48 protein-coding genes are annotated in these 57671 nt (G+C 58.5%); 19 read left to right on the top strand and 29 right to left on the bottom strand.

The features are described from left to right. Nucleotides 1–216: 216 nt before the first annotated feature. Nucleotides 217–609 carry a hypothetical protein gene (locus B1C80_RS25340; RefSeq protein WP_077923991.1) on the top strand — a complete coding sequence of 131 codons (393 nt, stop codon included), beginning with the start codon at nucleotides 217–219 and terminating at the stop codon, nucleotides 607–609. 91 nt (nucleotides 610–700) lie between these two features. On the opposite strand, the gene B1C80_RS25335 is transcribed toward B1C80_RS25340, so the two are convergent. The 3 genes from B1C80_RS25335 to B1C80_RS25325 all read right to left on the bottom strand — a co-directional run bounded on the left by B1C80_RS25335 (nucleotide 701) and on the right by B1C80_RS25325 (nucleotide 5642). Next, nucleotides 701–2140 (bottom strand): DUF6600 domain-containing protein, encoded by a 1440-nt coding sequence (locus B1C80_RS25335; RefSeq protein WP_077923990.1) that lies wholly within the window; start codon nucleotides 2138–2140, stop codon nucleotides 701–703. A 497-nt stretch (nucleotides 2141–2637) separates the two neighbouring features. Then, nucleotides 2638–4248, bottom strand: a complete 1611-nt coding sequence (locus B1C80_RS25330) for a serine hydrolase (RefSeq protein WP_201723590.1) — start codon at nucleotides 4246–4248, stop codon at nucleotides 2638–2640. A gap of 92 nt (nucleotides 4249–4340) precedes the next feature. Then, entirely contained in the window at nucleotides 4341–5642 is a 1302-nt protein-coding gene (locus B1C80_RS25325; protein WP_077923988.1) for a dienelactone hydrolase, read from the bottom strand. Between the two features lie 170 nt (nucleotides 5643–5812). Between B1C80_RS25325 and B1C80_RS25320 the strand changes: the two genes are divergently transcribed. Together B1C80_RS25320 and B1C80_RS25315 are read left to right on the top strand one after the other, a co-directional pair. Next, complete coding sequence (locus B1C80_RS25320) at nucleotides 5813–7135, top strand: DEAD/DEAH box helicase (RefSeq protein ID WP_077923987.1); 1323 nt, start codon at nucleotides 5813–5815, stop codon at nucleotides 7133–7135. Next, nucleotides 7135–7374, top strand: coding sequence for a DUF3820 family protein (locus B1C80_RS25315; RefSeq protein WP_077923986.1), 240 nt, complete (start codon nucleotides 7135–7137; stop codon nucleotides 7372–7374). Before B1C80_RS25320 ends, B1C80_RS25315 begins: the two co-directional genes overlap by 1 nt. Nucleotides 7375–7385: 11 nt before the next feature. Here B1C80_RS25315 and B1C80_RS25310 read toward each other — a convergent pair whose 3' ends face one another. From B1C80_RS25310 to B1C80_RS25275, 8 genes are all read right to left on the bottom strand, one after another. After that, nucleotides 7386–7799: a hypothetical protein gene (locus tag B1C80_RS25310; protein ID WP_077924130.1), complete on the bottom strand. Its 414-nt coding sequence runs from the start codon at nucleotides 7797–7799 to the stop codon at nucleotides 7386–7388. 120 nt (nucleotides 7800–7919) lie between these two features. Continuing rightward, a complete protein-coding gene (locus B1C80_RS25305; protein WP_139361742.1) occupies nucleotides 7920–9341 on the bottom strand; it encodes a Gfo/Idh/MocA family oxidoreductase in 1422 nt (473 codons plus the stop codon). Between the two features lie 111 nt (nucleotides 9342–9452). Further along, entirely contained in the window at nucleotides 9453–10376 is a 924-nt protein-coding gene (locus B1C80_RS25300; RefSeq protein WP_077923985.1) for a sugar phosphate isomerase/epimerase, read from the bottom strand. A gap of 163 nt (nucleotides 10377–10539) precedes the next feature. After that, nucleotides 10540–11616, bottom strand: a complete 1077-nt coding sequence (locus tag B1C80_RS25295; RefSeq protein ID WP_077923984.1) for a Gfo/Idh/MocA family protein — start codon at nucleotides 11614–11616, stop codon at nucleotides 10540–10542. 455 nt (nucleotides 11617–12071) lie between these two features. Further along, a complete protein-coding gene (locus tag B1C80_RS25290) occupies nucleotides 12072–13892 on the bottom strand; it encodes a serine hydrolase (protein WP_077923983.1) in 1821 nt (606 codons plus the stop codon). Between the two features lie 18 nt (nucleotides 13893–13910). Then, entirely contained in the window at nucleotides 13911–14978 is a 1068-nt protein-coding gene (locus B1C80_RS25285; RefSeq protein ID WP_077923982.1) for an AraC family transcriptional regulator, read from the bottom strand. A 66-nt stretch (nucleotides 14979–15044) separates the two neighbouring features. Next, on the bottom strand, nucleotides 15045–15563 hold the full coding sequence (locus B1C80_RS25280) for a GreA/GreB family elongation factor (RefSeq protein WP_077923981.1): 519 nt from the start codon (nucleotides 15561–15563) through the stop codon (nucleotides 15045–15047). 153 nt (nucleotides 15564–15716) lie between these two features. Beyond that, on the bottom strand, nucleotides 15717–16730 hold the full coding sequence (locus tag B1C80_RS25275; protein WP_077923980.1) for a glycosyltransferase family 9 protein: 1014 nt from the start codon (nucleotides 16728–16730) through the stop codon (nucleotides 15717–15719). Nucleotides 16731–16774: 44 nt separating this feature from the next. Here B1C80_RS25275 and B1C80_RS25270 point away from each other — a divergent pair, with 44 nt between their 5' ends. The 3 genes from B1C80_RS25270 to B1C80_RS25260 all read left to right on the top strand — a co-directional run bounded on the left by B1C80_RS25270 (nucleotide 16775) and on the right by B1C80_RS25260 (nucleotide 19281). Then, nucleotides 16775–18013, top strand: coding sequence for a pitrilysin family protein (locus tag B1C80_RS25270; protein WP_077923979.1), 1239 nt, complete (start codon nucleotides 16775–16777; stop codon nucleotides 18011–18013). A 72-nt stretch (nucleotides 18014–18085) separates the two neighbouring features. Further along, entirely contained in the window at nucleotides 18086–18886 is an 801-nt protein-coding gene (locus B1C80_RS25265) for a hypothetical protein (protein ID WP_077924128.1), read from the top strand. 68 nt (nucleotides 18887–18954) lie between these two features. Further along, entirely contained in the window at nucleotides 18955–19281 is a 327-nt protein-coding gene (locus B1C80_RS25260; RefSeq protein WP_077923978.1) for a nucleotide pyrophosphohydrolase, read from the top strand. 8 nt (nucleotides 19282–19289) lie between these two features. Here B1C80_RS25260 and B1C80_RS25255 read toward each other — a convergent pair whose 3' ends face one another. Then, complete coding sequence (locus B1C80_RS25255) at nucleotides 19290–22808, bottom strand: VCBS repeat-containing protein (RefSeq protein ID WP_139361741.1); 3519 nt, start codon at nucleotides 22806–22808, stop codon at nucleotides 19290–19292. 166 nt (nucleotides 22809–22974) lie between these two features. On the opposite strand from B1C80_RS25255, the gene B1C80_RS25250 reads away from it, so the two are divergent. From B1C80_RS25250 to B1C80_RS25230, 5 genes are all read left to right on the top strand, one after another. Next, nucleotides 22975–23562: an RNA polymerase sigma factor gene (locus B1C80_RS25250; RefSeq protein WP_077923976.1), complete on the top strand. Its 588-nt coding sequence runs from the start codon at nucleotides 22975–22977 to the stop codon at nucleotides 23560–23562. A 367-nt stretch (nucleotides 23563–23929) separates the two neighbouring features. Continuing rightward, a complete protein-coding gene (locus B1C80_RS25245) occupies nucleotides 23930–24976 on the top strand; it encodes a FecR family protein (RefSeq protein WP_077924127.1) in 1047 nt (348 codons plus the stop codon). Nucleotides 24977–25088: 112 nt separating this feature from the next. Continuing rightward, nucleotides 25089–28550 carry a SusC/RagA family TonB-linked outer membrane protein gene (locus B1C80_RS25240; protein WP_077924126.1) on the top strand — a complete coding sequence of 1154 codons (3462 nt, stop codon included), beginning with the start codon at nucleotides 25089–25091 and terminating at the stop codon, nucleotides 28548–28550. Nucleotides 28551–28648: 98 nt separating this feature from the next. Continuing rightward, nucleotides 28649–30172, top strand: coding sequence for a RagB/SusD family nutrient uptake outer membrane protein (locus B1C80_RS25235; protein ID WP_077923975.1), 1524 nt, complete (start codon nucleotides 28649–28651; stop codon nucleotides 30170–30172). 84 nt (nucleotides 30173–30256) lie between these two features. Beyond that, on the top strand, nucleotides 30257–31309 hold the full coding sequence (locus B1C80_RS25230; protein ID WP_077923974.1) for a family 43 glycosylhydrolase: 1053 nt from the start codon (nucleotides 30257–30259) through the stop codon (nucleotides 31307–31309). A gap of 139 nt (nucleotides 31310–31448) precedes the next feature. On the opposite strand, the gene B1C80_RS25225 is transcribed toward B1C80_RS25230, so the two are convergent. From B1C80_RS25225 to bshA, 3 genes are all read right to left on the bottom strand, one after another. Next, nucleotides 31449–32096 (bottom strand): sterol desaturase family protein, encoded by a 648-nt coding sequence (locus B1C80_RS25225; RefSeq protein ID WP_077924125.1) that lies wholly within the window; start codon nucleotides 32094–32096, stop codon nucleotides 31449–31451. A gap of 88 nt (nucleotides 32097–32184) precedes the next feature. Next, a complete protein-coding gene (locus B1C80_RS25220) occupies nucleotides 32185–33522 on the bottom strand; it encodes an NAD(P)/FAD-dependent oxidoreductase (protein ID WP_077923973.1) in 1338 nt (445 codons plus the stop codon). Between the two features lie 91 nt (nucleotides 33523–33613). Further along, nucleotides 33614–34750 (bottom strand): N-acetyl-alpha-D-glucosaminyl L-malate synthase BshA, encoded by a 1137-nt coding sequence (gene bshA, locus B1C80_RS25215; protein WP_077923972.1) that lies wholly within the window; start codon nucleotides 34748–34750, stop codon nucleotides 33614–33616. Between the two features lie 229 nt (nucleotides 34751–34979). On the opposite strand from bshA, the gene B1C80_RS25210 reads away from it, so the two are divergent. The 3 genes from B1C80_RS25210 to B1C80_RS25200 all read left to right on the top strand — a co-directional run bounded on the left by B1C80_RS25210 (nucleotide 34980) and on the right by B1C80_RS25200 (nucleotide 37122). Then, a complete protein-coding gene (locus B1C80_RS25210) occupies nucleotides 34980–35855 on the top strand; it encodes a geranylgeranylglycerol-phosphate geranylgeranyltransferase (RefSeq protein WP_077923971.1) in 876 nt (291 codons plus the stop codon). A gap of 92 nt (nucleotides 35856–35947) precedes the next feature. Beyond that, nucleotides 35948–36649 carry a hypothetical protein gene (locus B1C80_RS25205; protein ID WP_077923970.1) on the top strand — a complete coding sequence of 234 codons (702 nt, stop codon included), beginning with the start codon at nucleotides 35948–35950 and terminating at the stop codon, nucleotides 36647–36649. Nucleotides 36650–36741: 92 nt separating this feature from the next. Beyond that, nucleotides 36742–37122, top strand: a complete 381-nt coding sequence (locus B1C80_RS25200) for a MerC domain-containing protein (RefSeq protein ID WP_077923969.1) — start codon at nucleotides 36742–36744, stop codon at nucleotides 37120–37122. On the opposite strand, the gene B1C80_RS25195 is transcribed toward B1C80_RS25200, so the two are convergent. From B1C80_RS25195 to B1C80_RS25165, 7 genes are all read right to left on the bottom strand, one after another. Further along, a complete protein-coding gene (locus tag B1C80_RS25195) occupies nucleotides 37119–38213 on the bottom strand; it encodes a cytochrome-c peroxidase (protein ID WP_077923968.1) in 1095 nt (364 codons plus the stop codon). The two genes, B1C80_RS25200 and B1C80_RS25195, sit on opposite strands and share 4 nt — an antisense overlap. 4 nt (nucleotides 38214–38217) lie before the next feature. After that, nucleotides 38218–39042: an MbnP family protein gene (locus B1C80_RS25190; RefSeq protein ID WP_077923967.1), complete on the bottom strand. Its 825-nt coding sequence runs from the start codon at nucleotides 39040–39042 to the stop codon at nucleotides 38218–38220. A gap of 11 nt (nucleotides 39043–39053) precedes the next feature. Next, the gene (locus tag B1C80_RS25185; RefSeq protein ID WP_077923966.1) at nucleotides 39054–39257 is read right to left on the bottom strand and encodes a hypothetical protein; all 204 of its coding nucleotides are present in this window, start codon (nucleotides 39255–39257) and stop codon (nucleotides 39054–39056) included. A 113-nt stretch (nucleotides 39258–39370) separates the two neighbouring features. Next, a complete protein-coding gene (locus tag B1C80_RS25180) occupies nucleotides 39371–39832 on the bottom strand; it encodes a hypothetical protein (protein WP_077923965.1) in 462 nt (153 codons plus the stop codon). Nucleotides 39833–39912: 80 nt separating this feature from the next. After that, entirely contained in the window at nucleotides 39913–41157 is a 1245-nt protein-coding gene (locus tag B1C80_RS25175; RefSeq protein WP_077924124.1) for a sialidase family protein, read from the bottom strand. A gap of 85 nt (nucleotides 41158–41242) precedes the next feature. After that, nucleotides 41243–43612, bottom strand: coding sequence for a TonB-dependent receptor (locus tag B1C80_RS25170; RefSeq protein WP_077923964.1), 2370 nt, complete (start codon nucleotides 43610–43612; stop codon nucleotides 41243–41245). 176 nt (nucleotides 43613–43788) lie between these two features. Then, nucleotides 43789–44166: a hypothetical protein gene (locus B1C80_RS25165; RefSeq protein ID WP_077923963.1), complete on the bottom strand. Its 378-nt coding sequence runs from the start codon at nucleotides 44164–44166 to the stop codon at nucleotides 43789–43791. Nucleotides 44167–44312: 146 nt separating this feature from the next. Between B1C80_RS25165 and B1C80_RS25160 the strand changes: the two genes are divergently transcribed. Next, nucleotides 44313–46913, top strand: a complete 2601-nt coding sequence (locus tag B1C80_RS25160) for a glycosyl hydrolase (RefSeq protein WP_255376600.1) — start codon at nucleotides 44313–44315, stop codon at nucleotides 46911–46913. Nucleotides 46914–47046: 133 nt separating this feature from the next. Here the strand turns inward: B1C80_RS25160 and B1C80_RS25155 are convergent, their stop codons facing one another. Next, the gene (locus B1C80_RS25155; RefSeq protein ID WP_077923962.1) at nucleotides 47047–48318 is read right to left on the bottom strand and encodes a GTP-binding protein; all 1272 of its coding nucleotides are present in this window, start codon (nucleotides 48316–48318) and stop codon (nucleotides 47047–47049) included. Nucleotides 48319–48409: 91 nt separating this feature from the next. Here B1C80_RS25155 and B1C80_RS25150 point away from each other — a divergent pair, with 91 nt between their 5' ends. Then, nucleotides 48410–49354 carry a cation diffusion facilitator family transporter gene (locus tag B1C80_RS25150; protein ID WP_077923961.1) on the top strand — a complete coding sequence of 315 codons (945 nt, stop codon included), beginning with the start codon at nucleotides 48410–48412 and terminating at the stop codon, nucleotides 49352–49354. A 262-nt stretch (nucleotides 49355–49616) separates the two neighbouring features. On the opposite strand, the gene B1C80_RS25145 is transcribed toward B1C80_RS25150, so the two are convergent. Next, nucleotides 49617–50345 (bottom strand): DsbA family oxidoreductase, encoded by a 729-nt coding sequence (locus B1C80_RS25145; RefSeq protein WP_236648922.1) that lies wholly within the window; start codon nucleotides 50343–50345, stop codon nucleotides 49617–49619. Nucleotides 50346–50442: 97 nt separating this feature from the next. After that, the gene (locus tag B1C80_RS25140; RefSeq protein WP_077923960.1) at nucleotides 50443–51411 is read right to left on the bottom strand and encodes a quinone oxidoreductase; all 969 of its coding nucleotides are present in this window, start codon (nucleotides 51409–51411) and stop codon (nucleotides 50443–50445) included. 282 nt (nucleotides 51412–51693) lie between these two features. Between B1C80_RS25140 and B1C80_RS25135 the strand changes: the two genes are divergently transcribed. Further along, a complete protein-coding gene (locus B1C80_RS25135; RefSeq protein ID WP_077923959.1) occupies nucleotides 51694–52635 on the top strand; it encodes a DUF3445 domain-containing protein in 942 nt (313 codons plus the stop codon). Between the two features lie 12 nt (nucleotides 52636–52647). Here B1C80_RS25135 and B1C80_RS25130 read toward each other — a convergent pair whose 3' ends face one another. The 3 genes from B1C80_RS25130 to B1C80_RS25120 form a co-directional block, all read right to left on the bottom strand. Beyond that, nucleotides 52648–53067, bottom strand: coding sequence for a DUF6069 family protein (locus B1C80_RS25130; protein WP_077923958.1), 420 nt, complete (start codon nucleotides 53065–53067; stop codon nucleotides 52648–52650). Nucleotides 53068–53229: 162 nt separating this feature from the next. Then, nucleotides 53230–53790 carry a TetR/AcrR family transcriptional regulator gene (locus B1C80_RS25125; protein ID WP_077923957.1) on the bottom strand — a complete coding sequence of 187 codons (561 nt, stop codon included), beginning with the start codon at nucleotides 53788–53790 and terminating at the stop codon, nucleotides 53230–53232. A 33-nt stretch (nucleotides 53791–53823) separates the two neighbouring features. After that, nucleotides 53824–54144 (bottom strand): antibiotic biosynthesis monooxygenase, encoded by a 321-nt coding sequence (locus tag B1C80_RS25120; protein ID WP_077923956.1) that lies wholly within the window; start codon nucleotides 54142–54144, stop codon nucleotides 53824–53826. 129 nt (nucleotides 54145–54273) lie between these two features. On the opposite strand from B1C80_RS25120, the gene B1C80_RS25115 reads away from it, so the two are divergent. Next, entirely contained in the window at nucleotides 54274–56106 is a 1833-nt protein-coding gene (locus B1C80_RS25115) for a family 43 glycosylhydrolase (protein WP_077923955.1), read from the top strand. Nucleotides 56107–56118: 12 nt separating this feature from the next. Here the strand turns inward: B1C80_RS25115 and B1C80_RS25110 are convergent, their stop codons facing one another. Next, nucleotides 56119–56994 (bottom strand): bestrophin family protein, encoded by an 876-nt coding sequence (locus B1C80_RS25110; protein ID WP_077923954.1) that lies wholly within the window; start codon nucleotides 56992–56994, stop codon nucleotides 56119–56121. 36 nt (nucleotides 56995–57030) lie between these two features. Here B1C80_RS25110 and B1C80_RS25105 point away from each other — a divergent pair, with 36 nt between their 5' ends. Then, a complete protein-coding gene (locus B1C80_RS25105) occupies nucleotides 57031–57525 on the top strand; it encodes a GNAT family N-acetyltransferase (protein WP_077923953.1) in 495 nt (164 codons plus the stop codon). Nucleotides 57526–57671: the final 146 nt, after the last annotated feature.

The raw sequence follows: 57671 nt of genomic DNA, 5'->3' as shown, positions 1-57671 counted from the left end.
GAAACGAGCCGTCAGCCGACCTTTCGCAACAAATAGATACCGGCACTGTCCCTTCACGAAAAACCCGCTGGTACTCTTGGTCATTTCGGCGTACTTACCAACACGGATTTACGGGTGCGGCCGTTGGTGTGCCGTACCCGGCGAGATCGCCTGGTGATCATACCAGGTCTTCTTATCTGAACCAATACACGCGCGGTAATGCAGGCGCTTATTTCTATGGACACATCAACACTGCCGCGCTGGGCCACGGTACTGATTGGGCCCGAACTGGTATGGCTGCTGGCCTACGGATCAATGACCTTGCTGGCCAGGGCGAACCAGCCGCCCAACCCCCGTATCGACGATTTTATCGAGAACCTATGGGTACTCATCCCTGCACTGACGGCGCTGGTTTTCCTGCTCTGGTCTATTCCTGACGTGGAAAAGCGTGGGCTCCTGCTACGGGTATGGGTGGCAGGGATAGTTGGCGCTCACCTGGCCCTCGACAAAGGAATGTCGGCCTTCAGTCAGCAGGGACCCGGTATCGGAACGGCCTACCTCGTTGGCATGATCCTGGTCTTCGTGGTGCTTGTAATCGGCAGCATAGTCGTCTTCATCCGATACCGCTGATGACCAGTCGGCAAAGACGGCAGGTCCGTTACCAGCCCAACCGGGGCCATAACGGACCTGCTCTATGTTCATGATTTGTTGTTGACTGCTATTAGCGCGGCCCCCGCGAGCCCCCACGCCCAGCCGGAAATCCGCCCTGGGGCATCTGTGGCTGGCCAGTCGGTGCGGGTTGCCCCTGGCCGCGTGACTCGAACCCACCCGACCGCTGCGGCTGAACGGGGCTGTTGTCCCGTTGCGGGAACGACTCGACCCGCCCACCCCGACTCTGGGGCATCGACTCGCGCTGGGTCGGAATCTGTCCCTGACCGCGCGATTCGAAGGTGCCGCGCGACTGGCCACTCTCACGCTGCGGAAACGATTCGCGCCGACTCGGCTGCGGAAAGCCCGATCCCGTTTGTGGCGCCGGCTCAGTCGACTGAGCCTGGGGTTCATACCGGGGTGTGCGTCCCGAATAGTCAGACGACTGACCCCGTGGCGAATAGCGGGGGCTATCGTAGCGTGGTCCATCGGTACGGGATGCCCCCGAACCGCGTGACTCTACCCCTGGCACAGAGGCACCGGGAGCATCCACACGGGGTGCCTCCACACGGGGAGATTCGACACCGGTCGCACCCGTATAGGCCCCTGAATTGGTTCGATAATCGCGACGACCGTAGTCTGGCCGACTATTGGTGTAAGCCGGGCGATCGTTGGTATAAGCAGGCGCACCACCTCGCGAGCCCCGACTGGCCTCGGGCCGGTAGAAGCCAACGGTGTTGTCGCGCACAACCGTTCGTCCCGGGCGACCTGCGTTTTCGACCCGGTATACCGGCACGCTCCGTCGGGTTACGTATTCGATTTCTTCCCGGCGCGGTCCGTATGCATAGGCCCGGTTGTTAACCCGGTATACGTTATTGATAATGGTTGTATTGTGGTAGATATTCACCACACGCGGCCGGGGTACGCAGTAGTTGTACAGGCGCGGGCTGGTGATGTACACCTGCGGCACAAATACCCAGTAATCGGCCGGAATGTTGATGTTCACGTTGATGTTGATACCCGGTCCGAGCGGAGCCCAGCCGTAGTAGCCGCCCCCCGATCGCCACGATACCCAGGCCGGTCCCCAGTCGTAGCCCGGCACCCAGGCCCAGCGCCGATAGCGGTCGAGGTACCACCGTCCATAGTGGAATGGTGCCCAGCCCCAGGCGTAGTCGGACACCCAGGTGTTTCCATATTCCGTTACGACCCAATGGCCGTTGGTAGCGTAAGGCTGAAAGCCCGGCTCGACATTCGGAATCCAGACCCGGCCGTATTCGGGCGTGTTGACCCACTGCCCGTAGGGCCCCAGATCGTTATAAAAATCCTGCGACGGAACGGGACCACCCGGCTGGTTATAGGGTTGACCATAGGCCTGGTCATAGCCCGGCTGGTTATAATCCGGCTGTCCATAGTCCGGTTGACCATATCCGCCTTGTGCCAGCGTCGTCGTTATGCCAGCCAGGCTCAGCGCCATGCCGACAATCATTGTCCGGAAGTTCCCTGTCGTTTTCATCGCCTTGTGTTTGGCTTATAGCCATTAGATACCACTGATCGCGAAACGTTTAATCCGGGACGGATTATTTATTTCTCCGGCATGAATACGGATTAGTTACCCCGGCATAAATGCCAGGGCTAGTTATCAAACGAACCGGGCCGGATTTACATGGAGCACGACCTATGACTAGCTCTGGCGTTCATGCCAGAGGAATCCGAGATATTACATTACCCCAGCATAAATGCCGGAGCTAGTCATTGACCGAACCGGGCCGGATTTATATTGAGCACGACCTATGACTAGCTCTGGCATTCATGCCAGAGAAATCCGAGATATTACATTACCCCGGTATTCATGCCAGGGCTAGTCATCAAACGAACCGAGCCGGATTTACATGGAGCACGACCCATGACTAGGACCGGCATTCATGCCGGGAAAAATGAGGGGTATATGTATTGCCCGGTACGAATACCGGGCAATACATATACCCCATTAAAAATTCTTCCTCACGAACCTTATCCTTTCTGGCTGGTCATGCCGGGCTGGCGTTTGCCTTGCAGCCTGGGCCGGGAATCTTTGGTATTGTTCAGTTTGGAGAGGCTGCTTTCAAAAGCAACAGACAGACTCCCGGCATCATCGAACTGGCAGGTTACGGTTTCGTAATGCGCCGTTTCAATGAACCGCCACGTCATCAGGAACGTGTTGGCATCGGTCCAGGTGCCCGTACCCGCCACCCGCGTCTGGGTTTCGCCGGGAACGGGGGTGGCAACGAGTTTGAGCGGAGCCGTCGGGAAGGTCGTTTCGGCCTCGGCCCAGCGGTTCAGGCCGCACATCACCTGATGGGTCCCCCGATCGTCACGCAGTTTGAAGATACAGCCATCCTTTCCAAACGTCAGCGAAGCCGTAGTCGCCTTCAGGCTATTGTCGGCCAGGGCAAAGGTGTGGCCACTGATCGTAGCGGCCAGTGGCGAATTCGTATCCTGCTTCGAGAACGGCAGGGCCAGGCTTTTAAGTTTGCGGGTCAGGGGGTCGGTATCGGCTTTCCCGGCCGCCAGTCCTTCACCCCGCAGGGCCGGCAGGATATGGGTCCAGACGGCATCCAGAATAGCCTGCATATCGCCGGTTTCGGAGGTGATCGCCACCACCGCATCCTCCTTCGGCAGCACGATGCAATATTGTCCGAAGGCTCCATCGCCCCGATACGCATCATGCCGACACCGCCAGAACTGGTAGCCATAGCCCTGTAGCCAGTCGTTCTCCTCGGCTTTTCGTTTGCCGCCGGCCGACATCACCTGCGAGCGGGTAGCGTCGGCAATCCAGGCTTCGCTGATGAGCCGTTTCCCGTTCCAGACGCCTTTTTGCAGGTAGAGCTGGCCAAACTTGGCAATATCTTCGGTGCGGACCCGCAGGCCCCAGCCGCCCGTATTGATCCCGTTCGGGTCCACCTCCCAGTCGGCCCCTTCGATGCCCAGCGGATCCAGCAAACGCGGTTTAAGATAAGCCAGTACCGGCTGACCGGTCAGCTTCTGCACAAGGGCCGAGAGCATGTACGTTGCTCCGCTGTTGTAGACAAAGTGCGTACCGGGCTTGTGGTCGACGGGTTGCGCCAGAAACGTCCGAATCCAGTTCGTATTCCCGTCGGCGCGCATGGTGGCGGTCGTGTCTTTATCGTGGCCGGTCGACATGGTCAGCAGGTCTTTGACCCGCATAGCCGCCAGGTTCTCGCTGACCGTAGCCGGCAAATCGGCCTTGAAAAACGAAACCACTTTATCGTCGACAGACAGTTTCCCCTCCGCCACCGCCATACCCACGGCCGTTGAGGTAAAACTTTTGCTGAGTGAATACAGCGTATGTTTCAGCTGCGGAGCGTAGGGAGCCCACCAGCCCTCGGCCACGACCTGTCCGTGCCGAACTACCATCATGCTGTGGACATGCAGCTTCTCCGCTTCTACGGCGTTGAGGAAGTTCAGCAGACCCGTGGGCGAGACGCCCTGGAGGCCAGGCAGACTACGGGGCAGTTTGAGGGTACGGGCGGGTGCGCCCCAGCCCCAGCTCGTGTGGGCAACGCTCAGGCTCACGGCACCCAGGCCCAGCTGTTTCAGAAAAAGTCGGCGAGATGATATCACAACAGTAGATGAGTAGATGTGCCTGTCAAAGAACCACCCGCCCCAATTATACTTTGGTCTGCGCATCGGCAGCCCCTTGCTTACCAGCCGGTCTACGGTCGGGCATGTCGCATTTCCAGGCCTACCGACGTGCGGGGCTTAAAGCCCGTCCAGAGCTTGGTGTTGGCGTTTTCGTTCAGCTCAAAATAGCGGGCGTAATCCTGCTTTTTGAGGTGCATACCCAGAAAAGCCGTCACGAAATGCTGGTTGATGTTGTTGATACGCCGTTCGTTCCAGGCCGGTTCGGCGTAGCGCAGGTATTCATCGAGCGGCAACCCGGGCTTCAGCGACTCAGCCGGCGGGGGATTGGGGGCTACGTTATGCCGGGCGTTGAGGTAGGTCAGCAGATACCGATCGGCGTTGACGGCTCCGTCGTAAATTGCCTTGATCCCTTTCTCATAACCCGATATGTCGTCCTGGCTACCCGCCACGAAGAGCGTTGGCCGGGTCAGTCCCGCCAGACCCTCGGCATCCCAGACGCCCCGTTCCATGCCCCAGGGCGCAAACGCAACCACGGCTTTGATGCGCGGATCCTGCGAGGCTTTGTAGGCCGGCGAGCTGGTCGTGCGCGCTTCCAGCGCTGTGCTGCCACCGGCCAGTTGGCTGAAAAATTTGGCGGCCTGGGCGCTGTAACCGGCTCCGGCGGCATTGAGGGCGCCGTAGCCACCCATCGAATACCCAATCAGGGCCGTGTTGCTGGCATCGAGCAGTCCGGCCAGAAAGGTCTTGCTGGTCTTGGCACTCAGCCGGGCCATTTCGTTCAGCACAAACAGGTCATCGAGCGATCGGTTCAGCAGCGTACTCGGAAAACCGGCCGCATCGCGAAAAGTCGATTCGGCATGGTCGATCGAAACCACGACGTAGCCTTTCGAGGCCAGATTTTCGGTCAGGTAGGTGAACAGCAGGCGTGACCCCAGGTATCCGTGCGACACGATCACCAGCGGATACGCGCCCGTTCCGGGATCAGGGTCGGCATCGCGCAGAGCCCGCCCGGCAAAGGTGAACGGGATCAGCGGCCGCTTGGGATCGTTGGCACTGCCCATTACCTGCTCGTAGACCACCCGCTCGGCCTTCCCCGCCGGAATCCGGGCCGGGTACCAGATCTCGACCGTAAGCTGGCGATCATAACGGGGTGTCTGGCCTTCTTTGGTGCGCAGCACGTCGGGCTGATCGGTATTGGTTAGCGTCATGGTACGCACCCCAACCCCGTACGAACCCCGCGCAGCCAGTTCGGGCGCGTCGGGAAGCAGGTCGCCAAAGACAAAGCCATCCGGCGCGGTCTGGGCTGTCAGGCTGGATGGAACGAAAAAGAGGACAAGGAGGGCAGCAGTGAGGAAACGGTACACAGATAACATACGATGGCAGGGGTTTAGGAACGGTCGGCCCCGGCACAGGCCGGCGTCGGGCGGCCAATATACAGAGAAAAGGCAGCTCCCAACCGACCTATCGGACAATCGGGGGCAGCCGCGGACGGTTTGGCGCTGGTAACGGTGTCGGCTGCGTCATTTCGGCGTACTTTTGAGGTATGCTTACTCCCGAACAGTCGGCGCAGCTCCTGGCGAACCTGGGCATCACCGCCCTCAACCCCATGCAGGAGGCTGCCCAAGCCGCCATCCAGCCCGATACCGACACGTTTCTGATTGCCCCCACCGGCTCGGGCAAAACGCTCGGGTTTCTGCTGCCCATCTGTCAGCTCCTCGACCCCGCCCGCCCCGGCGTACAGTGTCTGATTCTGGTGCCGGCCCGGGAACTAGCCCTGCAGATCGAACAGGTCTGGAAAAAGATGGGAACCGGTTTTAAGGTCAATGTCTGCTACGGCGGCCATTCGATGGAGACCGAGCTGAAAAACCTCAGCAACCCGCCGGCGCTGCTCATCGGCACCCCCGGCCGCATCAGCGACCACATCGACCGGCAAACGGTTGCCCTCGACGGGATTCATACGCTGGTGCTCGATGAGTTCGACAAGTCGCTGACGCTGGGGTTTCACGAAGAGATGGCCTTTATTGTCGATAGCCTGCCCGCCCTCCGCAACCGGGTGCTGGTATCCGCTACGGCCGGCATTACCGTTCCCGATTTTGTCCGGCTCAACAACCCGACGAAGCTTAGCTTTGCCGCACCCGACGATACCGAAACAGGACTGGCGATCAGGCTGGTTTCCGCCCCGGCGCGCGACAAAATCGATACGCTGTTTCGGCTGCTCTGCTCCTTCAACTCCGAAGCCGCGCTTATTTTCTGCAACCACCGCGATGCCGCCGAACGAACCAGTGAGCTGCTGGCCGACAGGGGCATCTACTCGCTGGTGTACCACGGCGGTCTGGAGCAGGACGCCCGCGAACGAGCCCTCATCCAGTTCCGAAACGGCAGTGTCCGGTACCTGATCACGACCGATCTGGCGGCCCGCGGCCTCGACATTCCGGAGATGAAACACGTAGTCCATTACCACCTGCCGGCTCACCAGCACGAGTTTACCCACCGCAACGGCCGCACGGCCCGAATGCACGCGTCCGGTACGGCCTACGTCATCCTGCACCCGGCCGAAGACAGGCCTGCCTGGCTCCCCGCCGACCTGGAGGAGATGCCCCTGCCCACCGACGGCCCGCTGCCCCAGGCGCCCGAGTTTCAGACTCTGTACATCAGCGGAGGCCGCAAAAACAAGCTCAACAAAGTGGATATCGTAGGCTTCTTTTCGCAGCAGGGCAAGCTCGCCCCCGGCGACCTGGGCCTGATCGAGATAAAAGATTTTATGTCGTTTGCCGCCGTCAAAACAGCAAAAGTCAACGCCCTGCTGACGCAGATCCGGGACCTGAAAATGAAAGGTCGTAAATACAAAATCGAACTCGCCCGCTGATGGCCGAACACGTACCCTTTGGCGACCCTACCCTGCTGGTCGAACTGGTCGATTATAAAATGCCGTTCGGCAAATACAAGGGCGTGCTGCTTCGTCACCTGCCCATGGCGTATCTGGAGTGGTTCGCGCAGAAAGGGTTTCCGGCCGGCAAGCTGGGGCAGCTGCTCCAGACGCTGTACGAAATCCGGCTCAACGGACTCGACTATCTGCTCGACGGGCTGAAGCCAACCCGGCGGTAAGGCTGCCCCGGCTACTCGTCGGTCGGCTCGGGACGGGGGCCGTATTTGGCGTCCCGGATGGCGATCCAGTCGCGGGCGGTGCCGCCGGCCGAGAAATGATCATCTTCGTCCTGTATTTCCTGATCCCAGCTGAAATCGGCGGTAAACTGCCCCTGCGCACTCAGATCGATCTGCAGGTAGTTGGCGGGGGGCTGGCCTTCCTGCTTCCGCCGGATAAACAGCGCCTGTACGGCCTGCGTCACCTCGTCGGGCATATCGGTGGAGAGCGGCTCTTCCTCGCCCGCCGGGGTCAGGTAGGTGCCGTCGTACTCAATATCCTGTCCATCGCTCAGGGCCTGTACGTTCAGTCGGGCGATGGTCCATTCGTCAGGAATAGCGCGGCTGATGGCATCGGTCAGCAGGTCGTAAATTTCGTTGGTTGTCATAACGGAATAAATGGCGGTGCAGTTACGGCTCAGCAACGCCGAAGCGCCGGATTCAGGAGCAAAAGTAATCGGTCTGCTCCCGAACCCGGCGCTTCGGCGGTATATAAGTTGGCCAGTGGTCTAGACGGCGTTCCCGATCTTCATCTTGGCGGGGTCCCAGCTCACTACTTTTTTCTGGAACAGACTCATGTTGCCACACTGGGTGGGTCCGCAGGCCCGCAGCCCGAACGTAGCATCTTCGATGTTGGGCTTCTTGTCGCGAACCGAGTTGAAGAAATTCACGAAGTGCTCGTACCGGTCGCCTTTGTAGTCTTTGGGCACCGTATACTTAAACTCCTTCGGTCCTTCCATCTCGGGCACCGATGGGTACATTTTGTTGTACTCCGCCACGAACAGCTCTTTCTGATCTTTCGGGAAGTTATCGACCGACATGCCGGGTGCTTTTGGAAACTTGTTCTTGCGAACGGTCAGGCTATCCCAGCCGATAGACAGGTCGCCCTCGGTACCGACCAGCCGTACCAGATACGCTCCACCACCGCCATCGACGAAGTTAGACCGGGTGGTCAGGTTGAACTCCGGATGTTCGGCGGTTTTGGGGTAGTCGTAGATGCTGAGCTGAATATCGGGCACGTCGCGGCCGTCTTTCCAGTAGCGCGTTCCTCCGCTCGAATACACGCGGTTGGGACCGAGCGATCCGGTAATGGTATGCAGGCTCGTGAGCAGGTGTACGTACAGGTCGCCCGCAATGCCGGTACCGTAGTCCTGGTAGTTGCGCCAGCGGAAGAACCGGAGCGGGTCCCAGGGGCGCTTGGGGGCGCTGCCCAGGTACGTATCCCAGTCAACGGTCTGGGGCGATGCATCGGGCGGAATCGAGTACTGCCAGGCGCCCATCGCGCTATGCCGGTCGTACTGGGCTTCGGCAAAAACCAGCTCGCCAATGTCGCCTGCCTTCAGCAGTTCCTTGGCTTTGCTGATGATGATCGACGACGCAAACTGGCTGCCCACCTGAAATACCTTGCCCGTATCGGCGGCTACCTTGATGAGCGTGTGACCGTCTTCTACCTTCTGCACCATCGGCTTTTCGCAGTAGACGTGCTTGCCTTTCCGCATGGCGTCTGACGAAATTTTCTCGTGCCAGTGGTCGGTGGTAGCGTTGATCACCACGTCGATGTCGGAGCGGTCGAGCAGCGTGCGGTAGTCGCGGGTAACGGTCAGGCCATCGCCCCACAGTTCTTTGGCCCGGCGCAGACGGCCGTCGTAGAGATCGCAGGCGGCTACCATTTCAACCCCGTCGACCATGAGGGCGGTCTGCGTGTCGCCAATGCCCATGCCGCCCGTTCCGATCAGGGCCAGCCGGACCTTGCTGTTGGCCGAGGTGCTGGCGTGATTTTTTACCAGGTTCAGGTACTGGGTGGTGGGAGTGCTGGCCGCTTTCGTTTCAACCAGCGCCGTCGGAGCCGTTGCAGCGGCTACCCCGAGGGTCTTGAGAAATGTACGTCGGGATTTACTACCCATCGACTCCTGACTGTTGTCTTTCATCATGAATTGAGGTTAACGATTGGCTCAGGGTCGGTATGTGTCCTGGACTGCCGATCCACTGAGCGTATACAAAGTAACAAATTTTTAGAACGGTGCCGAAGCAAATGACAGGCATTATGTAGGGAACATTGCCTTTTTTACTCGATTATAGAAGGCGGGCACTTTCTGGCGCGGGTCGCCTTTGCCCAGCGTCTCGATGGGCAGATACCCTTTGTAGCCGGACGCGCGAACCAGGCGGGCTATCCGGTCCAGATCGGTATCTACTTCGTTACCGTTAACGAACAGCTTCTCCTTGATCTGCCAGGTAGCCGCCAGCGGGGCCACCCGGGCAATCTGCGCATACGGATCGCCGATGCGGAAACTGCCGATGTCCAGGTTGACGGCCAGCCAGTCGGACTTGACATGTTGCAGGATGTCGAGCAGCTGATCGGCCGTTTCGATGAAGTCAGCGTGATTTTGCAGCACCAGAATGATGCCCTGTTTCGCGCTATAGTCGACGCACTCGCCCAGGGCATCGACCAGCCAGCCCGTCACGGTTTCGCGGGTATGTCCGGCCGGCACCCCCTTCCCCGAAAAGATCCGCAGCACCGGAGCGCCGAGCCGGGCCGACACGTCGACCCATTGTTTGACCAGCCCGATGTCGGCTTTTCGTTTGGCCGGGTCGGCCAGTGTAAAATCGTTGCGTACGCCCGTCCCGCTGATGTCGAGCCCCAGCCGAAACGCCCGGCGCTTGATCTCGTAGAGGTAGCTGGTATCGGGTACGGCGGGGTAGCCCGGAAAATAATAGCCGGTCGGGTCGACGGCATCGAATCCGACGGCCGAGCAGAACGCCAGCACCTCCTGAAGGGTCATCTGCCCACTCATCAGCGGCTCGTTGAAGGAGTACAGGTTGCAGCTGAGCCGCAGCGGCCCACCGGCTTGTGGAGCAGCCACCGCCACCGCCCGACCTGCCGACTCGATACCGCCTGCGGTCAGCAGCGGCATAGCTGCCGTTGCCGCTTTGACAAACAGGCGCCGACTGGGTTGTTGATGAGCCATGGGTGAGTTGAGGGTCCTCTCCCATAAAGAAGCCGCCGGTACCCGATATACCCACCCTACGCCTGACTACCAGCCAGGGCCGAAGCCGGTAGCCAGGCCCACAAAAAGGGGAAGATGTTGGTAACACCTTCCCCAAATCAGTCATGCGCGGTATGCTACGTGATTACAACCGTACCACCTGACCCGTCCGGACGCTTTCGTCGCAGGCGAAGGCGATGCGGAGGCTGTTGACGGCGTCCTGCAAATGGTCTGTCAGGTCAAGATTTTCCTGGATGGCGCGCCGGAAATAACGCTGTTCGCGGTTGCAGAGCTCCTGATGGTCGGGTTCGTCGTGCATATCGATCCAGGTATCGGGTTGCGTAAACTGATCGTCGGCGGTGAGGTCGGCCCGGTGAACGCGCAGCGATTCGGTCTTGGTGTGCGCATCGACATTGTCCGACTGCCCGGTATTGCCAGCGTTTTTGGCTACGATCGACACACAGCCTTTGGGGCCGATCACATCTTTGACGAAGAAAGCCGTTTCGCTCATCATGGGGCCCCAGCCCGCTTCGTACCAGCCTACGGACCCATCTTCGAACCGAATCTGGAGCTGGCCGTAGTTGTAGTTATCGGCCGGGATATCATTGGTGAGCCGGGCGCCGATGGCCGTTACCTGAACCGGTTTGGAGCGGGTCATCTGGCACATGACATCGATGTAGTGAACGCCACAATCGACAATCGGGCTGAGCGACTTCATCAGGTTGCGGTGTACCGTCCACATCTGTCCGTGGCTCTGCTGGTTAAGGTTCATCCGCATCACGAGCGGTTTGCCCAGCTGCTGCGCTTCGGACACAAACCGTTCCCAGGATGGGTGAACGCGCAGGATATAGCCGACTACTACTTTTTTATCGGCTTTCCGGGCCGCAGCCACCACCCGCTCGGCGCCTTCTACGGTATCGGCCAGGGGTTTTTCGATGAAAACGTGGCAGCCCTGTTCGAGCGCCATCAGCGCAAATGACTCATGCGTATCGGGGTAGGTGGAGATGCAGACCGCATCGGGTTTGGTTTCGGCCAGGGCCGTGGCATAATCGCTGAACAGCGGATACCCTCCGCCGAGTTTTTCGTTGAGAACGTGTTTGCTGTTCCCGGTCGAAACGATGCCGCAGATATCAAATCCGTCGAGCGTCTGGTACGCACTGGCGTGCGACGCGCCCATATTGCCACAACCGACAACCAGTACGCGAATAGAAGGAGTAGTCATCCGGCAAAGATAAAGCAAATGCCCCACCTACCGACCGCCGTATGCGGAACGCCTGTACGGACCACGTAGAGACGCGATCCTTCGCGTCTCACGCGCGTCAGCAACAAACCATCCGGGCGGGAGACGCAACCGCCCGGATGGTTTTGCCCTTGCGTCTCCTATGGGTCAGCAAAACCATCCGGGCAGGTGGTCCGTGAGGACACGGACCATGGTGAAGTGAAGGTCCGACTGCGCATCCCGGACTACGCGTCTCGGTGAGGACACGGACCACGGTGGAAGAACGCCTGTACGGACCACGTAGAGACGCGACCCTTCGCGTCTCACGCGCGTCAGCAACAAACCATCCGGGCGGGAGACGCAAGGGATTGCGTCTCTACATGCCGACAGCAAAACCATCTAGATAAATAAATGGTCCGTGTCCTCACGGACCACGGTGCAAGGGCAACCCCCGTCTCTTACTCTCCTAATCCTTTCAGTTTCTGCTTCGTATCGGCGTCGGTGGGGTCGAGCAGCAGCGCCTGGCGGAACGCATCGACAGCCCGCTGCTTCTCGCCACGTAGCTGGTAAAGGTCGCCCAGACGTGCGTATACGATGCCTTCTTTGGGATACTGCTCGCGGGCCAGCTCCAGGATAGCCTCGGCAGCGGGCAGATTGGCCGGTCGGCTCAGCGCAAAATCATAGGCCATGTACGTCAGCTGATACACGTTGAGCTTCAGCGCCCGATAGCCGGTAACCGCATCGGCCAGGCGATTCATGCGGATCAGCTCGTTGGGTAGGTAAACGTCCTCGGGTAGTCGAGGCCAGGGCTTCCGGTCCCACTCGATGCGTAGCGAATCGATACGCCCCGTCTGACCCCGGCTAAAGTAAGCTTTGGCGGTATAGTCGGTCAGGGCGATGGTATCGGGGCCCACGGGTACACAGATGATGTCGCTGCCGTTGTTGATTTTTTCGATGAGCAGGTTCCCGGCGCGCCGAATCGACACAACCTCGTCGGGCCCGCGCTGGTAACGGCCTACGTAAGCATCCAGCAGGGTATCGGGCAGGACTTTGGGAACGAGCGGCTTCGGCAAAAAATCGGTCCAGCGGTAGACCTGCGCCACCGCCCGCCGAATTTCTTTACCCAGTTCAGACGCGCCATTGTTGTTGTTCATCATCACCACCATGCCGTTCCCGCCTTCCACGCTGCCGATGGCGTAGGCAATAAAGCCCGCGTTGGTGCCTGTATGCTCAAAATAGCGCCCGCGTTCGTTGGTGCTCAGCGCACTTTGCAACAGAAACGCGCCCAGCCCGATCTGCTCCCGCATGAAGCCTTCACTAACCACAGCCAGCGGCTGCATCATGGCCCGCGCCGACGCCTGGCTCAGCAAACCGCCCCGACCCCGATAGCTGTTTTGCAGGTCGATCATGAGCCGGGCCAGCTCGGCCGGGGTGGCATATAGACCGGCGGCAGCCTGTTGCGGATACACGTAGGGCATCCCTTTGAACCAGCCGTTCGACGAATAAGCCCCCGAGGCATAGGGAGCCAGCGCAGGCGGCAGCGGCTGCGCAAAGGTAGTGCGGGTCAGCCCCAGCGGTTTGAACAGCAGCGTTTCGGTCAGGGTCGCAAAATCCTGCTTCATCACGTCCATCAGCGCCATCTGCACCACCAGATACCCTCCGCCCGAGTACCGAAACTCTTTACCTGGTTCGCTGTTTACGACCACCGGACGGCTTTCAGTGCCCGGCTTCCCGGCCAGTATTTCCGGCACGGATGGCCATGAACTCCGGTCGGGCGTATACCCGAAATAAGACGACTGACTCGTGCCGCCCCGGTGGCTGAGCAGCATACGGAGCGTAACGGGCGTTTTCCGCGTGTAGTCGCTCTCGGCCAGTTTCCAGGACGTCAGGTATTGGTTGATGGGCGTGTCGAGGTCGAGTTTGCCCTGATCGACCAGGCGCAGCGCGGCCATGGCCGTCACCAGCTTGGAAATCGACCCCGCCGAAAACATGGTTTCGGCCGTAACCGGTTTACGAGTAACCGTATCGGCCAGCCCGTACGACTTCTGCCAGTCCAGTTTATAGTTACGAATGACCGCCACCGTCAGGCCGGGTACCTGATGAAAGCGCATCCGTTCTTCGAGCGACCAGCCGTTCAGCCCGGCTACCGGCACGTAGGGAATAAGATTATTTTCGACGGCGGCAATCCGGTCGGCCAGCCGGGCGGGGGGTTGCGCCCAGGCGTTATTGACAACGGACAGGATGAGCCAAAGAGCAGGCAACAGGGTTCTGACAGTCATAGTCGGGTGATTTTTGGCTCAAACATCCGACTCCTGGAGGTCTGCGTCGTCCCGAAGTGTGATTTGGGACATCTTCAGATACGCTTTTGGGGTATATCCGGTCTGTTCTTTGAAAACCCGGTTGAAGGTTGTCTTCGACGAAAAGCCCGCATCGAAGGCCAGCGCCAGAATAGTCAGTCGCTCGGTGTCGCCGGCGGCCAGGCGTCGTTTCACCTCACCGATCCGGTAGGTATTGATAAACTCGTTGAACGACTGGTTGAAGCCGCCGTTGATGATGCGCGACACGGCGTTTGGCGTTTCGCCCAGGTGGCGGGCCAGCGAGGCCAGGGTCAGCTCCGGGTCTTTGTAGAGTTCCTGCTCCCGGATCGCGTCGAGCACCTGCCTGCGCTGATCGGCCGAAACGGGTAATAGCCGACCAGCTTTTTCGATCTTCTGCAACCGGTCATAGAGCAGTCCGATCAGCGCCAGTACGTACACAAAAACGGGCAGTATCTGCGAGGTCAGATAAAAGCGGGGCCACCGCGGGGGCAGGTAGGCCTGATTTACCAGCGGCTCAACAACGGCTATGCCGTAAAATACGGTCAGTCCATTCAGCAGAATCCGCACCCATCGTTCCGATGCGTAGGGCCGGCTTCGGTAGATGGCGTACAGCACCATCAGGCAGGTTCCGTAATGGTCTACGTAGCGGGTATAGGGTTTGTGGACGTTCAGCCAGAACCAGGCTTTGGTGTCGAGCGACTGGACCATCAGTACCGTATAGAACAGCCCCTGCACCGCGACCGGCACCCAATACCAGCGCAGCCCCGGAACCGCCTGCCCCGCCCGGGACCGCACGTATCCGTACAGCAGCGGCCCGAAACTCCAGGAAAAGAACAGCGGGGAGAAATACAGCCAGCGGTGGTAGTAATACACGCCCGACCGGCTCAGAAAGTAATCGACGACCTGTAGGGTAAGCCCGCCAATGAGCCAGGCCAGCCAGCGGTTAGACGCCCGGTCGGACCGGAGAAAAAGGAGGATGGCCGTAGTGACGCCCTGTACGATGCAGAACAGATCGAACAGGTTTCTCAGGTCCAGATAAACGGTCATACGGCGACAGAGGATTACCGGCCTAATCTACACCGATTTTCTGATTCTGGTATCGCCTTGCTGCTCTTAATACGTGATCTCGCTGATCTGGAGCACGTCCTCGCCCTTCATGGTCCGGACCGCCACCAGATCGCCGGTTTTCTTTCCCTGCATGGCGCGGGCAATGGGAGCGGTGAAGGCGATCAGGCCCTGGGCAGCATCGGCCTCATCCACGCCCACCAGCGTAAGCCGGCGTTCGGGCGGGGTGGTTTGGCCGGGGCGGGGTTTGAGCGTAACGGTGGCGCCGAAGCGGACCTCGTCCGTAGCCGCATGATCGTGCGGATCGACAACCCGCGCGCTGGCAATACGCTGGTTCAGCAGCCCGATGCGCCCGTTCAGTTCGGCCAGCTGGCGCGTCCGCTCACTGTCGTCGGCCGACCGGGCGGCAACCTGAGCGCGTTCTGTTTCCAGCCCGGCCAGTTCGGCCCGGAGCAGCGCCAGGCCCCGGGGCGTAACGTAATTGGCAACACCCGGCGGCAGCGGTGCCCGCGCCGGAATCACGACCGGATCATCGGCCGACTCGTTTTTCAGAAAAGCCCGGCTCATCGCGTTGAGGTTTGTTTACAGCATAACCACCCAGACAAGCCGATGTTTATCACAACCGGAGCTGACCACGCCGAATCAACCTTTCCGGCTTTAACGGATCAGGCCGGGCCAGTCCCCCTATGCAAACGTAGCTAGCGGGAACCGGCCGAACGCTCACAGCGGGATAGCACGCTCGGTCAGGTCTTCGACGGGGATCGTCCAGGCGCAGCGGAAATGGCCGAGGGGACAGGCCGGCCGACCGTGAATACCGCAGGGTTTACAATCGAGGAGTTCGGGCGTCTGCACAACAACGGCGTCGTTGGCCAGCGGGCCGAAGCCAAATTCAGGAACCGTTGAGCAGAAGACGGCCGTGGTGGGCGCGTTCATAGCCGAGCACAGATGCAGCGGGGCCGAGTCGTTGACGTAATTCATGATAGCCCCTTCCACGAGCGCGGCCGACTGGAGGAGTGTCAGCGTGCCCGCCAGGTTTTTCACCCCGTTGCGCCCGCTGTCCTGCCCGATCTTCTCACAGACAGCCGCATCGGTGGGCGCGCCCAGCAGATAGACCGTCAGGTGGCGGGGCAGCGACTGAATCAGTTCGACCCATCGTTCGGCCGGGTATTGTTTGGTGAACCAGACCGAGGTGGGTGCGATACACACGTACGACTGGCGCTGCAGGGGCTGAACCGTATCGTAGTCGGCCTGCGACGGGTAGAGCCGGGGGCGGGTCCGCACGTAAGAGAGACCCAGCGGTTTCAGCATCCAGGCGTTTCGGTTCACCTCATGTACCCCCGGCATGAACTTATGGGTAATACGGTGGGTAAAAAAGCGCGAAAACGGATTTTTATCGAAGCCTACCGTAACGCTGGCGTTCGACAAGGCCGTCAGCAGGCCGGTGGCCCCGAAGCGCTGCAGGTTCAGCACGGCATCGTACCGACGCGCGCGGATAATCTTCAGCAACGCCCACAAGCTACCGTATTTGGCCCCTTTCTTATCCCAGATCAGTACTTCGTTGAGGAAGGGATGATTGGCCAGCAGACTCTCGTTACCTTTCCGAACCAGTACATCCAGTACCGCCTGCGGACGAGCGCGACGTAGTTGTTCCAGCAGAGCGGTTGCCAGGATTACGTCGCCGATGAACGCGGTTTGAATAATCAGGAACCGGGGCGGATTACTATCGGTTATCATGAGTACGCTGGTCTACGTCAGGTGGACGGCGTTTATGGCTTAGAATGGAAGATTACGAAGTTTATACCCTGCCCAACGGTATTCGGATTGCGCATAAGCAGATGCCCCATACGCAGATCGCTCATTGTGGTATTATGCTGGACATCGGCAGCCGCGACGAACAGCCCCATCAGCAGGGACTTGCTCACTTTTGGGAGCATATGGCTTTCAAAGGTACGGAGAAACGAAAATCCTACCACATCATTACCCGACTCGAGACCGTAGGTGGCGAACTGAATGCCTATACTACGAAAGAAAAAGTGTGTTTTCACGCGTCGGTGCTGGGTGCGCACTTCGAAAAAGCAACCGAATTGCTGGCCGACATCACCTTTCACTCGGTTTTTCCGGAAAAACAGATCGAACGGGAACGGGGCGTTATCCTCGAAGAGATGGCGATGTACTATGATTCGCCCGAAGACGCCATTCAGGATGACTTCGACGAGCTGATGTTTCCGAACCATGCGCTGGGCGGCAACATCCTCGGCACCACCGAAACGGTTGGCTCGTTCCGGCGCGAAGACCTGCAGCGGTTCATCGGCGAAAATTACGACACCCGCCGGATCGTGTTCGCATCGGTCAGTAACCTGCCTTTCAAACAGGTGGTGAAGGTGGCCGAGAAGTACCTGCGCGATGTGCCCGAACAGCACGCTATCCGCCAGCGAAAAATTCCTACCGACTACGTGCCGCGCCAGACCCGGGTTGAACGACCCATTACGCAGGCCCAGTGTGCGCTCGGACGCCCCGCCTACGGGCTGACCGATCCGCGCCGGCTGCCGTTTTTCATGCTCGTCAACCTCCTCGGCGGGCCGGGCATGAACTCGCGGCTGAACCTGAACCTGCGCGAAAAGAACGGCCTCGTTTACTCCATCGACGCCAGCTATACGCCTTTTCTGGACACGGGCTTCCTCGGCATTTACTTCGGCACCGACCCGCGCAAGGTAGACCGGGCGTGTACGCTGATCATGAAAGAGCTGAAACGACTGCGCGAACAGCCCCTCACGACCCTGCAACTGCACCAGACCAAAGAGCAGCTGGTTGGTCAGCTGGCTATGGCCGAGGAAAGCAACAATAGCTTCATGCTGATGATGGCCAAAAGCCTGCTCGACATCGACCGGGTAGAGGCTCTCAACGATATCTTTAACGACATCAAAGCGGTAACTGCCCGGGAACTACAGGACCTGGCGCAGGAAGCCTTCGTGGACGATCAGTTTTCGTCGCTCACCTTTGTTCCGGAAAAAGAGTAGTTCCTGTAGCCCCGACGGGTTTGGAGGGTGGCCGGTGGCTGCGCCGGCCTGTTTTCTACCTTGTTTTTCGGCATGGTCTTTACGAACGTCTTCTGGCTTAAAATCACTCTGATTCCGTCTATCATTGCCCTCATCACGCTGGTTGCCCGGCGGTGGGGCAACCAGATCGGCGGGCTGATCGGGAGTATGCCGTGGGTGGCGGGCCCGATTCTGCTATTCTTCATCCTGGAGCAGGGAACGCCGTTTGGCATCCAGTCCATTCAGGGTGTCATGCTGGGTATCCTGGCCCTGATCAGTTTTTCGTTCACGTATGCCACCCTGTCGCAGCGCCGAAGCTGGCTGCCGACCCTGCTGATTTCGTACGGCATCTACGCCATTACGGCCGTGGGGTTCAACGCGCTCCGGCCCAATCTGTGGGTCGGCTACGCGCTGGTGCTGGGTAGCGTATGGCTGGCCCTGCGCTTTTTTCCGCGCCCGGCCGCACAAACGACCTCGGCCCGGCGACTGCCCTACGAGATTTCGATCCGCATGGCCGTGGCCACGGTTTTTGTGGTCGTTATTACGGGACTGGCCAGCGTGCTGGGACCGACCTGGAGCGGTATTCTGACGCCCTTTCCGATCCTGACGTCTATTCTGGCCATTTTCTCGCATACGCTGCAAGGCAGCAACGCTACGATCTCTACCCTCCGCGGGCTGGTTATGGGCCTGTTTGGCTTCAGCACGTTTCTGTTCATGCAGGCCTTCTTACTGCCTCACTTCCCGATTGCCATCTCGTTTGGCGTGGCGCTGCTGGTCAACGCCCTGATCAACCTGCTGGCCAGCCGCTACGGACAAACCGCCTTTAGCAGAGCCATGGACAAAACCGACTCATAGCAATCTGATCATCCGCAACAGAACCGTTCATACCTCCCGTTAGTACCGACTCACTTACCGCACAGACTATGACCCTCGAAGCAGCCCAGCGCACCGTCGACGAATGGATAAAAACCGTTGGCGTCCGGTATTTTTCAGAACTTACGAACATGGCCATGCTGACCGAAGAAGTCGGTGAGGTAGCCCGCATCATGGCCCGTCGCTACGGCGAGCAGTCGGAGAAAGAGTCGGATAAAAACAAAGACCTCGGCGACGAAATGGCCGACGTGCTGTGGGTGTTGATCTGCCTCGCCAACCAGACCGGCGTAGACCTGACGGAGGCTTTCCGGAAAAATCTGGAGAAGAAAAACAGCCGCGACGCCACCCGCCACCTCGACAACGAGAAACTTCGGTAAACCCCCTACTACCGAGACGACTGGCTGAGATAGCCCGACCCGTAATAAAACTCCATCCGCTGCGTCTGGCCGTTTTTGTGCCGGATCAGCCGAACCGTTTCGCCGGGTTTGGCGCGGGCGGGTTTCTGAACAATACGCGGTTTCAGCAGCTGTACCGGGCCGTTGTTGTTCGACGCCAGATACCACACGGCCGACCCCGTAGACAGAGCCGCGAGCGCTTTGGCATCGCCATCGACAGCCAGACCAGCCTCGGCGGGCATTACCGCCCGGAAACCGCCCCGCCCGTTGCCCAGCAGCAGGCAGCCCCGCCCGGCATCGTACCAGCCCGTATAGGTTTCGGGGGCGTAGGAGTTCCCAACCAGCAGCGCGTCGGGCAGGCCATCTCCGTTGAAATCGCCGGTCTGAACCCCGAATACGGGCGAGGCCTGCGCCAGCGTCGGCAGCGGATGAACCGCGAAGCCCTCTTTCCCCTTGTTTTCGAGGTAGCACGACCGCAGCTCACTGGCCGTCAAGACGGTAGCTCCGTCGAGGTCATCGTCCGTAAACGCATCGGCAAACGATTTGTCGGCGTACTGCTGGAAGCTAGTGAAGCGTTTCCGGGCAAAGGTCGGCATCTGGTCGTTCAGCACGTCGCGGATGGGAACGAGCTGTTCACGTCCCTGGAGATAGTACGTCAGAATGGGGTCCATCTGGCCGTTTTTGTCGAAGTCTTTGGCGTATACCCGCAGCGGCTCCTGCGCCGACACCCGGTAGCGCGTATTCAGCCCCAGATTACCGGCTATGTAGTCGATATCGCCGTCGCGGTCGAAGTCGGCGCCGGTGAGCGAGTTCCAGAGGCCGGTTGGCAGGCCGGTGTCAGCCGCCCTGAACGTTCCGTGCTGGTTCGTGTAGATCGTGATCGGCATGAACTCACCCGCCAGCATGAGGTCGGGGTCGCCGTCGTTGTCATGATCCGTCCAGAGGGCCGCGCAAACCATACCGGCCTGCCTCAGCCCGGGCGCCAGCTGGTCGGTTACATCGGTGAAGCGCGGGGGACCGCCGGGGGTTTTGTCGTTCCGCAGCAGGTAACAGCGGGCCGCCAGCGGGTACTGCCCCACCCTGACCCGACCGGCCCGGAACAGGTCGAGATCGCCATCGCCGTCAAAGTCAGCGGCCACGACGCACGCGCCCGACGAGGTCGTTGGCGGCAACACGCCCTCCGACCGGGTCAGCGCCCCCCGGCCGTCGTTGAGGTAGAGCCGGTCCTGGTAGATACCGCTACTGTCGGGCTGGGCGCTGCCGCCACTCGCGACGTACAGATCCTGATCGCCATCGGCGTCGACGTCGAGAAACAGGGCGCCCATGTCTTCGAGGTCGTTGGCGCCCTGTACCTGCTCAGCAAAGCGGCCGGGCGCGGTCTGCAGGAACAGGCTCCTCGTCTGCCCCGGATCGGCCCCGATAAATACATCGTCGAGTCCATTGCCGTCGGCGTCGGCAATGGCAATGGCCGGGCTGTTTCGGGCGTATACCTGCGGCAACAGGGGGGTGCGCTCCAGATCGTTGGGCGGGGCTTCGCGATGCCGGAAGTTCAGTCCGGCCGTGCTGCCCGCCACGGTATCGAAGAAGGGAGAACGATCGGCCCCGGCTGCCGGACTAAAGGCACTGGCATTCGGCTGGTAGGTTATCGTATGAAGCCGGTCGGCGGAGAGCGCACCCAGCCGCTGAAACGTGCCGTCGGCCCAGCGCACTTCTACCTCGGCGCGGGTGTGTTTGCCAACGCCCACATGCACGAACGGCTCCACCGACGATGCGTACCCGCGTACCGGATGCACCGCTACCGACTGGGTTTGCCCATCGGCGGTACGAACCCGTACGTCGGCCCCCAGTCCGCGGGCATCGGCAGGCAGATGCAGCCTAAGGGCATGACTGACGATGGGCTTGCCGGGCTGGTTGGTTTCGTTGCGGTACAGTCCGGCTTCGGCATCCATGTTGTTGATGACCAGGTCGAGGTCACCGTCATTATCCAGATCGGCATAGGCTGCCCCGTTGGAGTAGGTCGGTTCGCCCAGGCCCCAGGCTTCGGACTTATCTTCGAAAAGCGGTGGCCCCGAGGGTCCCGCGCCTGTATTGCGGTAGAGGTAGTTATGCAGTTTGGCATCGGGCAGTTTATACAGTTCTTCGAGGGTTTTGCTGACGGAGCCGTTGCTGGCGTTGGCCATACCGAAGCTCGAAGCCTGGTTGTTGAGGTAGGCGATGTAGTCGAGGTTGGTAATGTCGCGCCGGTAGCCGTTGGTCACAAACAGATCCTTATGGCCATCGTTGTCGTAATCGGCCAGCAGGGGTGCCCAGCTCCAGTCGGTCCGGAATACGCCCGCCAGCTGACCGATTTCGCTGAAGGTGCTGTTGCCCATGTTCAGCTGCAGCGTGTTGCGCACGTACTGATCCTGATACCCCTGCTGCCGGGCCAGGTGAAAAAACTCCCAGCTGGTTTTGATCAGCATCATTTTCTGCCGGGCGTTGGTCTCAGGCAGCATGTCGAGCACCATGATATCGGGTCGGGTGTCGTTGTTGACGTCCTGAATATCGACCCCCATGCTGTTATAGCTGGTGTGTTTGAAGTAGTCGGCCGCCCGATCCGTGAAGCCCCCGTTTCGGTTGTTGATGTAAACCAGATCGTTCGACAGAAAGTCGTTGGCGCAATAGACGTCCAGCCAGCCGTCCTGGTCGATGTCCGCTACGGCGAGTCCGAGTCCATACCCTTCGGCCAGGATGCCGGCCTGCCGGGAAACGTCCCTGAAAACGGGCGATTGCTGGTCCGACCCGTCCAGACGTCCGGTCGTACCGCGCTGCTGAACATTCTGGTACAGCCGATCGGTGCTGAGACCTTCGCCGTTGATCCGTTTGGGGCGGATGGAGTTTCGGCCGGTGCGCTCCATGGCGTTGTTCAGTACGTAACAGTCGAGGTCGCCGTCGCGGTCGTAATCGAAAAAGGCCGCCTGTGTGTTCATACCGCTATCGGCCAGGCCGTATTCGCTTGCCAGCTCGCGGAAGGTGGGCACCTGACCGGGCCGGGTTTGCTGATTGATGAAAAGCAGGTTATGCCGTACGGCTCGGTTCGTATCGGGACCGGCCACGCTGACATAAATATCGGGCCAGCCGTCCTGGTTGACATCGGCCACGCTGACGCCGGTACACCAGGCCCGGGTCGTGACGCCTGCCTGGGCCGTTACATCAACAAAGGTAAAGTCGCTCCGGCCCGGCTGCGTCCGGTTCATGTAAAGTCGGCAGGTCACGTTGTTACCCGCAAAAAACAGATCCATACGCCCGTCGCGGTCGAAATCGCCGATGCCTACCCCGGCCCCGTTGTACATCGGATCGTAGGTATTGGCGTTGAGCGAGTCACTCTCGAACGGCTGCATGAGGTTGTTGAACGTCACGCCCGACTCGGCCGAACGGATGGGGGTGAACAGGGCACTGGCCGGCGGGCTGGGTTTGCACCCTACGAATCCGGCCAGCAAAAACAGCAGCAGAACAACACGAACAGACATAAACTGGACCGAAACGAATCCGGCCAAAACAAGCAAAGAGTACAGACGTTTCTTCTTTATCAATAGTAGTATAAAAGGAAGAAGTAGTAAAAATACGGAGAAAAGGGCAGAAGTTTGTGCATACCTTTTTTGTAGATTTACTAGTCAATCTCCTATCGCGTAGACTGTGGACGGCTTACTCAACTATCATCAGGCGACCGATGCCCAGATCTGGGATAATTTTTTGCTGGGTAGTCAGCCGGCCTATTCATTCATGTATGAGAAGTACGCCCGGATGCTGTACAACTACGGCTACAAGATTGCCCAGAACCGCCAGCTGACCGAAGATTGCCTGCAGGACCTGTTTCTGACAATTCTGGAAACCCGCGAACGGCTGGGCCATACCGACTCGATCAAGTTTTACCTGATGCGTTCGCTCCGGCGCGAGATTGTCCGCAAGCTCAACGCCCAGCAACGCTTTGCCGATAACGCCGAGCACGATGTCGATTTCAAAGTCGAGTTTCTGTACGAGCCGACCTGGCTCGATTCGCAGATCAGCAAAGAGCGGTCGGAGGCTGTGCTGCGCGAGCTGAACCAGTTGCCCGCCCGCCAGAAAGAAGCCCTGTTCCTGAAGTTTTTCGACAACCTCAGCTACGAGGAAATTGCGGGCATTATGGGCATCGAAACAACCTCGGCCTACAAAGTCATCTACAAAGGCATTGCCGCCCTCCAGAAACGAATGCCCGTCGACCTGCTGTCGGTTATACTGCTGTAGAGACGCGATCCTTCGCGTCTCCTGTGCGTCAGCAATGGACCATCTGCACAGTAAACAAAAAACCATCCGGATAGGAGACGCAAAGGATTGCGTCTCTACAAGCGTCAGCAGCAGACCATCCGAACTACGCGTCCCGGACTACGCGTCCCGGTGCAGACACGGACCATGGTATGGGCCTGTAGAGACGCGATCCTTCGCGTCTCTTATGCGTCAGCAACAGACTATCCTATGCGTCAGCAACAGACCATCCAGGCTGCCGTCGCGGTTGCGTCTATACATAGCATTATATCCGTAAAAATTTTCCCGATTCCGGGGGATAATTAGTTGGGAAGAGCTCTTCTGGTGGTAGTGTGTTTTGTACCGCCTGATGAAACAGCCTTACTCCGACTATACCGTCCGCGATTTTGTACTCGACGATGCGTTCCGCCGGTGGGTTTTCGAGCCCAACGAGCAGAGCATGACCTTCTGGCATACGTTTATGCTCAAACACCCCGAGCAGCAACCGGCCATCGACGAAGCCTCGTCGCTCCTGCTACACCTGCAGGCCAACTACGACGACCTCACCGACGCCAGCCAGCAGCGAATCGGACAGGTGCTGGAACAGGCGTTTGCCCAGCGCGCCCGCCTGGAGCCGGTGGCGCCTGTTGTACGGCCCCTCTGGCAGCGAAGAACGTTCATCGGCCGAGCCGCTGCCTCACTTGCGGGGGTCATTGTGCTGGCTGGCGCGGTACTATGGTATAGCCTTCAGCCGAGTCAGCAACGCATACAGACCGCTTTTGGGGAGAACCGCACCGTTGCCCTGCCCGACGGCTCGACGGTCCTGCTCAACGGCAACTCCAGTCTGACGTTTACCGACAACTGGGATACCGAAGCCACCCGCGAAGTCTGGCTCGAAGGCGAAGGCTTTTTCAAGGTGGCTAAAAAACAGACCCCAACCGGGCGACTCAAATTCGTCACCCATACGCCCGGCCTCGACATTACGGTGCTGGGCACGCAGTTTAACGTGAACACCCGCCGGGGCAGTACCGCCGTTACGCTGGTAGAGGGTCAGGTGCGGCTCAGCAAGCCCGGAGCAGCCCGGCAACAGGTTATCGACCTCAAACCGGGCCAGTTTGCCACCACCCAGCCCAGTATCGAGAAAGTAGAGGTACGCACCGAAAAACCACAGCTGCATACCGCCTGGACCCAGCGGCAGTTTGTCTTCGAGAACACCGCCCTGAGCGATATAGCCCAGCAACTGAACGACACCTACGGTCTGGAAGTGGTCTTTGAAGACAGCGATCTGGCCAGCCGCCGGTTTACCGGAAACCTGACCAACGAAACCCCCGAAACCCTGCTGACTACCCTTTCCCTAACTTTTGATCTAACCGTTCGGCGCGATAGTAACCGCGTTGTTCTCCAGCGAAACCCATAACCATAACCCGTACCGGTCGGCCCGATTGATTACCTCGTCGCACGAAGGCCAGCCCCTCTTTTTTTGTAAAAACCAACTTGATCGCCCGAATTACCATACATCTATTCCGCTTATGAAAAACAAGTATATAGTCCTCTCGCTGTTGCTGACGGGGGTCGGGGTGTATGCATTGCCGCAGCCAGCTGCTGCGCAACTGCTGAGCCGCGCCCACGCCAGCTATGCTGGCACGAGCTACCAGGCCCCAACGCCTGCCGAAACCACGCCCGGCCGCAACCAGGCAGGCCGCTCGCTCAAACGAGCCCTGTCTGAGCTCGAAAAACGGTTCGGTATCAGTTTTGCCTACGATGAACAGCTGCTGGCCAACCGCCGGACAGAGGTCGAGGTCGATGGCCTCTCGCTCGAACAGGCGCTCACCCAGCTCATCGACGCGCAGGGCCTACGGTACCGGAAGGTGAAAGCCAGCCTGTATGTTATTCAGCCGGCCCAGCCAAAAAACGGCGCGGCCGGCCCCACACCCCCGGCCACCGCCCTACCCGACCGCCCGGTCAATGAACTCTCGACCGGCCTGACCGAAGCCCCGCAGGTGAAACGCATCACGGGCCAGGTGACCGACGAGAACAACCAGGGCCTGCCCGGCGCCAACGTCATCGAGAAAGGAACCAGCACCGGTACCAGCACCGACGCCAACGGCAATTTCGTTCTGAACGTATCGGATGCGGCCACGACGCTCACCATTTCCAGCGTGGGCTACATCAGCCAGGACGTGCCGATCGGGAATACGGCCGTCGTGAATGTAAAGCTCGCGCCCGACGACAGAACCCTGAATGAGGTCGTCGTTATCGGCTATCAGGCGGTGCGGAAGCGGGACGTAACCGGCGCCAACGATGTCATCAGCCCCACGCAGGCCAACAAAGTGACGGCCAACTCACTGGCCGAGTCGATTCAGGGTCTCTCGCCGGGCGTCACGGTACGCAATACGGGCGTGCCAGGGCAGCAGGCGTCGATTCAGATCCGGGGGGTAGCCAGCTTCCTCAATACCGACCCGCTCTACATCATCGACGGGATGATTGCCGATGCCAACCCGACCATCAACAACGACGATATCGAGTCGATCCAGGTGCTGAAAGATGCGTCGGCAGCGGCTATTTACGGATCGCGGGCGGCCAACGGGGTCATCATCATCACCACCAAACAAGGGAAAGAAGGCCCTATCCGCGTATCGTTCTCGGGCAAATACGGCGTCCAGCAGGTTTACAGGCGCTGGGATGTGATGGATGCTGCCGGTTTCGCGGCCCTGCAACGCACACAGTACCAGAACGCCGGCCAAACGCCACCCGCCAGCGTGGCTACGGGTACGTTTAACCCCAACATCAATACCGACTGGCAGGACCAGGTGCTCCAGACAGGCAATCTTCAGGATTATAACCTGACGCTCTCAGGCGGCTCCAAAACCGGCACCTACCTGATATCGGGCAGTTACTTCGGCAACAAAGGCTACGTCATCGGCAGTGGGTTCGACCGGGCCAGCCTGCGGATCAACACCCGCAGCACCGTGGGTCGGTTCACGTTCGGCGAGAACGCGCTGCTGACCAACTCGAACATCGAGAACTTCCCGGCGGGTAATCCCATCTACGACATGGCCGGTATGCTGCCCGTCATTCCCGTACAGGACCCGCGCTATGTCAACGCCAGCAACCCCGGCGGCTACGGCATCGGCACCAACCCCGACGCGGTCACCTACGCCTTCAACCCGGTAGCGGTTCGAAACCTGGCCAGCAATAAAAGCAACTTTGCCAAGCTGGTCGGTAACGCCTACCTCGATGTAAAACTGGCCGACTGGCTGACCTACCGCGCCAACGCCGGACTGGAAGTCAGTTTCGACTACACCCAGAACCTGCGCCGGATCGGTACCTACCAGTACAGTGCCTCGCCGGTACTCAGCTCGGTTGCCGAAGACCGGTCGCGCTACCTGAGTCTGCTGTTCGAGCACACCCTGAATTTTGATCGGGTATTCGGTAAACACAGCATCAACGGGGTGGTCGGTATCAGCCAGCAAACCGCCCGGCGTGATGTCACCTCGGGTTCGCGTACCAACCTGGGCTTTGCGGGTGGTCAGTATTTCAACACCATCAACGCAGCTACCGGGGTATCGAACTCGGCGGGTGGCACGCCCGACGACTACCGGATTCTGGGCTACCTGGGTCGGGTCAATTACACCTACAACGACAAATACCTGCTGACGCTGACCGGCCGTGTCGACCAGGATTCGCGCTTCGGAGCCAACTACCGGACGGGCTTTTTCCCGTCGGTAGCCGCGGCCTGGCGCATCAGTCAGGAGAAGTTTTTTCAGGTCGACTGGATCTCCGACTTGAAGCTCAATGCCTCTTATGGCAAGCTGGGTATTGTTGTGCCGACGCTGGGGTCGTTTCCGTATACGGCTTTTATCAACAGCAACCCAAGAGCGATTTTCGGAGTCGACCAGACGGCTGTCGTAGGCGCCTACCAGGCTCAGCTGGCCAACCCCGATCTGCGCTGGGAAGAGCGGCTTCAGCAGAACTACGGCGTATCGGCCAGTTTTCTCAACAACCGCATCAGTACCGAGATCAACGTGTACAATTCGCTCTCGAACGATGCGATCCTGAATCTGGCCGTACCGGGCTACCTGGGTAACCTCCGCGGCAATCCGTATGTCAACACGGCCTCGATCCGCAACCGGGGGGTCGAATTCTCGGCTACCTACCGGAACAACAAAAACGCCCTCAAGTGGGACGTATCGGGGAACTTCACGACCATTAAGAACCAGGTCGAGAATGTGGGCAATCAGGGCCAGAACATCAACTACATCCAGAGCGGCAACACCCGCTCGCAGGTGGGGCTGGCCGTGGGGCAGTGGTACGTGCTGAAGACGGCGGGTATTTTTCAGAGTCAGGAAGAGATCAACAACTACCGGGGTCCCAACGGCCAGCTGATCCAGCCCAATGCCAAACCCGGCGACATCCGCTATGTCGATGCCAACGGCGACGGGCAGATTACGCAGAACGACGACCGCCAGTTCGTGAGTTCGCCCTGGCCCAGGCTACAGGCGGGGGCTCAGTTCAACGCATCGTACGGCCCGTTTTCGCTGAACGTCCAGCTGACCGGTGTCTTTGGCTATACCGTCTACAACGACGTACGGCGCGGACTCGACAGCTACCAGCTGACCAATTTCCGCCGGGACATCAGCCCCTGGTCAACGACCAATACCAACACGACCGATCCGCGGCTTGGCCTCGAAGCGGGTGATCAGGGTATTATCTCGAACAACTTCCCGTATACGGACCGCTGGCTCGAAGATGCCTCCTACGTTCGGATGCGCAACGTAGAGGTCGGCTATACACTGCCTAAAGCCTTGCTCAACCAGCTCAGAATCCGCAATGCCCGCGTGTTTGTCAGTGGTCAGAACCTGTTCACGATCACCAGCTACTCCGGACTCGACCCCGACGTAACGGGAAGCGGTATTCAGGAGCGGGGTGTCGACAACGGTCACTGGCCTTCGCCCCGGGTAATTTCGGCGGGTATCAACTGTGATTTCTAAGCTAACCCAACGCGCCGGGACCGGGCCAGTCAGGATCGAGTCCTGCCAAACCCGGAACCGCTCTTTCGTTCATCCATTCTTTCGCTTTTTCTTCTACGATGAAACATAGATTCATTCTCCTCAGTCTGGCCGCCACCGTCGCCCTGACGGCCTGCGACCGGAGCCTGGACATCGTCAACCCGAACCAGGTAACGACCGAATCGTTCTGGAAAACGTCCGACGATGCGCTGGCGGGGGTCAACGCCGTCTACAGCACCACCCACCGGGGCGGTATCTCACGCTGGCTGCCCTTCTACTACATCATCCGGTCCGACGAAGGCCGTAGCCAGAGCCCGGCTACCGACATTGTCAATAACATGGATCAGTTTCTGGTGACGGACTATAACTACGGCAATGCCTACTCGATCTGGAACGACAACTACATTGGCATCAACCGCGCCAATCAGGTAATCAACAATGTTCCGACCATTCAGATGGACGCTGCGCTCCGGGACCGGTACCTGGGCGAAGCCAAGTTTATGCGGGCCCTGTTTTATTACCACCTCGTCACGCTCTGGGGTAACGTGCCCCTGGTTCTTCAACAGTCGGTGGTGGGTGATAAACCCAATTCAGCTACCAGCGCCGAGGTCTGGGCCCAGATCGAGAAAGACCTGACCGAAGCGGCAACGGTGCTTCCGACTACCTACGGTTCTACGGAGCTGGGGCGGGCCACACGGGGCGCAGCCTACGCCCTGCTGGCCAAAGCGCAGATGCAGCAACGGAAGTACACCGAAGCCCTGACGCCCCTGCAATGGCTGGCCGACGGCGAAGGCAAAAGCCTCTATGCACTCGTGCCCAACTACCGCGACAACTTCCTGATCTCGACCGAAAACAACCGTGAGTCGGTCTTTGAATGGCAGTTTGAGGAAAACCCGGCCGAGTTTACCGACGACGATACCGAAACGCCGAACCAGAACTACGGCACATCGATTGCCCAGTTCTTCGGGCCGAGCAGTATTGGCTGGTCAGATGGGGAAGCGCACCGCTGGCCTATCTACGAATTTACCGAGCGAACCACCGCCGGGGCTCGTGACCCGCGTCTCGAAGCGTCGTTCCTGTTCGACTCCACCGATGTGCGGGGGCCTAACTTCACCCAGATTTACGGCGAGACATTCACCCAGCGATACGGCACCGGCAACAAACGGGTCTGGTTCCGGAAGTTTCAGAACGACCACTGGAAAATTGAGGAAGGCTACCGCTCGCCCAACAACTGGCGCTACATTCGGTATGCCGATGTACTGCTGATGTATGCCGAAGCCCTCAACGCAACCGGCAAAACGAGCCAGGCTTATCCGTATGTAGATCAGGTACGTCGGCGGGCGGGGCTGCCCGCGCTGTCGGTAGCCAGGCCCGGCCTCAGTCAGGAGCAGTTTCTGGCTCAGCTCAAACACGAGCGGGTTACCGAACTCTCGGGCGAAGGCCACCGCTGGAACGACCTGGCCCGCTGGGGTGATCTCGGCCCCCAGCTCGCGCCCCGCGACCCGGCTTTTTCTACGTTTGTACGCGGAAAGAGTGAACTGCTCCCCATTCCGCAGCTGGATCGGGACCTGAATCCCAACCTACAGCAAAACCCGAACTACTGATCGTTCTGACAGAACTGACCCGATAAGCAGGTTTGTTATAAAGCCTGTTCATCCGGTCAGTTCTGTCAGCTTTTTACCTCAACGATGAAAAACCTCCTGTTTGTTGTCCTGTCGTTGCTACTGGCCTGCCAATCGGCCAAGCAACCGGACCCCGTACCTACCCCGCCCGTAACCCCGGTCGATACCGTTGGCCGCTTCGCCAACCCGCTACTGACAGCCGCGCCAGATCCCTGGGTGACGCAGAAAGACGGGTTCTATTATGTTATGCATACAACAGGAGCTAACCTTCGTATCTATAAGACATCGGCCATGAGTCGGCTCGGCCAGGCCCGGCCCGTTACCGTCTGGACTCCACCCGCTACGGGGCCTAACTCGCGTAATATCTGGGCACCCGAGCTGTTTAACGTCAATGGGGTCTGGTACATCTATTATGCCGCCGACGATGGTAACGACCGGAACCACCGCATGTTCGTTCTCGAAAATACGGCGGCCGACCCCACCACCGGCACCTGGACCGATCGCGGTCGGCTGAACCTGCCCGAGAACAAATGGGCTATCGACGGTACGCTGCTGCAACGAAACGGCCAGCTCTACTTTGCCTGGTCAGGTTGGGAAACGGATCTGGGCGGCTCCCAGCACCTGTACATCTGCCGGCTGACCAATCCGTATACCGCCGAGGCCGCCACCACCCGCGTTCGTCTGTCCTCGCCCGACTTTGCCTGGGAAAAAGAAGGCTTTGGTGTCAACGAAGGGCCCGAGTTTCTGACCCACGGCAACAAGGTATTTCTGGTATATTCGGCCAGCTTCTGCGGGACCGACCTCTACGCCCTGGGCCAGCTCTCGGCCGACAGCAGCGCCAACCTGCTCGATACCAGGTCGTGGACCAAATCAGCTACCCCGGTGTTTGGTCCCAATGCGGGTAATGGCACCTTCGGCGTAGGCCACAACGGCTTTTTTACGTCGCGCAATGGTCAGGAAAACTGGCTGGTTTATCACGCTAACGCGGCTCAGGGACAGGGCTGTGGTGATCTGCGTTCGATACGGATGCAGCCGTTCAGCTGGAAACCCGACGGTTCGCCCGACTTCGGCCCGCCCAAACCCCTGACCGAACTACAGAAACGACCCGGTGGCGAATAGACCGGGCTGATTCTGCTTCGTAGTTATAAAAAATCCCCCTTGACTGCGTCGAGGGGGATTTTTTAATGTGTATTTATTGCTGACGCGGGTAGAGACGCAACCCTTTGCGTCTCTACCAAAGGCCGGGGCGATTGCGTCTCTACTTTTGGAATGATCCGAAGATGTAATCCCACATGGGGGTCGAAACGCCGTAGTTGCTCTCGGGGTTTTTGTAGTGGTGAACGCTGTGGTTTACCCAGAGTTGCTTGAAGAAATTCTTCGGGGGGGCGTAGGCATGCACAATGAAATGCACGGCCAGATAGCCCGAGTAGCCAACCAGAAATCCGGGGAAGAACGCATAGGCCGCTTCGCCCATCATCAGGAAGAACAGGCCAAAGAAAGCACCGGCCACGACGATAGCCAGCGCGGGCGGCATAGCCAGACGGGTTTTGTCTTTCGGGTATTCGTGGTGAACGCCGTGGAATGTGTACTGGATTTTAGCCCGCTGGGGTGTGCTGGGCGCCAGGTGATACAAGTAGCGGTGTAACACGTACTCGAACAGGGTGAATACAAACAGCCCCGTAAAAAAGAGGGCAGCAATCATCTGCGTACCCATGTCTGTATACGTAAAGGCATACCAGCCCAGGAATACAGACAGTACCAGCCACATCGAGATCGGGATCATGATATGCGTCCGCGAGAGCGCTTCCAGGATTGGGTTATCGAACAGTTTTTTCGTACCGCTGTTTTTGGGGCGCGTTCTGCCGTGACCGGCCATTGTTTGTAATGTATCGTTCGGCTTTTCCATAATAAGCTTCATTCGGTTGATGAGGCAAAAATACAACGAAATCCGGGTTTATAGACCTCATGTAGTAAACCCTCTTTACTATATCCAATCAGGTTTTGCTTACTTCCAGCTGGTCGGACAGCTTTTCCTGCATGGCCGAGAAATCACCCTTCGGCATCTTCTGCCGGATGATCAGCCGTAACGAATTATTATACGTCAGGTAATTGAACATCCAGTTGATAAAGATAGCCAGTCGATTCTTAACGCCAACAATGGCCATTAAGTGCACAAACAACCAGGTTAACCACGCCAAAACGCCCTGAAATTTCAGGAAAGGCAGGTCAACCACGGCCAGTCCGCGGCCAATAGTAGCCATCGTTCCCAGATCGCGGTAGGTAAACTCCTCCGGCGCTTGGTTTTTCAGCCATCGGGTCATGTTCTTAGCCAGCAGCCGCCCCTGCTGAATGGCGGGCTGCGCCACCTGCGGATGACCGTTGGGCCACTTCTCTTCGCTCATCAGCGCTACGTCGCCAATGGCAAACACATCCGTGACCCCCTGGACCTGGTTGTAACGGTCAACGATGATTCGCCCCCCGCGACCGAGCACCTCGGGAGGCAGACCCGCCAGCGGGCTGGCTTTGACCCCCGCAGCCCAGATCAGGTTGTTGGTGCGCAGGGTCGAGCCGTCGTTCATGGTAACGATACGGCCATCGAAATCCTTGACGCGGGTATTTAGCCGGACGTTTACGCCCAGCTCCTGCAAATACGCCAGCGAGTGCTCCTGCGACTGTTTCGACATCGGCCCCAGCAGCTCCCCACCCGATTCGATCAGGTAGATGTCCATCTTCATGAAGTCGAGTTCCGGGTAGTCGCGGGGTAAAACCGTCCGGCGCATCTCGGCCAGCGTACCACACAGCTCGACCCCCGTTGGCCCCCCGCCTACCACCACCACGTCCATGAACCCCTCGCGCTCATCTTCCGACTCGACACTGAGGGCATCTTCGAAGTTCTGAAGCATCCGGTTGCGGAGCGCAATGGCTTCGGCCACCGACTTCATGGGCAGCGCTTTCTCGATAATATTCTGCTGGTTGAAGAAGTTGGTATCCGCACCGGTGGCAATGACCAGCCAGTCGTAGGTGATCGGACCCAGCTCGGTATCTACCGTTTTATCGGCCGGCCGGACGCCGGTCACGTTGGTAACCCGGATATGTACGTTTTTGCAGTTGCCAAACACCGCCCGCAGCGGAAACAGGATGGAGTTGGCCTCCAGGCCTGCTGTGGCCACCTGGTAATACAGCGGCTGAAACTCGTGGTAGTTCTGCCGATTGAGCAATACCACCTGAAAATCAGAGCGGTTGGCCAGCTTCCGGGCCAGCTTGAGCCCCCCAAAACCAGCGCCGACGATGACCACGCGTTTCCGATCCGTTTGCGGTATGTTTGGATTCATAGGATAGTTGGTTTATCAATAATGATCCGTAGCGCTCATTATTCCTTATTCATTATCTATTCTCAACGCGACATTGTTCAGCATCGGATGGTCATACGTTATCCATCACCTGCTGCAATACCCGTTCATAATGGGCTTCGTAGCGGGGCACGACCCGCGACAGCTCGAACTCGGTGGCGCGGGCCAGCGCATTTTCCTGAAAGGCAGGCAGGTTGGCATCGTCGAGCACGAACAAGGCGTTGCGAACCATATCGCTGACATCGCCCACGTTGCTCAGGAAACCCGTTACGCCGTTTACGTTCAGCTCGGGCAGACCGCCCACATTAGACGAGATAACCGGCACCTGGCAGGCCATGGCTTCAAGGGCTGCCAGGCCAAAGCTTTCGTTTTCTGACGGCATCAGAAACAGATCGGCCACCGACAATACCTCCTCTACGGCGTCCATCTTACCCAGAAAACGCACCTGGTCATAGATACCCAGATCGCGCACCAGTCGTTCGATACGCGCCCGTTCGGGGCCGTCGCCCACCAGCAGCAGCTTGGCAGGGACCTGTTGCTGCACATGGTAAAAAACCATCACCGCATCGTCGATGCGTTTGACGCGCCGAAAGTTGGACGTATGTACAATCAGCTTTTCGCCGTTGGGGCAGATCGCTTTCTTGAAATGCTCTTTCTGCTGCCGCTTGAACCGCGACAGGTCGATGAAGTTCGGAATGACTTCGATGTCGCGGTGCACCTTGAAATGCTTGTAGGTATCCTGCCGAAGGTCTTCCGATACGGCCGTAACCCCGTCAGATTCGTTGATGCTGAAGGTAACTACGGGTTCATAGGAGGCATCTTTCCCGACGAGCGTAATGTCGGTTCCGTGTAGCGTCGTCACGACCGGCACCGACCGCCCCTGCGACCGCAGAATCATTTTAGCCATATAGGCAGCTGACGCGTGCGGTATGGCATAATGCACATGGAGCAGATCGACATTTTCGTTCGTCACCACATTGACCATCTCGCTGGCCAGCGCCGACTCGTAGGGCGCGTACTGAAACAGCGGATAAGACGGGATGTTTACTTCGTGGTAGAAAACGTTTTCATTGAAGAAGTCGAGCCGGGGTGGCTGCTGGTAGGTAATAAAATGGATCTGGTGACCATTTTTGGCCAGTGCCTTACCAAGCTCGGTAGCCACCACACCACTGCCCCCAAAGGTTGGGTAGCACACTATGCCAATTTTCATGCGAATGGAGCCACGAAGGCCGGAAACAGTTTGTAGGTCAACAACAAAACAGGAGCAAAAGAATCCCGAAGCGGGCGGAAAGAACGAACGATGCGGATACCCTCGCTCAGCTACTCGGTTTTGGCCCCGCTTCGGCCGGCGCTTAGCCAGGCTACGATTGGCCCGGCAGCCTTACCCCTAGCCGCCCTGTTTTCCTTATTTTTCGCGTACTTTTAGGCAAAAATCGGTCATGGTCGTGCGTCAGCCTATTCCTTTCTCGGCCTTTGTGGGTGGCTTTCTGCGGCTGATCCGGGTGCAGAATCTGCTCATTGTCGTGCTGACCCAGTTCCTGGCCCGTATCGCTCTGGTGGGGCCGCGCGAGCAGTGGCTCCGGATCCTGATCGACCCAACGATCTGGTTGCTCTCGTTCTCGACCGTCTGCATTGCGGCTGCGGGTTATATCATCAACGATTACTTCGACATCAAAATCGATCTGGTCAACAAACCCGATCGGGTCGTGATTGGCCGTTACCTGAAACGTCGGGTAGCGCTCGTCGCACACCAGAGCCTTAACGTCATTGGCTGTCTGATCGGGTTGTACCTGAGCCGCTGGGTCTTCGTGGTCGATGTGGTGAGCGTGTCGCTGCTGTGGTTTTACTCCGCCAACCTGAAGCGGCAGCCCGTAACCGGCAACGTCGTTATTTCGCTGCTGACGGCCCTGTCGCTGATTGTGCTGGCGGTCTATTATCGACAAAATGCCGATATGCTGCTCATTTACGCGCTCTTTTCGTTCGGCATTTCGCTCGTTCGTGAGATAATCAAAGACATGCAGGACATCCGGGGCGACGCCCGCTTCGGTTGCCGGACCCTGCCGATCGTCTGGGGCCTCCGCCGAACCAAATACCTGCTTTATGTCCTGATCGCATCGTTCATTACCACGCTGTTTCTGATTGCTGACTCGCTCAACAACTGGCACCTGGAGGTAATCTTCCTGATCCTGCTGGTTCCCATCACCTGGCTTACCTACCGGCTCGTCTACGCCGACAAACGCAGCGATTTCGGCTACCTGAGCACCCTCTGCAAGTTGATTATGCTGATGGGCGTGCTGAGTATGATCTGGGCCTGACCCCGGCCAATGACCGTTTGCTCAATGACTTAGCTATCCACGCACAGACATATATACATTTGCCCCGTATTAACTTACTTGCTTCTGTCTATATGAAACTACACAGATTTATTTGGGTGCTGGCGGTCATGCTGTCGACCACTGTAAAAGCACAGAACTGCCTGGGCGTTCCGCTGAAAACTGGCCAGGCGTTTGAGATGTCGATGTTCAACGCCAAAGACAAATCTACCGGCAAAGTAACCTATCAGGTAACCGACATGCGCCGGGAGGGTGGCCAGACGCTGGTCGATATGATGGTACAGATGACGGACGAAAAAGGTCGGCAGCAGGCTCCGTACACCGTTCGCTACACCTGCACGGGCACCGAACTCCTGGCCGATCTGTCGGGGCTGGCGCAGACCATGCAAAACGCCGGCATGAAAGACACCCAGATCAAGCTCAAAACGAATCAGCTCGTTTATCCCGGCAAGCTGACCGTTGGCCAGAAACTGTCCGATGGCCAGATGGAAGCGGATATGATCACGAATGGCAGTACCCTGATGGAAATGTCGCTGGTGATGAGCAACCGGCAGGTAGAAGCCCAGCAGCCCGTAACCACGCCCGCCGGTACCTTCGACGCCTATAAGATCAGCTCGGACCTTTCGCTCACGAACCGGGCCATGGGTATCCCGATCCGAAGCACAATGCGCGTAGTCAGCTACCGAACCACCGATCAGCTGCTGGACATCCGGTCCGAAACCTACAACAAAAGCGGCAAGCTGATGGCCTACACCCTACTGAGCCGAGTGAACTAAGGGCCTTTTTCTAATTTTTCGCAACTTTGTTGCAAGAAATCGGGTTGGATTGAAATACGGTTGCCGAACGCGTCGTATTTTTGCTCCTGCTTATGAAGACAGATCTGTTATCCAGCAAAGCCGACTACATCGGCATCACCGGCTCGGTGCTGTGTATCATCCACTGTTTAGTAACCCCTGTGCTTTTGATGACTACCGCCGTGTTTCAGGACGAGCAGCTTCGGGTTGGTTATCTAAGTCTGGATTACGTCTTTATCGGCGTCAACATCATGGCCGTTTTCTTTGCCACCCGCCATCATGTACAACCCGCCACCAAACGGGCGCTGTGGGGCTTTTTGCTGCTGTTCGCAACGGGCATCATGCTCGAAGATGTCAATGAATTCTTTGAATACGTAGGCTACGCAGCCTCCGCGGGTCTGGTCATCAGCCACCTCATCAACATTCGTCAGCACCGGCTGAACCACGCTCACTAGTTGGGAGCGCTGAGCCGACGATCGGCTATGTAGTCCGTGTCGGTTAGCGTCCGCAGGAAGGCTACCAGCTGTTTTTTCTCCGTGTCGGTTAGGGGCACCCCCGGTTTGCCGTTTATCCGCAAGGCCGGGTCGAGTTCGGGCACATCCTGCATGTTGGTACTGTAGTGATTCATCACCTCTTCGAGTGTCCAGAACCGGCCGTCGTGCATGTATGGGCTGGTCCGCTCCACATTGCGCAGGCTGGGCACCCGGAACCTAAACCGATCTTCGGGCCGGAGCGTAATCAGCGACCGGCCTTCATCGTTGTTATTGGCGCGGCTCAGCCCGTTGTTGCGGTACGACTGGTCGGTAAACAGCTCACCCGCGTGGCAGGTGCTGCATTTCTGTTTGAACAGCGTGAGCCCGGCCAGTTCGTCGGTCGATAGCTGCCCCCCGGCCTCGTTGCGGACGTATTTATCGTAGCGACTATTGGCCGATACCATCGTGAGCATGAACTGCGACAACGCCTTCAGAAACCGGTCGGTCGTGATGGAGTCGGTTCCGAAAGCCGCCAGGAACATGGGACGGTACCGGGGCGACTGCCGCACCGCGTTCAGCAGAGCCGGCATCGAATGGCCCATCTCGACCGGATTTTCGATCGGCGCGATGGGCAGCAGATCCAGATCCTGTACGCCCCCATCCCAGAAAAAAGATTTGTAGAACGCCATGTTCTGTAGCCCCAGGTTATTCCGGGTGCCTATTTTATCGTTAATGCCGTGGCTCAGGGCGTGGTCGGTATGGGCAAAAGCGGCCCCCTGCTGGTGGCAGAACGCGCAGCTGACCGTCCCGTTCACCGACAACATATCGTCATAGAACAGAGCCCGGCCCAGCGCTACGCCCTCCAGCGTCAGTGGATTTTTCGAGAACGCGTAGGTTGGCTCAGGGAAATTGGCCGGTTTTTTCCAGGGGTAGGGCGTGGTCTGGTACTCGATGGGTTTGGGGCCCGTCGGTTCAGGATCGGTGGTAGAGTCGGACCCGCCGGGCTGGCACGACACCACCGCCCCGAACAGGGCGACACTGATCCATACTCCAAAAAATTGCCAGCGCTGCATAGTCTTAGTTTAACGTAGCCGTTGTTTTACCCCGGTAAGCGAACATCTGTGCGTAGTTGTTCGCAATGCTGCTCGAAAAAGGCGATATCATCACTTCCGGGTTGGTCTTGATACTGAGCAGGGTTGGTCCGTCGAAGATTTTGAGCACATCGGCCTGTAGCAGCACCGTTGGTACCTTCTCCGCATCGACCTGCGCCACGTCGGTACCGAACAGGACCGGTATCGTTTTCAGGTTATTGATGGTGCGGGTATCGCGCCCGCCGAAGAACCCGATGTGGTAGCGAAACGTATTGCTGCCCGTAGCATCGACGGGGGCGCTGGGCGAGGTGCCTTCCAGCTTCATGAAGATATAGCCCGAATTCCAGGACCAATACATCCCGTTCGCGCCGGTATGATCGCTGCCGGGGTCGAGCGCACCCGTTCGGCGGCTGATGTCCATCGTACTCCGCAGACTATCGACGCCCAGTACGAATGAAACCCCTTTGTAATCGCCGTAAGGCACATTTTTGAGGGTGATCCGCTGGCTGGCCGGATCGGTTTCCCGCACCAGAAAGTAGCTGCTGTCCTGCGGCACCACGTAGTCCTCACCGTTGGTGCGGATCAGCCGGATATTGCTGACGAAGTAATTGAAAGCCGTTGGCGTAAACGACTCGCCCAGCGCGTTGCGGTAGGTGCCGGTATTGAGCTGGAGGTTCTGATTCCCCGCCACGTTGTCCAGCTGAATCACGAACGTACCCGTAACCGCTTCGGGGTCGGGCGTATCGCAGGCCAGTAAACCGACCGTCAGGCCCAGGCCGGTGAGGAATACATACAGAAGTGAACGGTACATAGTGTCATCAATCAGTTAAATCGGTTCCGACCATATAGGGTGATGAGCGTTACAATACCCGCGCTGACCAGCAGCAGAAAGAGCCACACAACGGCATTGGTTACGCTGAATGGCTGCTGGAGAAATTCATTCACTAGCCCAGCCGCTGTTCCCAGACAGATACCGATCATGCTGACGTAGATAAACTGAACAATAGGCGGCAGTCGTCGGAACATCGGGTCGTGGGTTTATGGTAAAAGAGTAACGAACTGTTCCGGAAAATCGTTAGTCCGGTTCGGGCTTTTTTAGGGGTACCGGCGCGGTTACGTGGTCATAACCGCGCCGGTTGTTACGGTTGTTTGCCCAGATAGGCATTGGCGTCGGCCATACTCCGGCGCATCTGGTCGCGTACCTGGTTGACTTTGTTTTGCTGATCGCTCAGGTAGTCGAGCGCTTTGGTCTGATCGAGTTTGCCGAGCGTGTCGCCGTTGTACTGGTTCATCCAGGTCATCATCGCATCGTCGGCCTCGCCGAGCCGTCGGCTGATTTCGGTGCCCTGCCCGTTGGCAGCCGGCGCTGCGGCCTTAGCCGAAACTGCCTTTTTCAGCCGCATCAGGTCACTCATCTCGGCCATCAGGCTGTCATGAACGGCAAGGATTTCCTGTTCTTTTTTCGCCACCGGGCCGGCAGCAGCTGTTTCGGACGATTGGGCATGATCGGCATGGCCGGCGTGGTCATCGCTTTTTTGGGCCTGCTGACAGGCGGCTGTGGTCAGCAAAGCACCAATCCAGATCAGGTGTATGAGTCGCATATGTGAAGGGGTTTGCCCGGTAGGTTCCGGGTCGGTTTATGGTTTATTACGTTTCTTCAGGCGGTACTGGTTCCAGTTCGTCAGTTCTGCTCCGCCGGTTTCATAACCAGACCCGTTTCGCCGGTCAGGCGCTGGAAGGCTATGGTCACATTGGCTCCTTCTTCTTTCCGTTCATAGGCCAGCAGCAACCCTTTTTTCAGCGGCAACACGACCGGATACGTAGCGAGTACGGATGCGGGCGTTACGAATGTCGTTGCTGCGTTGGCCCCTAACCGCATCGCGATCCGCTGATCGTAGACCGGCATGGGTTCGTCATCGGGCTGGTCGGGCTGGCGCACCGACTCGTCCCAGACCCATACCAGCTGGTCGTGCAGGGCGGTCACCTGCGGATGCCGGGCCCGGTTCGACAGCACCATCGCCACCGGAGCAGCCGCGCCGGGCTGGGCCAGCCGCAGACCAACGGCGTCTTCTTTCCCCGAAAACCAGCTCACCAGCAACGCGCTGCCCACCTCCGTTACCGACGGCCCCGCGTGTGGGCAGGCGTTGACCCGCCAGTTGTCGGCCAGTACCCGCTTCGGTGGGCCGAAACGACGCCCCCCGTCGGTCGAAACCACCTGGCTGATGTCCCGGATGCCCGTTTCACCGGCTTTGGCCGGCAGCAGATCCCGGTACGTCAGGTGAATCCGCTGCTGACGATCGACAAAGATATTGGTCCGGCAGCACTGGCAGGCGTTTTCGTCGATAATCTGTTCGCGGCTGAACCCACCACCCGGCAGCGTTTGCCGAAACTTCACCGACCGACCCTCCCGGCCGGGCAGTTTATCATCGAGCCAGACCACACCGATTTCGCCGTTGGGCAGGCGGGTCAGATCCGCGAAGGAATGACTTTTTCCGGGGGCGGTGTTGTCGTGAATGGCGTTCGGCTGCGTCCAGGTCCGGCCCTGATCCGTCGACATAACGTACAGCAGATCACCGGCAAAGCGCGACTCGCCGACCGGCCGGGGTACTTCAAACAAGGCCAGCAGCGTACCATCGGCTTTCTGAGCCAATTTGGGCATTCCTTCGGCATGAACCGCTACCGACGGCGGCACAGGAACCCGAATTTTTGGCCCGAACGTCTGCCCGTCATCGGTCGAGATGGCGAAGAAAAAAGCGGCCTTGTTGTCTGTTTCTTTCTCAACCCAGCTCAGCAGCGGGTTGCCGTGGCGGTCGGTGGTCAGGCGGGGCGTCGCTGCCGTGGCGCGGGGGTCCGACACAACGGTTTCCTGCACCGGGAGCGCTGGTGTAGCTGCCAGTAAAGCCAGCACAAATACGATATGTTTCATGGTATAATGTCTGAAAAGCCGAACAACGGTCTGCCCCGCGGGCAACCCAGCGGCATACGTCCCGCTGTTCGGCGCTGGTTTTCGTTTATTTTCCGGAGAAGGTGTACTGAAGCCCGACAACCAGGGTACGCGGGGCCGCTGGCGTGTAGGTAGTTCGGTCGGTCGGGTTGTTACCCCGGGTAGCGTTGGTGGCGTAGAGCGCGTTGGCCGCGTTCAGCCCGTTGACATACAGCTCGATGCCTTTCCACTCGTACCCCACCCGAACGTTGACCAGGTCGTAGCCATCGTACCGGACCGTGTTGATCTGGTTCTGGTACCAGCCCGACACATGCTGCCACTCGACCGACGTGCGGAAATTCTTCAGCCAGGCCGGATAATAGCTGACCTCGGTGTTCCAGAGCGTTCGGGGCGCCGATGGCATATCGTTACCGTCGACGTTCTGCACAACGTCAGAAACCCGCTGGCTGAGCGTAAACGCCACAAACCGATGGACGGCATGGGTACCCCCGAACCGAAACGACAGCTGCTGCGACGGTCGATAGGTCAGACCCAGTTCCACCCCCCGGTGCAGGGTCCGGCCGGCCGACTGGTAATCAAACGAGTTGTCGGGCTGGCGGATGTTGAGCAGTTCATTGGCCCCGTTCATCTGGTAGATCGCGCCGTCCAGATACAGGGTATGGTTCAGCAGCGACGCCCAGCCGCCCACTTCCATATTCTGAAACCGGGCCGGTTCGAGGTTATAATAAAACAGCTCGCCCGAGGGCGTTGGGGTGGTTCGCCGGAGAAAGATCGCTGTCAGCGCCGGGGGCGAAAAGCCGCTGGCATAGTTGGCGTAGACACCCAGGCTGGCGGGTCCGCCGGCTTTGCTGAGATCGTACGTCAGCCCGATTTTAGGCGTTGCCTGGCGGTAGTCTTTCTGACCCGTGCTCTGACTCAGGCTGTTGGTATAGTCGAACGCCATCCGGTCGAACCGCAGCCCGGCTGAAAGCCGCAGCCTGGGCAGCGGCTCCAGATCGTACTGCACATAGGCCGCCGTATTGTGGATGTCAGCCTGATAATCGGCCAGTCGAAGGTCCGGTCGTTCGCGCAGCTGCGTATACCGTAATACAGATCGTTTGTCGGGTCGTAGTTCGGCCGCCAGTTCCGTCTGGTAGGCGTAATACGTATTCGGCGACCAATCGAGCGTGGCCCCGACCATCAGCTTACTGCTCAGGAAGCGAAACCGCTGGGTATGCTGCGCAATGACGCCAAAACTCCTGAAATCGTTGCTGTTGACCTGCCCCGTGGCCGTCGGCGAACCGACCGTCCAGCGGATAGAGTAGGCCGGGTTCTGCCCCAGGCGGTTGTCGCGCACAAAGGCGGTAATGAACGACTGGGCCGATGACGTAGCGCTCCTGGTTTTCCAGTCGTGCTCAAGCGTTAGCCGACTGCGCAGGGAAGAGGTTTTGCGGTACGTAAAATCGGTCGTGCTGACGTACTGCCGCGCAAAAAAAGCTGCGCTGTCGACGCTTCCGCTGGTCTGCGAATCGTAGTTATTGTACGAAACGGTGCCGGTCAGGCGCGTCTGGGGCGTAAACGCATACTCGAGCCGCGCAAAATACGACGACTTATCGTAGTCGGAGCTGGCCAGCCACGCGTTGCGCTGCCGCGAAACCAGTCCACCGACATACACACCGAATTTACCCTGCCGACCGCCAGCCCCTACCTGCAGCCGCTGGTAGCCCCACTGGTCGAGGTGAACACCGGCGCGGACGGTAGGTACGGCTGTGGGGCGCTGGGTTATAAAGTTAACCGCTCCCCCCACGGCTTCGGGCCCGTAGATCGACGAAACCGGTCCTTTAACAACCTCCAGCGAACTGACCGTGAACTGGTTCATCTCCAGCAGCGCATTGTGGTTAAACACGCCCATCGGCCGAATCGGCACGCCATCTTCCAGGTACAGGAAATAAGCGTTGGTCGTCATGGGCTGCCGGATTGCCATCATGTGCTGCTCGTTGTTGAGATTCACCATCAGCACCCCCGGCGTCTTGTTGATGACCTCGTGCATGCTGGTCGGTTTCGTCTCGCTGATCAGCCGCGACGACAGTTTCGATATGGCGATGGGGGCTTCGGTCCGCAGCTGGGCCTCCCGGCTGGCCGTTACGACTACCGTTTGCAGGCTTTGCTCGATGGGTACCAGCGCCACCCGCACCGCCCCCGCTCCGACCGGTATGGTCTGGTCGGCATAGCCCACGCTACTCAGCCGCAGCTGACTGGCCCCCGCCGGTATACTGAACTCACCCCGTTCGTCGGTCGTCAGGCCGGTTTTTGTACCGGGGATCAGTACGGTAGCCCCGATGATTGGTTCGTTGGTTTGGGCATCGAACACACGCCCCTTTCTCAGGTCCTGTGCTGCAACGGCGTAGACACACGCCAGCCACAGACCACAAGTCCTGAGGACTGTATGGATATTCATGAAAAGTGTTTAAGTCAAGAAGTGAGCAGGACGTTCCGATTCCGGCTATAAACCGGTCTGCGTCAGCTTACTGGACAGGCAGCACCTGACCGTTATGCCGAACACGAGCCGGACAACAGCAGATCACTGGCCGGAACAGCCACTGCATAAAAAGAAAAACGGAAAGCAGACCCGACTCAGGCGCGGGGCGGGCGGAAGAGTTCAGACAGCGGGGCTGTCGTGGCCGCGGCCTGATACGATGGAAAGCCGGTAGTCAGGACCAGGGGCCAGGCTGAGGCAAAGGCAAAGTCAGCGACTTCGTTACAGAACAACGCAATAGTGGGCAGGTTCTGCACCCGTTCTGTCGTTTCCTTGTCCTGCCGTTCCTGCGAAGCCTTCAGCCGTTTGGCCAGGTAACAGCTTCCGTCGCAGTGGAGCTGCGGCCGGTCGCGGTTCTCGCACAGGACCCTGGCAATGTAATCCTTGTTGGCATGATAATACGCGATAACGCCCCACTGGCTGAGCGAAGGCATCAGCGTAGCAATCAGGAGCAGATAAATAACGGCGTTTCTCATGACCGCTGCAAAGGTACGAGCGCCGATGAAATGGCGCCAGCAAACACAGTAAATTAATAGGGTAGCCGTCATCGCCAGCCGGCGTAAAGTACCCCCCGTCCGGAGCCGTTGAGTATTTTTAAACCGGTTCGGGCTTGAAGCAGGTAATGAGATCGTTTACCCGTTTTGCCTTATTGCTGGTCGGTCTATGGCTGGCTATGGCTTCGTTATCCGCATCGGCTCAGTCGCCCGCCAGGTCGGCCAAACCCTCAACTACCCGACCCTGGACGTACTGGTGGTGGATGGGCAGCGCCGTCAGCGAAGCCGACATTTCGCGGCAGCTCGACCAGTTTGCCAAAGCCGGACTGGGGGGTGTTCATATCATCCCGATCTATGGCGTGCGGGGCTACGAAGCGCAGTCGATTCCATTTCTGAGTCCGCGCTGGCTGAGCGTTTTTGCGCATACCGTCCGCGAAGCCAACCGGCTGGGCCTGGGCGTCGACCTGACAACCGGAACCGGCTGGCCCTTCGGTGGCCCGAACGTAACGCCCGACATGGCGGCCCGGCAATGGCAGCTACAGGCGGGGCAGCTGGTTAGTAAGCCCACCCGGCAGCAGGTCAAACGAGCCGCGCCGGGGGGCGAGGGGCCCGTTATCGATCCGTTCAGTCAAGCGGCCATGCAGCAGTACCTGCGCCGGTTCGATTCTACACTGGCGACCCTGCCAACCCAGCCCCGCGCCGTTTATAACGATTCGTATGAAGCCTACGGCGCCAACTGGACAACCGACTTCCCCGCCGAATTTCGCCAGCGCCGGGGCTACGACCTCAGCAGCCAGCTCACGGCTTTCCTCGACAGCACCAGCACCGATGGGCTGCGGGTCCGGCAGGATTATCAGCAAACCCTGGCCGAGCTGCTGCGCGATGCATCGGCCGGCACCTGGACCCGCTGGGCGACTCAGCGAGGTTACCAGACGCGCTACCAGGCCCACGGGTCGCCGGGCAACCTGATCGATCTCTACGCGCTGGCCAGCATTCCCGAAACCGAATCGTTCGGGAGTAGTCGTTTCCCGATTCCGGGGCTTCGGGTTGACGAGAACTACGAAATCGATCGATTCGGAACGCCCCACCCGCTGGCCATGAAATTTGCGTCGTCGGCCGCCAACCTGACCGGCAAACCGCTCGTCAGCTCCGAAACCGGCACCTGGCTGGCCGATCATTTCAAGGTGAGCCTGTCGCAGATCAAGCCGCAGGTCGACGAGCTGTTTACGGCCGGCATCAACCATATTTTTTACCACGGCATTACCTATTCGCCCGCTGGTCAGAACGGATCGAACCCGTCCTGGCCGGGCTGGTTGTTTTACGCGTCGACCAACTATGGGCCGTCGTCCCATTTCTGGCCGCAACTCCCGCTGCTGAATCAGTACATCGACCGCTGTCAGAGCCGCCTACAGACATCGCGCCCCGACAACGACCTGCTGGTTTATTTCCCCATGCACGACCTGTGGGCTACCCGCGCCCGATCGGCCGGGGGGCTGCATATGCTCGAGGTTCACCACGTTGACCGCTGGCTGCTGCCCCTCCCCTTCGGACAGTTGTGCGACAGCCTGCGCCTGCGCGGCTATGCCTTCGATTACGTATCGGATCAGCTGCTGAGTACCCTGAAAACCGACCGACAGGGCCGTATCCTGGCCGGCAACGCCAGCTACCGTGCGGTTGTTATTCCGCGCTGTACATACCTGCCTGAAACGACAATGGCCCAGCTCAACCGGCTGGCCCGACAGGGCGTTCGGATCATCTTTGAAGGTGGCTTACCCGAGCAGGTACCCGGTTTTTACCAGCATCAGGCACGCTCGCAAACCCTCCGTCAGCTGGGGGCAGGCCTGCGTCGGCTGCCAGTCGTTTCGATCAGCCGGGACGTAGCAGCTACGCTCGGCACCATCGGAATCCGGCGCGAAGCCTGGGCCAGCCGGGGTTTGTCATTCATCCGCAAGCGGCAGGGCGACAGTGTTCAGTATTTTATTACAAACCTGGAAAATCAGTTTCGGGCCGGGTGGATAACCCTGGCAGCTTCGGGCGGCCCGGTCATTCGCTACGACCCGCTGACGAACCAGCAAAGCACCCTACCCGACCGGCGTTTACAATCGACCCGCTCGGTCTGGCTCCGGCTGGAACCGGGGCAGTCGTGCTTTCTGACCGTATCGCCAGCCGCCCCCCGGCCCGATCGGTCGCCACCCGTTGCATCGGTCGGGCCCGGCCAACCGATGGCGCTGCCGATCGGTGGTCCCTGGCAGCTGACGTTTATGACCGGCCAGCCAGCGCTCAACCTCAGCCGACAGGTTCCGGAGCTGACCTCCTGGACAACCCTGGCCGATTCGGCCGGTTACTTCTGGGGCACCGTTCGGTACGAAACCACGTTCGACCTGTCGGCCAGTATAGACCCGGCGGCTGTTTATGAACTGGACCTGGGTTCGGTACGCGAGGTAGCTGCCGTCCGGCTCAACGGCAAGCCACTCGGTACGGCCTGGTGCTTACCGTTTCGACTAACCATACCGGCCGGGCAACTGAAGCCGGGCCGCAACCGACTCGACATCGACGTAACGAACCTGTCGGCCAACTACATGCGCCTGTACGATCGGCAGCAGCCCGGCTGGAAGAAATTCCACGATATCAACATCGTCGACATTCGCTACCGGCCCTTCGATGCCAGCCGCTGGCCGGCTGAACCCTCGGGTCTGCTGGGTCCGGTACGAATTGTGTCGTACCAATAATCAGGTATTCTGGCGGGTGGGGAGTGCTTGACTATCAAAAAGTACCCAATCATCTGTGAAGCCTTCAGCCACTCACCCACCCGCAACGAGAATGTCGATTCGGTAGCGGAACCGCGATCCGTTCCGCACCTGCTTATTCCCAGACCGGGAACGGATCGCGGAAAGCGCCACCTGATTCCATGTGTTTCAGCTCCAGTTCGGTACAGAGGCAGTCGTTTAGTTCGGCAGTAATCTGCTGCCGGTCCAGATCCTGCCCTATGATGACCAGCTCGTTTTGCCGATCGCCAAACCGTTTGTGCCAGCGCGCTTCGATCTCCGACTGATTGTCCAGAAACGACCCGTAACGCACCCGCTGCTGAAACGGCATCGAGGCCCACCAGACCCCAGCCGCTTCGGCCCGCAGGCTGCCCCCAGCCTGACTGAAATTCAGCGCGTCGGCCGGGCGCGACGCCAGCCAGAACAACCCTTTACTGCGCAGAATCCCGGCCGGAAAATTTTCGCTCAGGTAGTCCCAGAAGCGGGCGGGATGGAAGGGCCGCCGGTCGCGAAATACAAACGATGAAATGCCGTACTCCTCGGTTTCGGGCTTGTGTGCTTTTCCGGCCTGCTGATTCTGTAACTCCTGAATCCAGCCGGCCGACTGCGAGACGACGTCGAAATCGAAACGGCGGGTGTTGAGCACCTCGGTCAGATCGACGCGGCTGAACTGACTCTCGACCAGCCTGGCCCCGGGGTTGAGCGTGTGCAGTATGGCCTTCAACTCGCCCGTTTGCTGCCGGCTGAGCAGGTCGGTTTTGTTCAGAATCAGCACATCGGCAAACTCAATCTGATCGGTCAGCAGGTTCACGATGGTGCGTGTGTCGCTGGCGTCTTCGTTGAGCGACCGGCCATGTACGGTGTCGATACTGCCAAAATCCTTGGGGAAGTTGAGCGCATCGACCACCGTAACCAGCGTATCGAGCCGCGCGAACCGAGACAGGTCTACCCCGCCCGTCTCCGCATCGGCCGACTGGAACGTAAACGTCTGGGCCACCGGCAGCGGCTCCGAAATTCCCGACGACTCGATGATCAGGTAGTCGAATCGACCTTCTCGGGCCAGCTTTTCGACCTCAACGATGAGGTCTTCGCGCAGTGTACAGCAAATGCAGCCGTTCGACAGCTCGACCAGCTTCTCTTCCGTACGCGACAGTCCGCCCTCCTGCCTGACCAGCTCGGCATCGACGTTGATCTCGCTCATGTCGTTCACGATGACCGCTACCCGCAATCCCTGCTTATTCCGCAAAATGTGGTTCAGCAACGTTGTTTTACCCGCTCCCAGAAAGCCGCTCAGTACCGTGACCGGCAACCGCTGATCGGCCCTTATGTGCTGGCTAACAGACCCCTGTATCTCTTTTGTCGTGCTCATAGTCCGGCAAAAGTAAGATCAGATTTCATAAATGCAACAATGTTGCATAAATAAATATTGGCTATTACCGATCTGATATGGTTATTTCGGTATGCCACATACACACGCTCACGGGCCAGCGCATGATCACAGCCATGCGGGGCATTCGCACGGGCCGGTTACGCTGACGCACGTGAACCGGGCGCTGATTGTCGGCGCAGTGCTCAATACCGTTTATGTCGTTGCTGAATTTAGCCTGGGGGTCTACTACAACTCGGTAGCGCTCATTGCCGATGCGGGTCATAACCTCAGCGACGTAGCCGGGTTACTGCTCTCGCTGCTGGCGTTTCGGCTGGCGCGGGTGCGCACCTCGACCAACTTCACCTACGGGTTCCGGAAAAGTACGGTGCTGGCATCGCTCGGTAACGCCGTCATTCTGCTCGTAACGATCGGGGCTATTCTCTGGGAGAGTATTGGCCGTTTCTATCGGCCCGAACCGGTGGCGGGCGGACCGGTCGCCTGGGTAGCGGGCGTCGGTATTGTGGTCAATACGGTATCGGCGCTGTTATTTTTTCGGGATAAAGATCACGATCTGAACGTTCGGGGGGCTTACCTGCACCTGCTGGCCGACGCGCTGGTATCGGCGGGGGTTGTGGTGGCGGGGGTGCTGATCAGCTATACGGGCTGGGTCTGGCTCGATCCGGTCATTGGCATTATCGTAGCCGGGGTCATTCTGCTCTCGACCTGGCGGCTGCTGACCGAAAGTCTGCGGCTCTCGCTGGACGGGGTTCCGGCGGGGATCGATCTGGCCGAGGTGGTTCGCGACCTACAGACGGTACCGGGTATCAATGCGGTTCACCATGTACACGTATGGGCGATGAGCACGACCGAAAACGCCCTCACCGCCCATCTGGTTCTGGAACCGGACCTCAGCGATATGCAGATCACTACCCTGAAAGAAGAAGCCCGGCATCGATTGTTGCATCAGAACATCAGTCACGCCACGCTGGAAACCGAAGCCATTACCAGTCCCGGTCACGACCCGATTACCTGCTGATGCACGATGTTTACGCAATCAAATGCCCCACCCCGCCGGGGTTCGGGTGTATAGAGCAGGTATTTTGGGCTTCCAGTGGCTCGAAGGACAGGGCTTTTTACCCCCCAGCCCCCTGAAGGGGGAGCCCATTCGGCGGGGTTACCTCCGGCAGCGGCCGAACGTCCCTTCAGGGGGCTGGGGGTGTAAAATCTGACTTCCCCAAACAACCACTAAGCCCCGACGGGGCGACGGGTTCTATAACCAGCGAGACTGGTCAATTCACTTACTGACAATCGCCATCAGGTGTGCAGGTCTCACCCTGCGCCACCGCCAGGGTCGACGCGCCCGCTTCCTGTTTCCACTCGCCAAAGGAGGTTTTGATAGCCTCCAGAAACGTTTGACTTGGCTGCGCGCCCGACACGGCATACTTCCGGTCGAAGACAAAAAACGGCACGCCCTGCACGCCAAACTGTCGGGCTTCGTAGATGTCGTGCCGAACGGCATCGGTGTGCTGGTCGCTTTCCAGGACTGAACGCACCTCGGCGGGATCGAGACCGATGGTCTGGCCCAACTCGATCAGGGTAGCCCGATCGGCAATGTTCCGGCCCTCGGTGAAATAAGCCGCAAATAGCCGCTCCTCGGCTTCGTTCTGACGGCCATGCTGTTTGGCCAGGTGCAGCAACCGGTGCGCATCGAACGAGTTGGCCGTAACCGATTGATCGAAGTGGAAAGTAAGCCCAACCTGGCTGGCTACGTCGGTGACGTGGGCCGTCATTTGGCGAGCCTGCGCAACCGACATTCCCTTGCGTTCGGCCAGGTATTCATAAATCGTTTTGTCGGGAAGCGTCGGCTGGTCGGGGTCGAGCTGAAAACTTTTCCAGACAACCTCTACCGAATCCCGATCAGCAAACTGGTCGAGGGCCGCTTCGAATTTTCGCTTGCCGATGTAGCAGAACGGGCACATCACATCCGACCAGATCTCTACCTGCATTTTCGTTTCCTGAGCAATCATTGGCTTTTCTAGTTAGTAAAAACAATTGGTTTCGGCTCGTCAAGCGCCCCGGTTTCAATCCGTCTGGCCATGCCCGATGAGCCCGTTGGTTGTAACTTTACGGCAGCAGCAACAGCTTTCCGGTGGTGCCTCGTCCTTCCAGGTCACGGTGCGCCTGCGCGGCATCGGCCAGGGCGTAGGGCGGCTGAATACGCACGTTCAGCTGGCCCGAACGCACCCAGTTCAGCACGGCAGTAGCCCGTTCGAGCAGGGCCGCGCGGGTCAGGATATAATGGCCCAGCGAGGGACGGGTAAACATCAGCGACCCTTTTGTATTCAGGATAGCGGGCGCAAACGGTGGCACGGCCCCGCTGGCGTTCCCGAACGATACCATGGTACCCAGCGGTCGCAGACTATCGAGGCTGCCTTCAAAAGTCGATTTCCCGACCGAATCGTAGACCGCATGAACGCCTTGCCCGCCCGTTAACCGACGTACTTCGGCGGTGAAGTCGGTCTGGGTATATAAGATAACTTCGTCGGCTCCGTTCTGGCGTGAGAGTTCGGCTTTTTCTTCAGTCGATACGGTGGTGATAACGCGGGCGCCCCGCATCCGGGCAATCTGGGTCAGCAACAGGCCAACGCCCCCGGCGCCCGCATGTACCAGCACCGTATCGCCCGGCCGGATCGGGTAGGTCGTAAAGGCCAGGTAGTGCGCCGTCATGCCCTGCAGGAGCACAGCCGCGGCCTGCTGATCAGTAATCTCATCCGGTACGGGAACAAGCTTATCGGCCGCAACGACCACGTATTCGGCATACGAACCGGGGGCCATGCTGTAGGCTACCCGCTGCCCGACCGACAAGTCCGTTACGCCTTCGCCAACGGCCTCGATCACGCCCGCCCCTTCGGAACCGGGTATGTAGGGCAGCGGCACCGGATACAGACCGGTGCGGTGGTAGGTATCGATGTAGTTGATCCCAATAGCCGTCAGCCGGATCAGCGCTTCGCCGGGGCCGGGTGTCGGTGTCGGCCGATCGACCAGCGTCAATACGTCCGGTCCGCCGGTTTGACTAAATTGAATGGCACGCATACAAAAGACGTTTGCCCTCCTAACCAAGCGACCACGCGTCCGCGTTCAAAAACAAATCTAAATTTCTCGATCCATCAGTCGCCCAAAAACTTGCGGCCCGGCTGCCGTCCGACACAGCGGAGGAGCCAGCTAACGCTCATCGAAGCGAACCCATCCTAATAAAATAGGGCGAATTCATGGATTAGTAGTATTTATTTCTAAATAACAGACCATTTGCCACATAGTATAGGGAAAGAGGTAGCAGTCAGTTAGTTTAGCCTATCGGACCAACCGGCTGAGTATATGCTACCTTACTTCCCCTTCGGCAATGAATTTGACCATCGTATGGGTACGGCTCTCCTGCGACCCGACGAAACCCTGGTTGAAGTAGACGAACACTACCCGACCGAAATTGCCCGAAAACGAGCGCTACTCACTCAGGACCACCGGTACTACTTCCGGGCACGGCCCGGTACCGAGCCGGCGCAGTGGGATGTGCTGGAACGACTGCTGACCGAGGCCGCCACGCATTACCCGGACCACTTCAGCCTCACGCAAAACGGCCCGGACTGGCACTGGCAAAACCACCTCCTGAACGAAGACCAGCACTTCACCTTTGGTCAGCCCGATACGTTGCCGCTGGCCCCCCTCGACTGGGTTGGCCGTCAGGTACAGGAAGACCTGCTGATTCTGAGCGCTGAAGAAGGGGCCGCACTGGTAGCGGGTCAGCTCTGTTTCCCGAACGGCTGGTGCCTCGACGACAAGTTTGGCCAAACGTTTCTGGGCATTCACAAACCCGCCCCGGACGCGGTACAACCGACCCTGCAAGCGGCTCAGAAACTCCTGGAACGCATCCCAACCCACCGACCCGTCTGGCGGGCCAGCTGGAACTTCAAGATTACCGACCAGCTGGATCTCTCGACCCGGTATTCAGCGTCCTACAACGACGACCTCAGCCAGCGCGCACCCGGTATGGCCGCCGATACCATTGGCGATCAGCTGTTTATCCGGATAGAACGCCAGACCTTTACGAAACTACCCCGCTCGGGAGCTATCCTGTTCGGCATTCACACCTACCAGAATCTGCTCGCCCACGAAGCGTTTCGATACGATCGGGCCCGGCGGATGCTCAACACCCTCCGCACAACGCCCCGCGATATGCTGACCTACAAGGCCATTGCGCCGTTCGAACGCCCGCTCCTTGAATTTCTGGAACAGCAGGTCGCCAATGGTATAGGGCTTTAATTGGGCGACGACCTACCGTTTTACGTATTTATTGAATGCAATCAGTACCGACCCAGCCACAACGACGTGCATCAGCTCCAGTACAACCACCATACCGATCGGCACATTGGGAATGGAGAACGGTGAGGCAAACGACAGGAGCAGCACGATAGCAGCTACCCAGTTGAAAATCCGGAGCGGGTTTCGGGTAAACCGAATCAGGAGAAAAAAGACGAGTCCGGCCACCAAAGCCGGTAGTACAGAGCTGATAATGACCGGCACGATGGTAAGCGGCTGCCCGGCATTTGGAATAATCAGATCAGCCGGAACAGCCCCCGTTGCCGAGCCAATCCAGAACAGAACCGCGTTTATCACAGCTGCAACCAGGCCAGCTGCCAGGGCTGGATACAGGACTTTTTGTACACGAACAGGGGTAGTCACTTGAGATTCCATAGGACAAATTGGTTTGAGATGGATACTGGATTTGGGGTATTTGGGTAAAAGGACAAACGACTATCGACGCAGGATCAGCCAGGGGTAAGAGCTCCGCTACAACTACTCTACATCATCGATATATTTTATAACACTGTTTTAGATAAAGCAAAAAATAAAAGGCTACAAGCCTTTTATAAACCGGCTCACGGCCTCGTCGACAAGCTGTTCAAATCGATCAGCGTGGCAATCGTGCAGGGCCAGGGCCACAAACCCCTGCATCATGGCAAACCAGTGCATGAGTACTGATTCTACGTTATCGGCGGTAAGCTGCTCTACAACCGACTGAACCTGCCGCATGCTCACCAACGCTTCTTCCGACGCGTCGCCATGACAAACGGCCCCGTTGAGATTGAACATCAAGGCGTACCGCTCCGGGTTTTCCTTCGCAAACCGTAACATAGCCAGCGACACGGCTTTCAGCTGTTTCTTCGGTTTTCCGTCACGAGTAGCCAGAGCCGCTTCCTGAGCAGCAGCCAGCTGGCGAAATCCTTCCCGCTGTAACTCGACCAGAATAGCGTCTTTTCCACCAAAATAATGGTAAATAGCCGTGGTACTGGTCTGAAGCCGATCCGCAATCTTTCGTGTCGAAACCCCCGGCCATCCTTCTTCGCTGGCCAATGTTAGCGTTTGATGAAGAATATCCTGCTTTAACGACTCCTGGTACTCAGCTTTACGTGACATATTTATCTTGTAACAGTGTTACATAAGAAAAGTTCACAGACGATCGAATGCATACGCCCGCTCTACCCGACAGATCCGAACCGTGTAGGATTCATACCAGCGCTGACGACCCTGCTGCTGAGCCAAGCGGTGTTCGGCATGCTGCTTCCACTGACGAATCGCGTCCAGGCTATCCCAGTACGAGACCGTGATGCCCACCTCCTGCCGGGCCGACTCGACCCCCAGGAAGCCCGGCTGTTCGTGGGCTAACTCAACCATACGAGTTGCCATATCGCCGTATCCGTCGGTCTCACTGGTCCGAAGGGAGCTGAAAATGACGGCGTAATAAGGAGGTTGGGGCGTTTGAGCCAGCATAGAACCGTATCGATGGGACTAATATAAACTCGCCCATTGCTTCTGCAATAATACGATACCCATCGGAATAACCGTTTGACGCTATCGGCAGGACGTCTATCTTTAACGCCCTAAAACAACCCTGGCCGTATGCGTACTCTTTTTTTATGTCTGCTTATCGTGATAGTCAGTCTGGGGCCTTCGGTAGCCCAGTCGCCAGCCAGCCGGCCCATCGGCTCATCGGCGCGTACCTACTGTAATCCAATGGATATCAGCTACCGGTACAATTTCGAACAGCTGAACGAACGAATATCGTATCGCTCGGGAGCCGATCCGGTCATCATCAACCACAAGGGTGAGTACTACCTGTTTGTCACGATTCAGGGCGGCTGGTGGCACTCCAAAGATCTCTCGAACTGGCAATACGTGGTACCCGACAAGTGGCCGATGGAAGATATGTGCGCGCCCGCAGCGCTGTCGGTACGCGATACGCTTTATCTCTTCCAAAGCACCTTCGAGCAGCGACCCATCTTTATATCGACCGAGCCCGAGAAAGGAAAACTGAAATTCTATAACCGCTGGTTACCACGCCTGCCCAAAGACATCGGCCCCTGGGACCCGGCTCTTTTCCACGACGAGGACACCGACAAGTGGTACATGTACTGGGGATCGTCGAACGTTTATCCGCTTTTTGGCGCCGAGCTGGACAAGAATCGCAACCTGACCTACGCCGGAAACAACCCGGCCGAAGCGTACAAAGCGATGCTCTGGCTCGACCCCTACAAACACGGCTGGGAACGCTTTGGCCCGAACCATTCCGATCCGTTCAAACCCTTTGTCGAGGGGGCCTGGATGACCAAACACAACGGTAAATATTATCTGCAATACGGCGCCCCCGGCACCGAATACAACGTCTACGGCAACGGCACCTACGTGGGCAAAAGTCCGCTGGGACCCTTCGAATACGCGCCGTATAACCCCATTGCCTACAAACCGGGCGGGTTCGCAACGGGCTGTGGACACGGCAACACCTTTCAGGATGTGTATGGCAACTACTGGAATACCGGAACCACCTGGATCGGGGTCAACTGGGGTATGGAACGCCGAATCGTGATGAATCCGGCGGGCTTCGACAAGGACGATCAGCTCTACGCCGACACCCGTTTTGGGGACTATCCGCACTTCCTGCCCACCAAGAAACTGGATACTCGATCGGGGCCAGGTCGCGAAGACCTGTTCACGGGCTGGATGCTGCTCAACTATAAAAAACCCGTTACGGCCTCGTCTACGCTCGGTACCGGTCCGGCCGATACGGTCAGCGTTGATCGCGTAGCCGACGAAAATCCTCGTACGTTCTGGGTGGCCGGCCAAAACCGCGCGGGCGAAACGCTGACAACCGACCTGGGAGCAGAGCACGACATCCGGGCCGTACAGGTCAATTATTTCGACTACAAACTCGCCATTTTCGATTCTGACTCGACGGTCTACACCCAGTTCAGGATTCTGACCTCGACCGATGGGAAGAAATTCGAGGTGGTGGCCGACCTGACCAAAGAGCCGAAAAAAGATCACGCCTGTGCCTACGTAGAGATTCCTGCCCGGGCAGACGGCAGGCCGGTTCGGGCGCGCTACGTACGGTACGAACACGTATACACCGCGGGCAAACATCTGAGCATTAACGCGTTCCGGGTATTTGGCAACGGACTGGGAAAAGCACCCGCCCCCACGACCCTGACCGCCAAACGCCAGACCGATCAGCGCAACGTTGACCTGAGCTGGAAAAAAGTGGCCAATGCTACCGGCTACAACATCCGCTGGGGCATTGCCCCCGATAAACTTTACCAGACCTACCAGTTCTGGAACGATGCGCCGGGGACCTTCGAGCTGCGGGCGCTGAACGTGGGGGTTCCCTACTACTTTGCGATCGAGTCGTTCAACGAAAACGGGGTATCGAGTCTGAGTGAGGTGGTATCGATCAGGTAGCGGGGCTGCTGCTTACAGCAAATCTTTAACGGCCTGCCGGATATTGGCCGACATCCGGTCGGTGGGCAGGTCGTTGTCATCGGTACCAAAGGGGTCCTCAATCTCTTCGGCGATCAGTTCCAGACTGGTCAGCACGTAAAACACGATCAGTACGACCGGGATGACCCAGTAATGCAGCGACAGCACGTAGCCGATGGGGAGGGTGAGGCAGTACAAGGCGACAAATTTCTTCAGAAATGAGGAGTACGAATACGGAATCGGCGTTGTATGAATCCGTTCGCAGATGCCGCAGATGTCGGTAAACGACTGAAATTCGGCATTCAGCACCAGCAGATGTTCGGGGCGTAACACACCCCGCTGGTAGAGTTCGTCCATTTTTCCGAAAAGCCGGGTCGCGATCTGGTTGGGCTGGTGCCGTTTTGGGTCGACCGTAGCCGGGTCGAAGCCGGGGCAGGCTTCCCACTCTTCGGGTTGCGCTATGCCGCGCAGGTGATTCTTCAGCGCGTAGGCGTAGTTCGGAATCATAGCCTTGAAAAAGAGCCGGTCTTCTGCCTGCTCGGCCAGGATATGCGCCAGTTTGATAGCCAGGTTCCGGGAGTTGTTGGTCAGGCTCCCCCAGGCCTTACGGCCTTCCCACCAGCGGTCATAAGCGGTGTTGGTGCGGAACACCAGCAGGGTCGAGATTACGAACCCCAATAGCGAGTGCATGATCGCGATGTTCTTCAGATCGGATTCGGGACCGGGATGAACGTATTCGATGATAAAGTAGGCCACCGCGCTGCAGTACACCAGCATACCAAGGAGCGTAGGACCCAGCTTCCGGGCCGTATCGCCCCTGTGCATCGAAAAGATGGCATGAAGCCAGTCTTTGGAATTGTAATCAACCATATGGCAACCAACAAAAAGTGCCCTTAACTTGCAACTATGACCATTACCTTTCGCAACGACCGACTTGACGATTTTCTCGCCATCCTGCACGAAGTGGGCCAGTGGATCATCGATACGGGCCAGGAAATGTGGCAGTTAGACACGCTGACCATAGACAACTTAGTCGATGAATACACTCGAGATAATTGTTACGTTCTTTACGTCGACCAAACGCCCGCGGCCACGTTTATACTGCAATGGAAAGACCCGCTCTACTACCCCGATGTACCCGACAACACGGCGGGCTTCATTCATAAGCTGGCCATCCGACGCCAGTTTGCCGGTCAGGATCTGTTCACTGCTATCCTGGACTTTTGCCGGTCGGAGTGCCTGTCCCGCAACATTTACGAGATTCAGCTCGAAACCGACGCTACCCGTCCTGCCCTCCTGCGTTTTTACGAGCGTCACGGATTTCAGCCCACCTATCAGAAACGCATCCACGAGTTCGGCCAGTCCTTCGATTGCCAGTATTACGTTCTGCCCCTCCCGTAGAGACGCAACCCTTTGCGTCTCCTGTGCGTCAGCAACCCCTTGCGTCTCCTGTGCGTCAGCAACCGCCCGGCGGCCCGGCCCTTGCGTCTCACTCGCGTCAGCAATATCAACATCCTTTGCCGTTAGCACGCGGTAAAGGATGTTGA

Origin of the sequence: Spirosoma sp. 209 (assembly GCF_002006735.1) — a bacterium.
In the GTDB taxonomy this organism is placed as follows: Bacteria; Bacteroidota; Bacteroidia; order Cytophagales; family Spirosomataceae; genus Spirosoma; species Spirosoma sordidisoli.
Note: the sequence above shows the minus strand (reverse complement) of the source record. Positions and strands in the feature narration are given on the sequence as shown.

What these genes read in the sequence shown, in the direction of transcription:
- B1C80_RS25310 (WP_077924130.1), bottom strand. Translation starts at nt 7,799, where the DNA reads ATGACAACCAACGAAATTTACGACCTGCTGACCGATGCCATCAGCCGC.
- B1C80_RS25140 (WP_077923960.1), bottom strand. Translation starts at nt 51,411, where the DNA reads ATGCGTGCCATTCAATTTAGTCAAACCGGCGGACCGGACGTATTGACG.
- B1C80_RS25175 (WP_077924124.1), bottom strand. Translation starts at nt 41,157, where the DNA reads ATGAAACATATCGTATTTGTGCTGGCTTTACTGGCAGCTACACCAGCG.
- B1C80_RS25210 (WP_077923971.1), top strand. Translation starts at nt 34,980, where the DNA reads ATGGTCGTGCGTCAGCCTATTCCTTTCTCGGCCTTTGTGGGTGGCTTT.
- B1C80_RS25295 (WP_077923984.1), bottom strand. Translation starts at nt 11,616, where the DNA reads ATGACTACTCCTTCTATTCGCGTACTGGTTGTCGGTTGTGGCAATATG.
- B1C80_RS25155 (WP_077923962.1), bottom strand. Translation starts at nt 48,318, where the DNA reads ATGAGCACGACAAAAGAGATACAGGGGTCTGTTAGCCAGCACATAAGG.
- B1C80_RS25160 (WP_255376600.1), top strand. Translation starts at nt 44,313, where the DNA reads ATGAGATCGTTTACCCGTTTTGCCTTATTGCTGGTCGGTCTATGGCTG.
- B1C80_RS25265 (WP_077924128.1), top strand. Translation starts at nt 18,086, where the DNA reads ATGGTCTTTACGAACGTCTTCTGGCTTAAAATCACTCTGATTCCGTCT.
- B1C80_RS25220 (WP_077923973.1), bottom strand. Translation starts at nt 33,522, where the DNA reads ATGAATCCAAACATACCGCAAACGGATCGGAAACGCGTGGTCATCGTC.
- B1C80_RS25115 (WP_077923955.1), top strand. Translation starts at nt 54,274, where the DNA reads ATGCGTACTCTTTTTTTATGTCTGCTTATCGTGATAGTCAGTCTGGGG.
- B1C80_RS25280 (WP_077923981.1), bottom strand. Translation starts at nt 15,563, where the DNA reads ATGAGCCGGGCTTTTCTGAAAAACGAGTCGGCCGATGATCCGGTCGTG.
- B1C80_RS25235 (WP_077923975.1), top strand. Translation starts at nt 28,649, where the DNA reads ATGAAACATAGATTCATTCTCCTCAGTCTGGCCGCCACCGTCGCCCTG.
- B1C80_RS25135 (WP_077923959.1), top strand. Translation starts at nt 51,694, where the DNA reads ATGCTACCTTACTTCCCCTTCGGCAATGAATTTGACCATCGTATGGGT.
- B1C80_RS25275 (WP_077923980.1), bottom strand. Translation starts at nt 16,730, where the DNA reads ATGATAACCGATAGTAATCCGCCCCGGTTCCTGATTATTCAAACCGCG.
- B1C80_RS25300 (WP_077923985.1), bottom strand. Translation starts at nt 10,376, where the DNA reads ATGGCTCATCAACAACCCAGTCGGCGCCTGTTTGTCAAAGCGGCAACG.
- B1C80_RS25180 (WP_077923965.1), bottom strand. Translation starts at nt 39,832, where the DNA reads ATGCGACTCATACACCTGATCTGGATTGGTGCTTTGCTGACCACAGCC.
- B1C80_RS25205 (WP_077923970.1), top strand. Translation starts at nt 35,948, where the DNA reads ATGAAACTACACAGATTTATTTGGGTGCTGGCGGTCATGCTGTCGACC.
- B1C80_RS25120 (WP_077923956.1), bottom strand. Translation starts at nt 54,144, where the DNA reads ATGCTGGCTCAAACGCCCCAACCTCCTTATTACGCCGTCATTTTCAGC.
- B1C80_RS25225 (WP_077924125.1), bottom strand. Translation starts at nt 32,096, where the DNA reads ATGGAAAAGCCGAACGATACATTACAAACAATGGCCGGTCACGGCAGA.
- B1C80_RS25185 (WP_077923966.1), bottom strand. Translation starts at nt 39,257, where the DNA reads ATGTTCCGACGACTGCCGCCTATTGTTCAGTTTATCTACGTCAGCATG.
- B1C80_RS25230 (WP_077923974.1), top strand. Translation starts at nt 30,257, where the DNA reads ATGAAAAACCTCCTGTTTGTTGTCCTGTCGTTGCTACTGGCCTGCCAA.
- B1C80_RS25270 (WP_077923979.1), top strand. Translation starts at nt 16,775, where the DNA reads ATGGAAGATTACGAAGTTTATACCCTGCCCAACGGTATTCGGATTGCG.
- B1C80_RS25145 (WP_236648922.1), bottom strand. Translation starts at nt 50,345, where the DNA reads ATGATTGCTCAGGAAACGAAAATGCAGGTAGAGATCTGGTCGGATGTG.
- B1C80_RS25305 (WP_139361742.1), bottom strand. Translation starts at nt 9,341, where the DNA reads ATGATGAAAGACAACAGTCAGGAGTCGATGGGTAGTAAATCCCGACGT.
- B1C80_RS25340 (WP_077923991.1), top strand. Translation starts at nt 217, where the DNA reads ATGGACACATCAACACTGCCGCGCTGGGCCACGGTACTGATTGGGCCC.
- B1C80_RS25110 (WP_077923954.1), bottom strand. Translation starts at nt 56,994, where the DNA reads ATGGTTGATTACAATTCCAAAGACTGGCTTCATGCCATCTTTTCGATG.
- B1C80_RS25195 (WP_077923968.1), bottom strand. Translation starts at nt 38,213, where the DNA reads ATGCAGCGCTGGCAATTTTTTGGAGTATGGATCAGTGTCGCCCTGTTC.
- B1C80_RS25125 (WP_077923957.1), bottom strand. Translation starts at nt 53,790, where the DNA reads ATGTCACGTAAAGCTGAGTACCAGGAGTCGTTAAAGCAGGATATTCTT.
- B1C80_RS25260 (WP_077923978.1), top strand. Translation starts at nt 18,955, where the DNA reads ATGACCCTCGAAGCAGCCCAGCGCACCGTCGACGAATGGATAAAAACC.
- B1C80_RS25335 (WP_077923990.1), bottom strand. Translation starts at nt 2,140, where the DNA reads ATGAAAACGACAGGGAACTTCCGGACAATGATTGTCGGCATGGCGCTG.
- B1C80_RS25130 (WP_077923958.1), bottom strand. Translation starts at nt 53,067, where the DNA reads ATGGAATCTCAAGTGACTACCCCTGTTCGTGTACAAAAAGTCCTGTAT.
- B1C80_RS25320 (WP_077923987.1), top strand. Translation starts at nt 5,813, where the DNA reads ATGCTTACTCCCGAACAGTCGGCGCAGCTCCTGGCGAACCTGGGCATC.
- B1C80_RS25245 (WP_077924127.1), top strand. Translation starts at nt 23,930, where the DNA reads ATGAAACAGCCTTACTCCGACTATACCGTCCGCGATTTTGTACTCGAC.
- B1C80_RS25315 (WP_077923986.1), top strand. Translation starts at nt 7,135, where the DNA reads ATGGCCGAACACGTACCCTTTGGCGACCCTACCCTGCTGGTCGAACTG.
- bshA (WP_077923972.1), bottom strand. Translation starts at nt 34,750, where the DNA reads ATGAAAATTGGCATAGTGTGCTACCCAACCTTTGGGGGCAGTGGTGTG.
- B1C80_RS25290 (WP_077923983.1), bottom strand. Translation starts at nt 13,892, where the DNA reads ATGACTGTCAGAACCCTGTTGCCTGCTCTTTGGCTCATCCTGTCCGTT.
- B1C80_RS25255 (WP_139361741.1), bottom strand. Translation starts at nt 22,808, where the DNA reads ATGTCTGTTCGTGTTGTTCTGCTGCTGTTTTTGCTGGCCGGATTCGTA.
- B1C80_RS25325 (WP_077923988.1), bottom strand. Translation starts at nt 5,642, where the DNA reads ATGTTATCTGTGTACCGTTTCCTCACTGCTGCCCTCCTTGTCCTCTTT.
- B1C80_RS25165 (WP_077923963.1), bottom strand. Translation starts at nt 44,166, where the DNA reads ATGAGAAACGCCGTTATTTATCTGCTCCTGATTGCTACGCTGATGCCT.
- B1C80_RS25200 (WP_077923969.1), top strand. Translation starts at nt 36,742, where the DNA reads ATGAAGACAGATCTGTTATCCAGCAAAGCCGACTACATCGGCATCACC.
- B1C80_RS25240 (WP_077924126.1), top strand. Translation starts at nt 25,089, where the DNA reads ATGAAAAACAAGTATATAGTCCTCTCGCTGTTGCTGACGGGGGTCGGG.
- B1C80_RS25105 (WP_077923953.1), top strand. Translation starts at nt 57,031, where the DNA reads ATGACCATTACCTTTCGCAACGACCGACTTGACGATTTTCTCGCCATC.
- B1C80_RS25170 (WP_077923964.1), bottom strand. Translation starts at nt 43,612, where the DNA reads ATGAATATCCATACAGTCCTCAGGACTTGTGGTCTGTGGCTGGCGTGT.
- B1C80_RS25285 (WP_077923982.1), bottom strand. Translation starts at nt 14,978, where the DNA reads ATGACCGTTTATCTGGACCTGAGAAACCTGTTCGATCTGTTCTGCATC.
- B1C80_RS25150 (WP_077923961.1), top strand. Translation starts at nt 48,410, where the DNA reads ATGCCACATACACACGCTCACGGGCCAGCGCATGATCACAGCCATGCG.
- B1C80_RS25190 (WP_077923967.1), bottom strand. Translation starts at nt 39,042, where the DNA reads ATGTACCGTTCACTTCTGTATGTATTCCTCACCGGCCTGGGCCTGACG.